49 protein-coding genes and 1 pseudogene (1 of these 50 running past the window's edge) are annotated in these 57,671 nt (G+C 52.2%); 14 read left to right on the plus strand and 36 right to left on the minus strand.

The genetic code is table 11. The features are described 5' to 3' along the window. From OGY72_RS20120 to OGY72_RS20150, 7 genes are all read right to left on the minus strand, one after another. Window positions 1-658, minus strand: a protein-coding gene (locus OGY72_RS20120) for an IS1-like element IS1A family transposase (RefSeq protein WP_249362192.1) whose coding sequence is annotated in 2 segments (ribosomal slippage) — window positions 1-409 and window positions 409-658 — 659 coding nt annotated over the 2 segments. Because the reading frame shifts where the segments join, the coding sequence is not laid out codon by codon here. This gene is flagged as partial in the annotation. 236 nt (window positions 659-894) lie between these two features. Continuing rightward, the gene (locus OGY72_RS20125) at window positions 895-1,155 is read right to left on the minus strand and encodes a PAAR domain-containing protein (protein WP_003826683.1); all 261 of its coding nucleotides are present in this window, start codon (window positions 1,153-1,155) and stop codon (window positions 895-897) included. Window position 1,156: 1 nt separating this feature from the next. After that, complete coding sequence (locus OGY72_RS20130) at window positions 1,157-1,936, minus strand: T6SS immunity protein Tli3 family protein (RefSeq protein ID WP_286549051.1); 780 nt, start codon at window positions 1,934-1,936, stop codon at window positions 1,157-1,159. Between the two features lie 46 nt (window positions 1,937-1,982). Then, window positions 1,983-2,756 carry a T6SS immunity protein Tli3 family protein gene (locus OGY72_RS20135; RefSeq protein ID WP_286549054.1) on the minus strand — a complete coding sequence of 258 codons (774 nt, stop codon included), beginning with the start codon at window positions 2,754-2,756 and terminating at the stop codon, window positions 1,983-1,985. A gap of 46 nt (window positions 2,757-2,802) precedes the next feature. Continuing rightward, on the minus strand, window positions 2,803-3,582 hold the full coding sequence (locus OGY72_RS20140) for a T6SS immunity protein Tli3 family protein (protein ID WP_286549057.1): 780 nt from the start codon (window positions 3,580-3,582) through the stop codon (window positions 2,803-2,805). 9 nt (window positions 3,583-3,591) lie between these two features. Beyond that, window positions 3,592-5,688, minus strand: a complete 2,097-nt coding sequence (locus OGY72_RS20145; RefSeq protein WP_286549059.1) for a T6SS effector phospholipase Tle3 domain-containing protein — start codon at window positions 5,686-5,688, stop codon at window positions 3,592-3,594. Continuing rightward, complete coding sequence (locus OGY72_RS20150) at window positions 5,681-8,254, minus strand: type VI secretion system Vgr family protein (protein WP_286549061.1); 2,574 nt, start codon at window positions 8,252-8,254, stop codon at window positions 5,681-5,683. The genes OGY72_RS20145 and OGY72_RS20150 overlap by 8 nt, the downstream gene beginning before the upstream one ends. 514 nt (window positions 8,255-8,768) lie before the next feature. On the opposite strand from OGY72_RS20150, the gene OGY72_RS20155 reads away from it, so the two are divergent. Genes OGY72_RS20155 through OGY72_RS20165 form a run of 3 tightly spaced genes read left to right on the plus strand, consistent with a single transcriptional unit; the run spans window position 8,769 to window position 11,328 of the window. Further along, window positions 8,769-9,452 carry a D-lyxose/D-mannose isomerase gene (locus OGY72_RS20155; RefSeq protein WP_286549064.1) on the plus strand — a complete coding sequence of 228 codons (684 nt, stop codon included), beginning with the start codon at window positions 8,769-8,771 and terminating at the stop codon, window positions 9,450-9,452. Between the two features lie 14 nt (window positions 9,453-9,466). After that, on the plus strand, window positions 9,467-10,327 hold the full coding sequence (locus OGY72_RS20160) for a ketose 1,6-bisphosphate aldolase (RefSeq protein ID WP_126319506.1): 861 nt from the start codon (window positions 9,467-9,469) through the stop codon (window positions 10,325-10,327). Then, window positions 10,324-11,328: a carbohydrate kinase family protein gene (locus tag OGY72_RS20165; RefSeq protein WP_148362560.1), complete on the plus strand. Its 1,005-nt coding sequence runs from the start codon at window positions 10,324-10,326 to the stop codon at window positions 11,326-11,328. The genes OGY72_RS20160 and OGY72_RS20165 overlap by 4 nt, the downstream gene beginning before the upstream one ends. A gap of 154 nt (window positions 11,329-11,482) precedes the next feature. On the opposite strand, the gene OGY72_RS20170 is transcribed toward OGY72_RS20165, so the two are convergent. Then, window positions 11,483-12,214 (minus strand): response regulator, encoded by a 732-nt coding sequence (locus tag OGY72_RS20170; protein WP_148362561.1) that lies wholly within the window; start codon window positions 12,212-12,214, stop codon window positions 11,483-11,485. Window positions 12,215-12,502: 288 nt separating this feature from the next. Here OGY72_RS20170 and fdhF point away from each other — a divergent pair, with 288 nt between their 5' ends. Both fdhF and yjcO read left to right on the plus strand, forming a co-directional pair. Beyond that, window positions 12,503-14,650 carry a formate dehydrogenase subunit alpha gene (gene fdhF, locus OGY72_RS20175; protein ID WP_081003612.1) on the plus strand — a complete coding sequence of 716 codons (2,148 nt, stop codon included), beginning with the start codon at window positions 12,503-12,505 and terminating at the stop codon, window positions 14,648-14,650. 91 nt (window positions 14,651-14,741) lie between these two features. Beyond that, window positions 14,742-15,425 (plus strand): Sel1 family TPR-like repeat protein YjcO, encoded by a 684-nt coding sequence (gene yjcO, locus OGY72_RS20180; RefSeq protein ID WP_286549077.1) that lies wholly within the window; start codon window positions 14,742-14,744, stop codon window positions 15,423-15,425. Window positions 15,426-15,503: 78 nt separating this feature from the next. Here the strand turns inward: yjcO and gltP are convergent, their stop codons facing one another. The 7 genes and pseudogenes from gltP to nrfA form a co-directional block, all read right to left on the minus strand. After that, on the minus strand, window positions 15,504-16,814 hold the full coding sequence (gltP, locus tag OGY72_RS20185; protein ID WP_003826659.1) for a glutamate/aspartate:proton symporter GltP: 1,311 nt from the start codon (window positions 16,812-16,814) through the stop codon (window positions 15,504-15,506). A 344-nt stretch (window positions 16,815-17,158) separates the two neighbouring features. Beyond that, window positions 17,159-17,770: a heme lyase NrfEFG subunit NrfG gene (gene nrfG, locus OGY72_RS20190; protein WP_286549081.1), complete on the minus strand. Its 612-nt coding sequence runs from the start codon at window positions 17,768-17,770 to the stop codon at window positions 17,159-17,161. Continuing rightward, window positions 17,767-19,996, minus strand: a pseudogene (nrfF, locus tag OGY72_RS20195) (heme lyase NrfEFG subunit NrfF). Before nrfF ends, nrfG begins: the two are co-directional and overlap by 4 nt. Window positions 19,997-20,004: 8 nt before the next feature. After that, on the minus strand, window positions 20,005-20,961 hold the full coding sequence (gene nrfD, locus OGY72_RS20200; RefSeq protein ID WP_003826653.1) for a cytochrome c nitrite reductase subunit NrfD: 957 nt from the start codon (window positions 20,959-20,961) through the stop codon (window positions 20,005-20,007). Next, the gene (gene nrfC, locus OGY72_RS20205) at window positions 20,958-21,629 is read right to left on the minus strand and encodes a cytochrome c nitrite reductase Fe-S protein (RefSeq protein ID WP_003031761.1); all 672 of its coding nucleotides are present in this window, start codon (window positions 21,627-21,629) and stop codon (window positions 20,958-20,960) included. Before nrfC ends, nrfD begins: the two co-directional genes overlap by 4 nt. Then, entirely contained in the window at window positions 21,626-22,192 is a 567-nt protein-coding gene (nrfB, locus tag OGY72_RS20210) for a cytochrome c nitrite reductase pentaheme subunit (protein ID WP_003826649.1), read from the minus strand. The genes nrfC and nrfB overlap by 4 nt, the downstream gene beginning before the upstream one ends. A gap of 44 nt (window positions 22,193-22,236) precedes the next feature. Further along, the gene (gene nrfA / locus OGY72_RS20215; protein ID WP_198579065.1) at window positions 22,237-23,673 is read right to left on the minus strand and encodes an ammonia-forming nitrite reductase cytochrome c552 subunit; all 1,437 of its coding nucleotides are present in this window, start codon (window positions 23,671-23,673) and stop codon (window positions 22,237-22,239) included. A gap of 434 nt (window positions 23,674-24,107) precedes the next feature. On the opposite strand from nrfA, the gene acs reads away from it, so the two are divergent. The 3 genes from acs (at window position 24,108) to actP (ending at window position 28,213) form a co-directional block, all read left to right on the plus strand. Then, the gene (gene acs / locus OGY72_RS20220) at window positions 24,108-26,066 is read left to right on the plus strand and encodes an acetate--CoA ligase (RefSeq protein WP_003826645.1); all 1,959 of its coding nucleotides are present in this window, start codon (window positions 24,108-24,110) and stop codon (window positions 26,064-26,066) included. A 186-nt stretch (window positions 26,067-26,252) separates the two neighbouring features. Then, window positions 26,253-26,567 (plus strand): DUF485 domain-containing protein, encoded by a 315-nt coding sequence (locus tag OGY72_RS20225; RefSeq protein WP_003031750.1) that lies wholly within the window; start codon window positions 26,253-26,255, stop codon window positions 26,565-26,567. Further along, complete coding sequence (gene actP / locus OGY72_RS20230) at window positions 26,564-28,213, plus strand: cation/acetate symporter ActP (RefSeq protein WP_003826641.1); 1,650 nt, start codon at window positions 26,564-26,566, stop codon at window positions 28,211-28,213. Before OGY72_RS20225 ends, actP begins: the two co-directional genes overlap by 4 nt. A gap of 45 nt (window positions 28,214-28,258) precedes the next feature. Here actP and OGY72_RS20235 read toward each other — a convergent pair whose 3' ends face one another. Continuing rightward, complete coding sequence (locus OGY72_RS20235; protein WP_003826639.1) at window positions 28,259-28,948, minus strand: LrgB family protein; 690 nt, start codon at window positions 28,946-28,948, stop codon at window positions 28,259-28,261. Continuing rightward, complete coding sequence (locus OGY72_RS20240) at window positions 28,941-29,351, minus strand: CidA/LrgA family protein (protein ID WP_003826638.1); 411 nt, start codon at window positions 29,349-29,351, stop codon at window positions 28,941-28,943. Before OGY72_RS20240 ends, OGY72_RS20235 begins: the two co-directional genes overlap by 8 nt. 101 nt (window positions 29,352-29,452) lie before the next feature. Here OGY72_RS20240 and OGY72_RS20245 point away from each other — a divergent pair, with 101 nt between their 5' ends. After that, complete coding sequence (locus tag OGY72_RS20245) at window positions 29,453-30,343, plus strand: LysR family transcriptional regulator (protein ID WP_003826636.1); 891 nt, start codon at window positions 29,453-29,455, stop codon at window positions 30,341-30,343. A 69-nt stretch (window positions 30,344-30,412) separates the two neighbouring features. Here the strand turns inward: OGY72_RS20245 and OGY72_RS20250 are convergent, their stop codons facing one another. The 4 genes from OGY72_RS20250 to soxR all read right to left on the minus strand — a co-directional run bounded on the left by OGY72_RS20250 (window position 30,413) and on the right by soxR (window position 35,963). Then, window positions 30,413-30,904: an REP-associated tyrosine transposase gene (locus tag OGY72_RS20250; protein WP_286549094.1), complete on the minus strand. Its 492-nt coding sequence runs from the start codon at window positions 30,902-30,904 to the stop codon at window positions 30,413-30,415. 838 nt (window positions 30,905-31,742) lie between these two features. Further along, window positions 31,743-33,389, minus strand: coding sequence for a Na+/H+ antiporter (locus tag OGY72_RS20255; RefSeq protein ID WP_003826634.1), 1,647 nt, complete (start codon window positions 33,387-33,389; stop codon window positions 31,743-31,745). 157 nt (window positions 33,390-33,546) lie between these two features. Next, complete coding sequence (gene ghxP, locus OGY72_RS20260) at window positions 33,547-34,896, minus strand: guanine/hypoxanthine transporter GhxP (protein ID WP_003826632.1); 1,350 nt, start codon at window positions 34,894-34,896, stop codon at window positions 33,547-33,549. Window positions 34,897-35,504: 608 nt separating this feature from the next. After that, window positions 35,505-35,963: a redox-sensitive transcriptional activator SoxR gene (soxR, locus tag OGY72_RS20265; protein WP_003826630.1), complete on the minus strand. Its 459-nt coding sequence runs from the start codon at window positions 35,961-35,963 to the stop codon at window positions 35,505-35,507. Between the two features lie 86 nt (window positions 35,964-36,049). Between soxR and soxS the strand changes: the two genes are divergently transcribed. Continuing rightward, window positions 36,050-36,373: a superoxide response transcriptional regulator SoxS gene (gene soxS, locus OGY72_RS20270; protein WP_003031731.1), complete on the plus strand. Its 324-nt coding sequence runs from the start codon at window positions 36,050-36,052 to the stop codon at window positions 36,371-36,373. 2 nt (window positions 36,374-36,375) lie between these two features. On the opposite strand, the gene pdeC is transcribed toward soxS, so the two are convergent. Further along, the gene (pdeC, locus tag OGY72_RS20275; protein ID WP_286549098.1) at window positions 36,376-37,962 is read right to left on the minus strand and encodes a cyclic di-3',5'-guanosine monophosphate phosphodiesterase PdeC; all 1,587 of its coding nucleotides are present in this window, start codon (window positions 37,960-37,962) and stop codon (window positions 36,376-36,378) included. Between the two features lie 551 nt (window positions 37,963-38,513). On the opposite strand from pdeC, the gene OGY72_RS20280 reads away from it, so the two are divergent. Next, window positions 38,514-38,795: a YjcB family protein gene (locus OGY72_RS20280; RefSeq protein ID WP_003826625.1), complete on the plus strand. Its 282-nt coding sequence runs from the start codon at window positions 38,514-38,516 to the stop codon at window positions 38,793-38,795. An 81-nt stretch (window positions 38,796-38,876) separates the two neighbouring features. Here the strand turns inward: OGY72_RS20280 and OGY72_RS20285 are convergent, their stop codons facing one another. Together OGY72_RS20285 and ssb1 are read right to left on the minus strand one after the other, a co-directional pair. Beyond that, on the minus strand, window positions 38,877-41,186 hold the full coding sequence (locus tag OGY72_RS20285) for an autotransporter outer membrane beta-barrel domain-containing protein (protein ID WP_003826624.1): 2,310 nt from the start codon (window positions 41,184-41,186) through the stop codon (window positions 38,877-38,879). 377 nt (window positions 41,187-41,563) lie between these two features. Then, window positions 41,564-42,088: a single-stranded DNA-binding protein SSB1 gene (gene ssb1, locus OGY72_RS20290; RefSeq protein WP_003826621.1), complete on the minus strand. Its 525-nt coding sequence runs from the start codon at window positions 42,086-42,088 to the stop codon at window positions 41,564-41,566. A gap of 251 nt (window positions 42,089-42,339) precedes the next feature. On the opposite strand from ssb1, the gene uvrA reads away from it, so the two are divergent. Beyond that, window positions 42,340-45,162, plus strand: coding sequence for an excinuclease ABC subunit UvrA (gene uvrA / locus OGY72_RS20295; RefSeq protein ID WP_284969505.1), 2,823 nt, complete (start codon window positions 42,340-42,342; stop codon window positions 45,160-45,162). A 580-nt stretch (window positions 45,163-45,742) separates the two neighbouring features. Here uvrA and OGY72_RS20300 read toward each other — a convergent pair. The 5 genes from OGY72_RS20300 to dnaB all read right to left on the minus strand — a co-directional run bounded on the left by OGY72_RS20300 (window position 45,743) and on the right by dnaB (window position 51,087). Next, the gene (locus tag OGY72_RS20300; protein ID WP_008786927.1) at window positions 45,743-46,099 is read right to left on the minus strand and encodes an MmcQ/YjbR family DNA-binding protein; all 357 of its coding nucleotides are present in this window, start codon (window positions 46,097-46,099) and stop codon (window positions 45,743-45,745) included. A 127-nt stretch (window positions 46,100-46,226) separates the two neighbouring features. Continuing rightward, window positions 46,227-46,940 carry an acid phosphatase AphA gene (aphA, locus tag OGY72_RS20305; RefSeq protein WP_003826615.1) on the minus strand — a complete coding sequence of 238 codons (714 nt, stop codon included), beginning with the start codon at window positions 46,938-46,940 and terminating at the stop codon, window positions 46,227-46,229. A gap of 184 nt (window positions 46,941-47,124) precedes the next feature. Beyond that, complete coding sequence (tyrB, locus tag OGY72_RS20310) at window positions 47,125-48,318, minus strand: aromatic amino acid transaminase (protein ID WP_003826614.1); 1,194 nt, start codon at window positions 48,316-48,318, stop codon at window positions 47,125-47,127. A gap of 128 nt (window positions 48,319-48,446) precedes the next feature. Continuing rightward, the gene (gene alr, locus OGY72_RS20315) at window positions 48,447-49,526 is read right to left on the minus strand and encodes an alanine racemase (protein WP_003826612.1); all 1,080 of its coding nucleotides are present in this window, start codon (window positions 49,524-49,526) and stop codon (window positions 48,447-48,449) included. Between the two features lie 145 nt (window positions 49,527-49,671). Next, window positions 49,672-51,087: a replicative DNA helicase gene (dnaB, locus tag OGY72_RS20320; RefSeq protein ID WP_003826610.1), complete on the minus strand. Its 1,416-nt coding sequence runs from the start codon at window positions 51,085-51,087 to the stop codon at window positions 49,672-49,674. Window positions 51,088-51,151: 64 nt separating this feature from the next. Here dnaB and OGY72_RS20325 point away from each other — a divergent pair, with 64 nt between their 5' ends. Continuing rightward, window positions 51,152-52,135 carry a quinone oxidoreductase gene (locus OGY72_RS20325; protein WP_003826608.1) on the plus strand — a complete coding sequence of 328 codons (984 nt, stop codon included), beginning with the start codon at window positions 51,152-51,154 and terminating at the stop codon, window positions 52,133-52,135. Window positions 52,136-52,437: 302 nt separating this feature from the next. Here OGY72_RS20325 and pspG read toward each other — a convergent pair whose 3' ends face one another. From pspG to OGY72_RS20340, 3 genes are all read right to left on the minus strand, one after another. Further along, window positions 52,438-52,680, minus strand: coding sequence for an envelope stress response protein PspG (pspG, locus tag OGY72_RS20330; protein ID WP_003031713.1), 243 nt, complete (start codon window positions 52,678-52,680; stop codon window positions 52,438-52,440). Between the two features lie 133 nt (window positions 52,681-52,813). Continuing rightward, window positions 52,814-53,812 carry a tRNA dihydrouridine(20/20a) synthase DusA gene (gene dusA / locus OGY72_RS20335; RefSeq protein WP_003826604.1) on the minus strand — a complete coding sequence of 333 codons (999 nt, stop codon included), beginning with the start codon at window positions 53,810-53,812 and terminating at the stop codon, window positions 52,814-52,816. 107 nt (window positions 53,813-53,919) lie between these two features. Beyond that, on the minus strand, window positions 53,920-54,408 hold the full coding sequence (locus OGY72_RS20340; protein WP_003031710.1) for a cupin domain-containing protein: 489 nt from the start codon (window positions 54,406-54,408) through the stop codon (window positions 53,920-53,922). Window positions 54,409-54,523: 115 nt separating this feature from the next. On the opposite strand from OGY72_RS20340, the gene zur reads away from it, so the two are divergent. Continuing rightward, window positions 54,524-55,042 carry a zinc uptake transcriptional repressor Zur gene (zur, locus tag OGY72_RS20345; protein ID WP_003031709.1) on the plus strand — a complete coding sequence of 173 codons (519 nt, stop codon included), beginning with the start codon at window positions 54,524-54,526 and terminating at the stop codon, window positions 55,040-55,042. A gap of 48 nt (window positions 55,043-55,090) precedes the next feature. Here the strand turns inward: zur and OGY72_RS20350 are convergent, their stop codons facing one another. From OGY72_RS20350 to OGY72_RS20365, 4 genes are all read right to left on the minus strand, one after another. Beyond that, window positions 55,091-55,300 carry a CsbD family protein gene (locus tag OGY72_RS20350; protein ID WP_003031706.1) on the minus strand — a complete coding sequence of 70 codons (210 nt, stop codon included), beginning with the start codon at window positions 55,298-55,300 and terminating at the stop codon, window positions 55,091-55,093. A gap of 136 nt (window positions 55,301-55,436) precedes the next feature. Then, window positions 55,437-56,756: an MATE family efflux transporter DinF gene (gene dinF, locus OGY72_RS20355; RefSeq protein ID WP_126319527.1), complete on the minus strand. Its 1,320-nt coding sequence runs from the start codon at window positions 56,754-56,756 to the stop codon at window positions 55,437-55,439. 131 nt (window positions 56,757-56,887) lie between these two features. After that, window positions 56,888-57,496 carry a transcriptional repressor LexA gene (lexA, locus tag OGY72_RS20360; RefSeq protein WP_003826596.1) on the minus strand — a complete coding sequence of 203 codons (609 nt, stop codon included), beginning with the start codon at window positions 57,494-57,496 and terminating at the stop codon, window positions 56,888-56,890. Window positions 57,497-57,605: 109 nt separating this feature from the next. Further along, on the minus strand, window positions 57,606-57,671 hold the final stretch of the coding sequence (locus OGY72_RS20365) for a diacylglycerol kinase (RefSeq protein ID WP_003826594.1). 303 nt of this gene lie beyond the right edge of the window; only the last 66 of its 369 coding nucleotides appear in the window; the start codon falls outside the window, past its right edge; the stop codon is at window positions 57,606-57,608.

The following is a 57,671-nucleotide window of genomic DNA, read 5'->3' on the forward strand; positions in this document are numbered from 1 at the left end:
TTGTCATGCAGCTCCACCGATTTTGAGAACGACAGCGACTTCCGTCCCAGCCGTGCCAGGTGCTGCCTCAGATTCAGGTTATGCCGCTCAATTCGCTGCGTATATCGCTTGCTGATTACGTGCAGCTTTCCCTTCAGGCGGGATTCATACAGCGGCCAGCCATCCGTCATCCATATCACCACGTCAAAGGGTGACAGCAGGCTCATAAGACGCCCCAGCGTCGCCATAGTGCGTTCACCGAATACGTGCGCAACAACCGTCTTCCGGAGCCTGTCATACGCGTAAAACAGCCAGCGCTGGCGCGATTTAGCCCCGACATAGCCCCACTGTTCGTCCATTTCCGCGCAGACGATGACGTCACTGCCCGGCTGTATGCGCGAGGTTACCGACTGCGGCCTGAGTTTTTTAAGTGACGTAAAATCGTGTTGAGGCCAACGCCCATAATGCGGGCGGTTGCCCGGCATCCAACGCCATTCATGGCCATATCAATGATTTTCTGGTGCGTACCGGGTTGAGAAGCGGTGTAAGTGAACTGCAGTTGCCATGTTTTACGGCAGTGAGAGCAGAGATAGCGCTGATGTCCGGCAGTGCTTTTGCCGTTACGCACCACCCCGTCAGTAGCTGAACAGGAGGGACAGCTGATAGAAACAGAAGCCACTGGAGCACCTCAAAAACACCATCATACACTAAATCAGTAAGTTGGCAGCATCACCAGCGACGGGATACCTATTGCATTCCATATCAGATCATCAGGAACTTTCTTGTCCTGCAACCAGCTGAATATATTGTACGTTATAAAAAACAGAAATATAGCACAGCTAATGATCAGCATAATATTAAGCGGGAATTTTTCTGGTTCCTGATAGGGATTCTTGTTTGGTATCTTCCATTTCCTCATTTGCTTGTCCCCGCCGTTGGCAGTGTGGTTTTAATTGCACAACCACATGCGGCCCTACAGCCATCCACAACGACGCCTTTGCCGTCCATTGTCCAGGTTGGCTCAAAATCAAGTATTGGGAAGGTACCTTTGTGCAGAATACAAACCACAGTATCCCCCTGTAAAGCGACAGGAATTCCCATAAACTTGCTACCAGAAGCTTTATTGACATATCCGCCATTTTCCAGCGGATCGTTTAGCCTGATTACACCTTTCATATTATTTCCCTGTATCCATATCGCAGTGCATCCGGGTCCAGCCCTTATAGCCCACCACCTCCGGTTCTTTGTCCGGCAGGTTTTGATAGTTAGCCTTATAACCTTCCGTTAAATGGGCTAAGGATTCTTTCATAAATACCACCGTTCCCCACGCAGCACCTGGAAACTCAGGACTGGTATGGCCGTTCACATACTCGCCACCGGATTTATGCTTGCCTGGCCTGTAGAGATAATAGGTGTCATCAAAGTATTGATAATCTATACCCGGACCACCCGGCGCCAGACGCGGGTCGTCAAAAGGGTATGAGCTCATATACAAATGTCCTTGTGCAGTGGAAATAAATGCCTGATTATTAACCACCACCACTCTTTTTATTTCTTTTCCTTCAGGATAGTCGCGCATAATACCGTCTGAGTTTCTCTCCAGCGCCGGGAAAGAAGCCATATATATTGCGACCTGCCACGTTTGACCGTAATCTTTAGATATCTTGTAAGCATCTGGCTCCCATCGCGGTATCAGAATATACTTATCTGACGGGTGAATATATACTCCGGAAAAGATCTGATACGTTGAATAAACGCCATTTACTAATTCCTTATGTATATTCCTCCTGTTATCATGATACCAAAGTGCACCTTCGCAATCGAAGCCCTTTAGTTCAAGATACCGATTATCATCATAGCGATAAATAACTTGTGATGGTATTTTTTTTGTACAGGCAGTGATAGCGCATAGTGAAACTGCGCCGATTAATACTCTTATCGTAATTCCTGGTTTCATAATTCATCCTTAAACGTTAAGCGGTTTTGGCATATCCCATTGCAGATTATTTCCCTGCATCCATATCGCAGTGCATCCGGGTCCAGCCCTTATAGCCCACCACTTCCGGTTCTTTGTCCGGCAGGTTTTGATAGTTGGCCTTATAACCTTCCGTTAAATTGGCTAAGGATGCTTTCATAAATACCACCGTTCCCCAGGCGCGCCCTGGAAACTCAGGACTGGTATGGCCGTCCACATACTTGCCACCGGATTTATGCTTGCCAGGTCTGTAGAGATAATAGGTGTCATCAAAGTATTGATAATCTATACCTGGACCACCCGGCGCCAGACGCGGGTCGTCAAAGGGATATGAACTCATATACAAATGGTCCTGGGCTGTGGAAATAAACGCCTGGTTATTGACCACCACCACTCTTTTTATTTCTTTTCCTTCCGGTCTGTCGCGCATAACACCATCTGAGTTTCTCTCCAGTGCCGGGAAAGGAGCCATATATTTTGCGACCTGCCATGTTTGTCCGTAATCTTTAGATATTTTATATGCCCCTGGCTCCCACTCAGGCACAAGTATGTACTGTTCTGAGGGATGGATAAACTCACCCGAGAAAACCCTATAGATTGGATTGCCATAAATTGATTTGTGGATCTTTCTTTTTATGTCATGGTAAACAACATATCCTTCACAATCATAACCGATCAACTCCAGGTAGCGATTATCATCAAACCGGTAAATTACCTGTGATGGTATTTTTTTTGTACAGCCAGCGATAGCACATAGCGAAATAGTTCCGATTATTATTTTTAACGCACTTCCCTTATTCATAATTCATCCTTAAACGTTAAGCGGTTTGGGCATATCCCATTGCAGATTATTTCCCTGCATCCATATCGCAGTACATCCGGGTCCAGCCCTTATAGCCCACCACCTCCGGTTCTTTGTCCGGCAGATTTTGATAATTCGCTTTTTCTGACTCAACAAGATTATCCAGTCCTTGTTTCATAAAAATAACCATACCCCACGCATATCCTGGAGATTCAGGTCTGATGTGGGCATTCACATACTCGCCACCGGATTTATGCTTGCCAGGTCTGTAGAGATAATAGGTGTCATCAAAGTATTGATAGTCTATACCTGGACCACCCGGCGCCAGACGCGGGTCGTCAAAAGGGTATGAACTCAGATATAAATGCCCCTTCGCCGTGGTAATAAATGCCTGATTGTTGACCACCACCACCCTTTTTATTTCTTTTCCTTCAGGTCTATCTACCATATTCCCATCAGAATTTTTCTCTTGCCCCTGAGATGGGGACATATACGTTGCGACCTGCCACGTTTGTCCATAGTCTTTAGATATTGTATATGCACCGGGTTCCCATTCAGGAATAAAGATGTATTTATCCGATGGATGGATATATATCCCAGAGAATATCCTGAAGGAAGCAAACACTCCATCATATATCTCTTTATGAATATCTTTTCTAATGTCATGATACCAAAGTGCTCCCTCACAATAATAGCCTTTTAACTCCAGATAACGATTATCGTCATAACGATAAATAACCTGTGAGGGTATTTTTTTTGTACAGCCAGAGATAACACATAGTGAAATTGCTACGACGATTACTCTTACCACATTTCCCATTATCATAATTCATCCTTAAACGTTAAGTATTTTGGGCATATCCCATTGCAGATTGGGTGTCTCGGTATTATATATTTCATTATGTCTGGCAGGTTTAACCGTTGTTGAATGGCAATATTCGTTAACCACGCCAAACGCTCCTGTCGGTAAAATATCATCTGGTTTATTCATATATATTTTTGTTTTCCTGTCGTTTAGCTCTCCTGATTTATAATATTCAACTGCTTCCTGAAGACCATTACGCTTCATACGCCAGTCCCCGCGCAGGAGTAGCTCGGTCCAGAATTCTCCGCAGCGGTGATCGAATGCCCCGCATATCCCCACCGCCAGATCGAAGGCCATCGCTTTTACGGGGGCATCTTTCGACATAACAATAGAAGAGTGCTGGCTGTAACCAACCTGCTCTGATTGCAGCCATTCTTTTTGCAGCTCATCCGGCGTTTTTTCATAAATCAACTGAACGGTCTTATTGTATCCCCCGCCCAGAACAACGCCTTTGGTATAAGGCTTACCATATTTTTTGGAGAACATCGTAAGTTCAGTGGGCGTTAATTCATGGCCCGGCTGTAAAGAATCAAAACCTGCCCCGCTCAGCGTTCTGATGTCGGTTTCAGTGCGCGCAATAACCGTGGCTTTTGCAGAAAATGAGATGTCCTGATCGGGTGAACCCGGCGCTATCGAATATTTATACTGACTTCCCGCACCCTGTAACTGGTGTCTGAAGGTGACGGGGAGCTGCTCACCATTCACAACAACATCCGCAAATGTATATTGTCTGGTCGCCAGCGTATCCTGATCAAAACAACCCTTTTTTAACGCCGGCATTTCAAAAGGCACGCTCAGTGGGCTGCCGCCTATTTCAGGACCATTTTCGCAGAAAACCCGCTGGCGCAGATTATTTATGCCGCTGGCTATGTCGTGGGGGACTCCCCGCCAGCCCAACCCCTGGACGTTAAGTAATGAAACTACACTGTCATTGGGGCAAAAATAGTTATATACCTTGCCAAAGTTATTACGCGTATAGAGTTTATTCTTGCGCCATTGAGAATTGGTTTTACTCAGGCACAGCGCGCCTTCTAATTCATCGATCTCAGCCTGCGTGTGATATTCCCCCTTGCCATATCTGGCGTTGGTCGCCATCAACTGGCAGAAATTGCGGAACGTCTGCTGTCGGGCGCGATCCGTTTGATGATGTCCGGGCGTCATACCTTCAGCAGCCGTTTTTTCCAGTGCGTAGGGAGAGTGATTCAGGATCACACAATCGGCAGGATCGGCACCTGCTGCTTTGACCAGCATATTGGCCAGCATGGTAATTATCGTTCCCTGGGAGTGCGCAATGATATTAATTGGGTCGTTTTCAGTAGGTTTATTTTTTCGAATCATCAGGATTAAATCAGCCAGCCGCTGCGCGGCAAAAAACTGATAAATACGGTGCGGGTTATCATAAATAGGGTGCGTAAAATCCCCAGCATTCAGATGAAATGAAGCAAATCCTGCCGTAGCGTTCGCAGGGCCGCCGGAACCAGGGCCTAACATATCCGGAATAGTAGTTGTCGCATTGGCAAAGGTACCCCCGCCTTTGGCGTACACATCATCCAGCACGTTGCCAAAATTATCATTCTGATATTTCAAGGTGGTTTGGGGAATATGCCCCAGCTTTTCCAGCTTTGTGTTGTCATCTTCCTGATAGGCGTTGTAAGGCAGTTTTGCGGCGTCTCCTGATTTTGCCCGTTCTTCGCGATAACGCCGCTGGTCTTCTATATACGTCGCATGATCGACAGGTTTATATCCCCAATAAAATGGAATGACCGGGCTGCGTCCGGGCATTTTCACCTGCTGCTGCTCGCCATCGCCCATATCCATTTTGTACTGATGCCATTCATGCGGATACATATCCGTGCGGCCCAGACGTTCATTCAGGCCGGCAATGATCCCCTGCTCCTGATTCTGATAGGCCTCGCCAACATCGTTGACACCGTGCACAAGGATCACAATACAGGGCATGGGATACTTAACGGGCACGTCGCAGACAGCCATTTTTCCGCCCGTTGATTTAGGCACGCCCTGTACACCGGTCGCCACCACCCGCGGATTAAAGGGACTGTTACTCATTTGGCAAAATCTCCATTTTCATTTCGTCCATTTCAGTCATATCCAATAACGGCGTCATTCCTTCATCGTCTGTGGCGCCTTCAATGGTTTCGCCTGATGCCTTAGTCAGTCTGAATTTTGTCTTTTTCAGAACATCGTCCGGGTTGCCAGAGCCATGTAATTTAATACGGCGATGAAACTGCTCCTCCTGAAAGACAGGGGTTTTATCTTTCGCCGACTCCGGTCCGCTCCAGTCAAGAGAGGTGCCTTTCAACTGCACTTTTGCGGGAGAGAATATTTTTACAGAGCCGTCTTCATTTATTCTGATACCGCCACCACCGCACAAAAGCTGGATATTCTTCCTGGCGCTGATGGTTACGTTGCCGTTCATACTCTGAATATGAAAATGCTTATCAGAAAGCAGGCCAATTTCGCCGCGCTGCGCCTGGACGGAAATATCATCTTTTGCGGCGATGATTTTGATTCCGATAGCTCTGCTGAAAAGTGACAGGCCCTGTCCAACGGCCATTGAGAGTTTTTTAAAGACGTTAAAACTGCCGTTGCTGGCGGCGTTTAGCGACAAATCTTTGTCTGCTGATAATGCCATCGTTTGTGGTGTCAGCAGGGCCATACCGTGATCGGCGTAGGCCACCAGTCCCGAACGGGTAAGCTGTTCAAGCGCAGCGTTAAGCTGCTGCTGCGGCCCCAATTCGACATTTAACGCCTGCGCCGTCAGCGCGCTCTGCTGAAGTGACGTTGCCAGCGTAAGCGCGTCCTGAAGCTGCTGAACCACTGCGCTCATATCAAGCTGCTTGCCCTGGGCTTTTGGTTGCGCCTCGGTCGTGAGTAATATCCCCTTTGCCGCCCTCAGGACCGCGCGGTCATCGGTGCGCAGTTCTGCGCCTTCGCCGCGCGGTTTACCGCCAGCATCAACCAGATGGCCCATGTTCAATTGCGTTTTGCCGTACTCGGTACTCAGTTTGACGTGTTCCTGCCCGCGCCGATCCTCCATCCGCAGCTTATTCAGACCCGCAGTACGGATGACGTTGCGGGTATTGTTGCGACTGGTAACGGGATCAGGCTTTGGAGCATGATGCAGGGCGTGCGCAATAAAAGGTCTTTCCGGATCGCCGCCTTCAAACGCAATGGCGACCTCTGTGCCCTGGATTAACGGAAAGTGATGACCATAAGTATCACCGGCATAAACCCGCGCCAGACGAACGGGCATGCTTTCATAACCTTGCCTGTGCTGGTCGAGGTCAAAATCAAACTTCACCCAATAGCGACCCTGCACATCGATATGAGCATATTGGTCATTGTCTATTGGTGATGAAACGATCGCGGGAACAGTACCTGCAATACGTGGCCGGGGTAGCGGCTGAGGTCGAAAACAAACGTTCTGGCTGTAGGGAATACCGATAAGCCGGGACTGGAGCGCTGCATCGCGCCTCCCCGTCACCCGCATTGCCGTTACCACAAATCCAGAGGCGAAAGCATGTGGAATGGTACCGTCGATTTCCAGCACCATCCCCGGCACGATCGACGGACTGGTGGTCACACCGTTTAAAATGGACTGATTATTAAGAATAATTTCGTGATGCAGTTTGGCATAGAACCAGCTGGATTCACCTGGCTGCACCTCGGCAAATTGCGATCCCGGCTGATGATGGATATCCGCATAGCGATACTCTGTGCCATATGTCGTAGCCCTTTCCGCAGACACATCGGCGTCAGCATTTAGCATCAGCGAGTTTGCCAGCCTGTAATCAAAGTTCTTCGCCCTAACGTCTGCCGAGACAACATTGTGCTTTGATACCAGCTGATCGATCGAATAATCATTTGATGTCAGCCCTGCGTGGGATGAGTGCATAATCTTTTGATCAAAAATGTACTGGCATTGTGAATCACTGAAGATAACCACCATAATGTGCGAAACAGCATGATGATTTGCGATCCTGAACCAGATCCCAACTTCTGACAGGATGCGGCTGATAAACGCTAAATCCGACTCCTCCCACTGGACGATCATTTCCCGGTTGGGATAGATACAAACAAGATTATCAAAGTCGATTTCATAATCGGCAAAAGCATGTTCTTTGAGGATCTGCGTGACCAGTTTCGGCACATTTATGTTCAGGTAAATAGCCGAACGCTTGCGTCGTGAGAGTAATGCCAGCTTATGCTCCAGCCTGATTTCATACAGTGATTCATCCGCTGATGTACTAATAAGCGAAAATGACGTAATGACGCCTTCAATTTGCCGTTCATATAGCCACATCTCAGAACCTTGAATATATTTATTCCAGCTATGATTAGGTGCTCTGATTTTCAGCGAGCCTTCAATGTTAAGAAGTGAGTCAGGAGGGATGCTTTTTTGTTTTGATGTGAATGTAATTTTATAACTGTATGGTTTACTTAACTTTTCATGACCTTCAATTGTTTCAACATCCAGCAACCCTAACTTACTCTCGCCCCTTACGGAGAATAAATACTTATTAATACTCTCCTCTGAAACTATACCTTCCAGATTATAGAACCCTGATCCTTTTTTCATTATCGCATCCCTTACCAAAAGAAAGTAATACATAAGAAATAAAGTCCAGTCAGCATATCAACAATAATAAAAAAAGGTTGTTTTTTTACTGAAAAAATCTGGAAAGTAAATTAATTATTATTAGTCAAACACGTAATATAATCCTGGCATATAAATAAACGATTAACTGGCGCGATTTTAGATTCAATGAAATAATTTTTTAACAAAACGATTTATATAACGCCGCATTCGTTTTTCACCGCGAGGCAAAAATCAAGCAGTCACATCCAAATGGTTCCAAAAACTGAGGGGCAACTAAAAAAACAAAGCATTAAGCCAATGATTTGCAATAATATTTATAGAAATATTCTTTTTATTTATTTTTTTATTGAATAAATCACATCCTTCCATAAAAAAACACAATAAAATATAACTATTCCCTATTCTGCTGTGAGGGGAGAGGTAACTGGATTATGCCCATGTGTTCACCAGGAAAGATTTTGGTTTTCTCCCTCTCCCCTTGAGAGAGGGCCGCATAAAGGTCATCTTATCAGCCACAGGAGAATCAATGAAACGCTCCGCAATAAACGAGATCCTTGGCCACACGCGCCAGTTTTTCTCTCAGCACGACGTGCACCTCCCCCCTTTTGCCAGCTTCCCCCCGACCCAATGGCGCAAGCTTGATGCCACAGCCTGGAGCGAAGTGTTCGACCTTAAGCTCGGTTGGGATGTCACCGCGTTTGGCGGCAACAATTTTGCCGCGCAAGGGTTAACACTGTTCACCCTGCGTAATGGCTCGCCGAAAGGTATGCCTTATGAAAAATGCTACGCCGAGAAAATCATGCATGTTCGCGATGCACAGGTCACGCCGATGCATTTTCACTGGCGCAAGCGCGAAGACATTATCAATCGCGGCGGCGGTAATTTAATTGTGGAACTGTGGAATGCGGGGATCCGGGAACAAACGGAGGAGACAGACGTGAGCGTGGTGATTGACGGCTGTCGGCAAACCCATGCGGCAGGCAGTCAGTTGCGCCTGACGCCGGGTGAAAGCATCTGCCTGCCACCGGGCCTGTATCACAGCTTCTGGGCGGAAAAATGTTTTGGCGACGTGCTGGTCGGCGAGGTTTCGTCTGTTAATGACGACGACCACGATAACCACTTTTTGCAACCGATCGCCCGCTATAACGACATTGAAGAAGACGAACCTGCGCAGCTGGTGCTGTGTAACGAATATCGCCTGTTCCGCTAACCAAGGAGCGCATTATGCCGTTGATATCTCTCGCTGATGGCCTTGCCCATGCCCGTGAGCATCGCTATGCCTTAGGGGCGTTTAACGTTCTGGACTCCCACTTCCTGCGCGCGCTGTTTGCCGCGGCAAAGCAGGAACGTTCGCCGTTTATCATCAACATCGCCGAGGTGCACTTTAAATATATCTCGCTGGATTCTCTGGTCGAAGCGGTCAAATTCGAAGCCGCGCGGCATGACATTCCGGTGGTATTGAACCTTGACCACGGCCTGCACTTTGAGTCGGTGGTTCGGGCACTACGCTTAGGGTTCAGTTCAGTGATGTTCGATGGCTCCACGCTGGAGTATGAAGAAAATATCCGCCAGACCCGCGAAGTGGTGAAGATGTGCCATGCCGTCGGCGTATCGGTGGAAGCCGAACTGGGCGCGGTGGGTGGTGATGAGGGCGGCGCGCTGTACGGCCATGCCGACGAGTCGCTGTTTACCGACCCGATGATGGCGCGTGATTTCGTCGACAGAACCGGGATTGACGCGCTGGCGGTCGCCATTGGCAATGCCCACGGCAAATATAAAGGCGAACCGCTGCTCGACTTCCCGCGTCTGGATGCCATTCGCCAGCAAGCGGCAATCCCGCTGGTACTGCACGGCGGCTCCGGCATCAGCGACGACGATTTCAAGCGCGCGATTGGACTCGGCATTCACAAAATCAACTTCTATACCGGCATGTCGCAGGCGGCGCTGTCGGCGGTAGAAACACGGATGGCAAATCGCCAGCCGCTGTACGACGAATTCGCCGAACTGCTGCTCGGCATTGAAGAGGCCATTACCGATACCGTTTCGGAACAGATGCGCATTTTTGGCAGCGCGGGACGGGTCTGATGGAACGCAAAGGCGTTATCGCCGCAGGCAACATGCTGGTCGATCATGTACATCAAATTGTGCAGTGGCCGGAACGTGGCTGGCTGGCGGAAATCACCCGTAGCGAACGCGCCACGGGCGGTGCGCCGCTTAATGTGCTGCTGACGCTGGCAAAAATGCACACTGGACTACCGTTGCAGGCGGTGGGGTTAATCGGTCAGGACAGCGACGGCGACTACATCATGGCGATGCTGGAGCAGTATCACGTTAATCGCCAACACGTGCAGCGCACCACATTCGCCCCCACGTCGATGTCGCAGGTGATGACCGATCCCAGCGGCCAGCGCACCTTTTTCCACTCACCGGGTGCCAATCGGCTACTCGATCTGCCCGCGTTTGAGCAACTGGATACCTCGATGAAAATCTTCCATCTGGGTTATCTGCTGCTGCTCGACAGTCTGGACATGCCGGATGAGGAGTACGGGACGCGTAGCGCACGGCTGCTGGCGCAAATGCGCGACAACGGCTTTGAAACGTCGCTGGATCTGGTCTCACGCAAGGGCGACCCGCGCTATCAACCGCTGGTGATGCCAGCCCTGCGCCATCTAGACTATCTGGTGATTAACGAGCTGGAAGCCGGGGAGTTCAGCGGGCTGGAGATCCGCCAGCCCAACGGCGAACTGCATATTGCGCACATCGCCACCGCCGCACGCGAATTATTGAATGCAGGCGTGCGCCAGCGGGTGGTTATTCATTGTCCGGAAGGTGCCTGGGGTGAAGCGCCGGATGTGCCGGGCGTCTGGATCCCGTCGCAGTACCTGGCGCAGGAGGAGATCGTTGGCAGCGTCGGGGCGGGAGATGCGTTTTGCGCTGGATTTTTGTATGGCTGTCATGAGCGCTGGTCACTGACGGACAGCGTCAGGCTGGCACACGCCTGTGCGCGGGCAAGTTTGCTATGCGCGAATGCGATAGACGGTGCGAAGACGCTGGCAGAGTTGAAAGCAGAAATGGCTGACGCCTGATGCGCTGCGCTTATCAGGCCTACGTTCGCATCGTCCGGAAATATGCCTGATGCGCTGCGCTTACCAGGCCTACGACCGTATCAGGCCTACGGGGTCGTTATCGCTTTTGTAGGCCGGATAAGGCGTTTACGCCGCATCCGGCAACTGCACACGATCACGCCGCCTTATCGTGATGTTGCACGTCGGCGGCAAACACATAACCCAGCCCGCGCAGGGTTTTGATCAACATTGGCTGGTGCGGGTTGTTCTCTATTTTTCGCCGCAGCCGCATGATTAACACGTCAATAGTGCGGTCAAACACCTCAACGCTGTCGCTGCGCGTCAGCTCCAGCAGTTGTTCCCGACTCAGCACCCGGCGGGCATTTTGGGCCAGCGCCAACAGCAGGCTGTATTCCCCCTGCGTCAACTCCACCTTCAACTGCTGGGGATTATGCAGCTGGCAACCGGCGGTATCGAGATGCCAGCCATTGAAAGAAAGCCCCGTGGTTTGCGGACCGCCGCTTTCTGCCGTTAACACGCCAACGCGTCTGAGCACCGCCTTTACCCGAGCTACCAGCACCCGCGCATTGAACGGCTTACCGATATAGTCGTCAGCCCCCATTTCCAGCCCGACAACCACATCCGACTCGCTGCCAAGCCCAGTCAGCATCACCACCGGTAATCCGGGCCTCAACTTCTGCACCTGTTGTAGCACCATCAGGCCGTTAATATCGGGCAACATCATATCCAGTAATACCAGAGCGATATCCAGCTGAGTCTCAATGCAGCGCAGCGCCTCCTGCCCGGTGTGACAGGCGGTCACCGTAAAGACGTGTTCGCTCAGCACATCCTGTAAAAGCGTGCAGACAGCGATGTCATCATCCACAACCAGTATGGCTGGCTTCATTGTTTTTCCCCATTTCTGGCCAACTTAAATGAGTGTGATTGATTCTGCACAGAGTGACAGCGATAAGGCACAAGGATGTGCGGGAAACATAACCTCGGTCACACTGCCGGGCCGTCACGTATTGGAGATTCGTCACGTCAAATATGACGACAGCCTGCTTTTCGTCAGAGTTTTGCGCAAAATTCGCCCGTAATATCGACTAATGCCCCTGATAAAAACATGGCATAAAAGATGCATAACAAAAACGACAAGCGCGTATGCGCGATTTGATTAACTGGAGCGAGACCGATGAAAAAAGTCGTCACGGTTTGCCCATATTGCGCATCAGGTTGCAAAATCAACCTGGTGGTCGATAACGGCAAAATCGTCCGGGCTGAAGCGGCGCAGGGGAAAACCAACCAGGGTACCTTGTGTCTGAAGGGCTACTATGGCTGGGATTTTATCAATGATACCCAGATCCTGACCCCTCGTCTGAAAACCCCTATGATCCGTCGCCAGCGTGGCGGCAAACTGGAATCCGTTTCCTGGGATGAAGCGCTTGATTACGTCGCCAGTCGTCTGAGCGCCATCAAAGCGAAGTATGGCCCGGACGCTATTCAGACGACCGGTTCATCTCGCGGTACGGGTAACGAAACCAACTATGTAATGCAAAAATTCGCGCGCGCCGTTATTGGTACCAATAACGTTGACTGCTGCGCTCGCGTCTGACACGGCCCATCGGTTGCAGGTCTGCACCAATCGGTCGGTAACGGCGCAATGAGTAATGCTATCAATGAAATTGATAACACAGATTTAGTATTCATCTTCGGGTACAACCCGGCGGATTCCCACCCGATCGTGGCGAATCACGTGATTAATGCTAAACGTAACGGGGCGAAAATCATCGTCTGCGATCCGCGCAAAATTGAAACCGCGCGTATTGCCGACATGCACATCGCGTTGAAAAACGGCTCGAACATCGCGCTGCTCAATGCTATGGGTCATGTCATCATCGAAGAAAAACTGTACGACCAGGCGTTCGTCGCCTCCCGTACGGAAGGATTCGAAGAGTACAGCAAGATCGTCGAAGGCTACACGCCGGAGTCCGTCGAAGATATCACTGGCGTTAGCGCGCAGGATATTCGTCAGGCTGCACGTATGTATGCCACGGCGAAAAGCGCGGCAATCCTGTGGGGCATGGGTGTTACCCAGTTCTATCAGGGCGTGGAAACCGTGCGTTCACTGACCAGCCTCGCAATGCTGACCGGCAACCTCGGTAAGCCGAGCGTGGGCGTTAACCCGGTTCGTGGGCAGAACAACGTTCAGGGCGCATGTGACATGGGCGCGCTGCCGGATACTTATCCGGGCTATCAGTATGTGAAAGATCCGGCTAACCGCGAGAAGTTCGCTAAAGCCTGGGGCGTGGAAAGTCTGCCTGCTCATACCGGCTATCGCATCAGCGAACTGCCGCACCGTGCAGCGCATGGCGAAGTACGCGCGGCGTACATCATGGGTGAAGATCCATTACAAACCGATGCTGAACTCTCCGCAGTGCGCAAAGGCTTTGAGGATCTGGAACTGGTCATCGTGCAGGATATCTTCATGACCAAAACTGCCGCTGCCGCAGACGTTATTTTACCGTCTACGTCATGGGGTGAGCATGAAGGCGTATTCTCCGCAGCTGACCGTGGCTTCCAGCGCTTCTTTAAAGCCGTTGAGCCGAAGTGGGATCTGAAAACGGACTGGCAGATTATCAGTGAAATCGCCACCCGTATGGGCTACCCGATGCACTACAACAACACCCAGGAAATCTGGGACGAGTTGCGTCATCTGTGCCCGGATTTCTACGGTGCCACTTACGAGAAAATGGGTGAACTGGGTTATATCCAGTGGCCTTGCCGCGACACCTCAGAAGCCGACCAGGGTACGTCTTATCTCTTCAAAGAGAAGTTCGACACCCCGAACGGCCTGGCGCAGTTCTTCACCTGCGACTGGGTAGCGCCAATCGACAAACTCACTGAGGAGTACCCGATGGTACTGTCTACAGTGCGTGAAGTCGGCCACTACTCTTGCCGCTCGATGACCGGTAACTGTGCGGCGTTGGCCGCGCTGGCGGATGAACCGGGCTATGCCCAGATCAACACCGCCGACGCAGAACGCCTGGGCATCCAGGATGAAGAGCTGGTGTGGGTGAACTCGCGTAAAGGCCGGGTCATTACCCGTGCGGCAGTCAGCGATCGTCCAAACAAAGGCGCGATTTACATGACCTACCAGTGGTGGATTGGCGCATGTAATGAACTGGTGACCGAGAACTTAAGCCCGATTACCAAAACGCCGGAGTACAAGTACTGTGCTGTAAACGTTGAACGCATTGCCGATCAGCGCGCTGCCGAGCAGTATGTCATTGATGAGTACACCAAGCTGAAAGCCAGCCTGCGCGAAAGCGCGATGGGTTAAGCTTCCCCTGACGGCCTCCATTCGGAGGCCGTTTTTTTATGCACATAATCTCTCTATACTGTTCATTCCCTACACTAAATCTAAATATAAGATGAAACGACTTTTCGCCTTGATGGTGTTAATGACATGCTTTGTCCATGCCGAAGAGCCCGGTAGTCAGTTTTTGAAAGCCGCCGAGTCCGGAGACCGACGTGCACAATATTTCCTCGCTGATACCTGGTTTAGCTCAGGCGATTTGGGTAAAGCGGAATATTGGGCGCAAAAAGCCGCCGACAATGGTGATGTCGATGCTTACGCATTGCTGGCTCAGATTAAGATTACCAATCCGGTCAGTCTGGATTACCCCCAGGCCAAAACGCTGGCGGAAAAAGCGACCCAGGCAGGCAGTAAAACCGGGGAAATTACGCTGGCGCGTATTCTGGTCAACACTCAGGCTGGACACACCGATTACCCCAAAGCCATTACCTTGCTGCAAAACGCCTCCGAGGACCTGGAAAACGACTCCGCCGTCGACGCGCAAATGCTGCTTGGGCTGATTTACGCCAACGGCGTGGGTATTCCCGCAGACGATGAGAAAGCGACGTGGTATTTCAAACGTAGCTCTGCCATTTCCCGCACCGGTTATTCCGAATACTGGGCTGGGATGATGTTCTTAAACGGTGAGCAGGGCTTTATCGTAAAGAATAAACAGAAGGCACTGCACTGGCTGAATTTGAGCTGTACGGAAGGATTCGATACCGGCTGCGAAGAGTTTGATAAGTTAACCAATGGGTAGCCGTTGTAGGCCTGATAAGCGTAGCGCCATCAGGCAACCCGGAGCAGGTTGCCTGATGGCGGCGTTGACTTATCCGGCCTACAAGGCGGTCTTATCAAACTGACCTAATACTTCGCGCTCATAGGCCAGCGCTTTTTTGCGGTCAAATTTGTGTTCCCACTTGGAGATAACCAGCACCGCCAGTGCGTTACCCACCACGTTCAGCGCGGTACGCGCCATGTCGAGGATACGGTCAACACCGGCAATAAACGCCAGGCCTTCCAGCGGGATCCCCACGCTGCCCAGCGTTGCCAGCAGCACCACGAATGATACGCCCGGCACGCCCGCAATCCCTTTCGAGGTCACCATCAACGTCAACACCAGCACGATTTCCTGCCACAGCGACAGGTCGATACCATACAGCTGCGCAATAAAGATCGCGGCAATACTCTGGTACAGCGTTGAACCATCAAGGTTGAATGAGTAGCCGGTCGGCACCACAAAGCTGGTGATTGAAGCCGGTGCGCCATAGGCTTCCATCTTCTCGATAATACGCGGCAGTACGCTCTCGGAGCTGGCGGTAGAGTAAGCCAGAATCAACTCGTCTTTCAGAATGCGGATCAGGATCCAGATGCTCAAACCGCAGATACGCGCGACAATCCCCAGCACCACCAGCGCGAAGAACAGGATGGCAAAGTGCACCAACAGCACCAGCTTCGCCAGCGGCCACAGGGAGGCAAAACCGAAGTTCGCAACGGTAACGGCAATCAGCGCGAAAACACCGACTGGCGCGTAGCGCATAACCATGTGGGTCACTTTAAACATGGTTTCGGAAATAGAGCGGAACACGGTAACCAGCGGCTCGCGGTGAGTGGCCGGCAAAGAAGACAAACCTAAACCAAACAGCACCGAGAAGAAGATAATCGGCAGCATATCGCCTTTTGCCATTGAGGCGACGATATTGGTCGGCACCAGTGACAAAATTGTCCCCATCAAACCATGCGCGTGGCTCTGTACTTCTGCAGTCGTGCTTTGATATTTCGAAATATCCACGGTCGCCAGTTGCGACATATCAATCCCGGAACCCGGCTGGAACACATTAGCCAGCGTGATCCCAAGGATAATCGCCACGGTGGTGATCACTTCGAAATAGAGAATAGTTTTGGCGCCAATGCGGCCCAGCTGTTTTGCATCACCGACTCCGGCGATACCGACAACCAACGTAGAGATGACAATGGGCACAACGATCATTTTGATCAGATGGATAAAGATATCGCCCGCCGGTGACAGCAGGTTTACAACCAGCCATTCACGGCTGTCACTATGGTAATGCAGGTAACTCCCTAGCAGAATGCCCAGCACCATGGCGATTAGAATCTGCCATGCCAGGCTGACTTTCAAATTTTTCATAACAACGGACTTCCTCGATGGAGCGCTATTCCACATGCGGTGTGTGGGAATAGTACATACTGAAAGGGTATGATTTGTGTTGCGTTCGTTTATGGAGTTTTTTAACGCTTATTATCATTATCATCTGCATGGCATTCCGCGCAACCCTTTAAGAACAGGGCTTTTAGCTGAATTTATGCATAAAAATGCAATTTTGTCGCGGTATCGATGAATAACTTTTTGTTATAAAAGAATTTTAATATGTTCAAAAATGAAGAAGTCATGGTGTGAGTTTTTTTCGCCCATTTGTTCGTTTGCCTGTTTTTTAAACAGGCCAAATGATACAAATCACAAAAAAAACAAATTTATTTTTGCCGATTCTGCAATAACTTCGCCATATTAATAGAGTCAACGAGCTGTGCCCGGTTCACCCTCGGCGAGTTTAAATCCATAACCTTTTGCCACACTGAAATAGCCTGGGCGTAGTCTGCCTGCATAAACGCATCTGAGGCTAACAGCATCAGCGCGGTGACCTCTGCCGGGTCCAGCGCCAGAGCCTTATCAATCATCTCGCGAGTGGGCGGCGTCATATGTTGTCCGGCCTGGTAATACAATACCGTTGCCATCGCTGAATAGATCTCAGCATTTTCACCGCCGACACGCAGCGCCTGTTCGTAGGCCAGCAGCGCATTATGATACGCGTTTTGCCAAAGATAGTACTCCCCGAGTTGCGCCCATTTCACGCCGTCCTGGGGGTTAGAGCGAATCTGCGATTGCAGCAAAAGCAGCTGTTTTTCCTGAATATTTTCATCGGAGAAAGCATGTAAAGGGTCCGCCAGTCGCGTCTGCTCCTGACGAACCGCCTGCCATTTTGGCGTCAACAAGTAGCCTCCTATGCAGGCCACAGCCATCAGCACCGCCGCAGCGGTCAGCCGCTTCACAGGCATTGGGCGTAACGACGGTTCGCACTGGTTCATTGCTCACCCTCCTCCGTATGCTGACGTCTTCTCACTCGCCAGACCACCACACCTACCAGCAATAACAACAGGCACGGTAACGCCCACAGCAGCAGCGTTTGCTCATTCAGCGGCGGATTATAACGAACGAAGTCACCGTAACGCTCGGTCATCCATGTCGTGATCTCGGCTTCGCTTTTCCCTTCCGCCACCATGCTATAAACCTGATGGCGCATACTGACCGCTACCGGCGCATTGGATTCCAGTAGGTTTTGGTTCTGACACTGCGGGCAGCGAAGCTGGCTGGCAATGGACAGCGCTTGTTCTTGCTGCTGCGGGTTGGCAAACGTCCATGTGTCCACAACCTGGGCATGGGTAGCGAAAGTGATGAAAAACAGGAGGAGCGTTAAGAGTAAAAATTTTTTGCCGGAAGGCGCTGCGCTTATCCGGCCTACGGTTCGCGCTGCCTGTAGGCCGGATAAGGCGTTTACGCCGCCATCCGGCAACGCTGTTATTAATTTACGCATCACGCTTCCTTCCTCGCCATCCGCTCAGCAGCGCGCCAAAGACCATTAATAGTCCCCCACCCCAAATCCAGCGCACGCCGGTCTGCACGTACAAACGCATGGCATAGCGGTCAGGTCCGGTTTTTTCACCCATTACCGCGTACCAGTCATGCATCAGATTCCAGCGGATCCCCGGCTCCATCATCTGTTGACGGCGCGCGGCATAGAAGCGCCTTTCGGGTTGCAGGCTGCCAATACGTTTCTCATTGTGCCACAGCGTGATCTGCGCTTTTTCACTGGTGTAGTTACCTTTGGCTTCCAGGTCGAGACGCTCAAAACGGAAAATGTAACCCGCCAGTTCAACCTGCTGCCCAGGGCTCAGGTTCAGGCTTATCTCCTGACGGCTACCGCTGGAAAAGACGATCCCCGCCGCAAACATCAGCACCCCGGCATGCGCCAACAGTGCCGGAAGCTGGATGCGGAAAGGCACTTTACGGCTTCTGACCGTTGCCAGCACGATAACCAGCAGCATCAGCAGGCCAAAAGGCAGCGTAGCGCGGTTAAAGTACGGTGCGCCTACGGAGAGCCGTCCCCAGCCGAACAGCCCGTAAATCATCGGGTAGAGCGTGCCAATCAACACAATCAGCAGCACCGCACTAAAGAGCAGCAGCGCAACCAGAATCAGCATCTCGCGTGACCAACCGCCAAAACGCGCATTCTGCCGGACTTGCTGGCCCCGCCAGGCGTACAGCCCGAGCGACGCCAGACTCAACACGGTAAACAGCGCAAACAGCGGCGCGGCGCGGACGTTATCCAGCGCGAAAGCATGCACCGAAACGAGAATGCCGGAACGCACAATCAGCGTCCCCAGCAGCGATAAAATCAGCGTGACGATCGCCAGTAGCAGCGACCAGTGGCGGAAGATTCCGCGCTGGCGCGTGATATACAGGCTATGCAGCAGCGCGCTGGCGGAAAGCCAGGGTAATAAGGAGGCATTTTCAACCGGGTCCCAGAACCACCAGCCGCCCCAGCCCAGCTCGCAATAGGCCCACCAGGAGCCGAGGATAATTCCCAGCGTCAGCGCGCACCAGCCGGGCAGCGCCCAGCGCCAGCACACCCAGGCGCTCTGCGCATTAAAGTCACCACGTAGCAGCGAGGCCAGCGCCACGCCTGCCGCCACCATCAAACCACCGTAACCCAGATACAGCAGAGGTGGATGGAGGATTAACCCGAGATGTTGCAGCATCGGGTTAAGGTCGCGCCCTTCAATGGCTGGCGGGAAGATGCGCACGAACGGATCGGACCATACCACCACAAACAGCAGCAGCAGGGCCGTTATCATTGAAAGGACGCTGAGCGTCAGCGGAAACAGCGCGTCGGTATCACGCCGATAGCGTAAAGCGAACAGCGCGCTCCAGCCGGAAAGAAACAGCACCCACAGCAGCAGCGATCCTTCATGACCGCCCCACACCGCCGCCAGTTTTAATCCCCACGGCAGTAGACTGTAGCTGTGCTGAGCAACGTAGACCACCGAAAAATCGCTGGTCAAAAAGCAGAATACCAGAATGGCAAAAGCCAGCAGTAGCAGGGTAAATTGCGCCCACACGCCCACCGTTGCAAGGCGCATCACCCCTTGCCAGCGCTGGCGGACACCCACCAACACGGCAAGCGGGGTCAACACGTTGACCCCAAGGCTTAATAACAGCGCCAGAAAACCGGCTTCAGGAAGGAGAACGTCCAGATATCACCTTACGCAACAGTTAGCTGACCCGCATAGAGTATAAAAAAACGCAGCAGCAGTACGCCGGTCAGGCTGGCGCCGCACACTGCCAGCACGCCATGAAACGTCGAACTGCGGTTGGCCCAGGGTTTTAGCAGCATCGGCAGTATCAGCCCAAGCCCAGCCACGCCAAGCCAGAACCACCAGGTCCAGAATCCGCCGCCCAGTGCCGCCGCCAGCGCGCGCATTTTGCCGTCATCGCCCAGCGCCAGACCGACGAAGAACGCCGCCAGCAGGAAGATCTCCAGCCATACCACCGGGACTTCCATGCGGTGCACAAAGTGCGCTTCGGTGCTGTGCGGGTTGCTACGATGGCGTAACGCCATGGCGATCAGCGCCACCGCGGCGCCGGAGGAGATTCCAGAGAACAGGAAAAGCACCGGCAGGATCGGGTTATTCAGGAACGGGTAAGATTTCAGCGCCGACAGCAGGAAGCCGGTGTACGCCCCGAGCAGAACCGCCAGCACCAGCATTAACGTCTCAAGCGCACGATGGAAAGGCCCGATCAGCGTCAATACTTTCTGCACGATACCTAACCGCGGCAGCCAGCGCTGTTGCAGGGCAATCACCTCTTTTTCAAAGATTTTTGCCAGCCAAAGCACTAACACCACCATGTACAACTGGAACAGCATGACCCCCATTGACATCACCGAAGTGAAGCTGTAGTGGAACATCAGTTTCCAGAAAGTCCATGGACGCGTCAGGTGGAACACCAGAATTAACAGACCGAGGATAATCGCCCCCGGTCCTAACACCAGAGTAGTGCGCAGCAGCGTGCTGTCCGAACCGCCCGCCTCCGGATGGAAGCGACGCAGCAGAATCGCCAGCGTGACCAGTCCGGCAGAGATACCTATCAGGAACAGATAGATGGCAATGGGCCAGTCCCACACCAATGATTCAAAATGAAATGCAGAAGCGGATGTCATTGGCTCACCTCCCCAAATTTAAAGGGAACGCGGTAGACCTTCGGTTTTGTACCCAACGCCAGCTTGTAACGGTAGGTCGTTTTCTGCTGCAACAAACGGGAGATATCGCTGTTGGGATCGTCCAGATTACCAAACGTCAGCGCCTTCGTCGGACATGACTCAACGCAGGCGGGCTGTTTGCCCGCTTTCAGGTTGGTTTTCCGGCAGAAATCGCATTTATCCGCCGTTTTGCTCACCGGATGGATAAAGCGCACGCGATAAGGACACGCGGCGATGCAGTACTGGCAGCCAACACAAAGGTCCGGGTTCACATCCACAATGCCGCTGGCGGCATCGCGATACGATGCCCCCGTCGGGCAGACGTCAACGCAGGGAGCGTGGTCGCAGTGCTGGCACGAGTGACGGAAGAAGCGATACTTCACATCAGGAAACGTACCCTGTGGCTCACTGCGAATAATCGTCAGACGCGATACGCCTTCCGGCACGTTGTTGACTTCGCGACAAGCATCCATACAGGCCGTACAGCCGATGCATAATGACTCATCATGTACCATACCGTAACGCACGCCGTTGATGTTCAGCGTCTTCGCCACAACGCGCCCCGCCGTCCCGCTCACTGCCACCAGCGCGCCGACGCCGGTGATAAACTGGCGACGAGAGCAACTCATGGATGCTCCTTAAGCAACGGAATCGACGCCGGGTTAAAGTTCGGATTGTTACGCTGATCGCTGTGGCAATCGACGCAAATCTTGATCCGTCCTTTATCGCTCAGCGTTTGCATCGTGTCTTGCTTCGGATGCAGTGAGTGACAGCTGGCACACGCCACTTTGGTTACGTGGACATCGTGCGGCCAGAACGCTTTTTGCAGCTGCTCAGGCAGGTGACAGGACATACAGACGCTGTTCTGCTGCTCCACGTTGTACATCGGCTCATTAAAGCGCATCACATCTTTCACCCCTTCACGGTGGTTCGGTGACGGCTGGCCGTGACAGTTGGTGCAGGTGACCGGCAGTTTGTTATTCGGGTTGATGACTTCCGCATGCTTACCATGCATGCCTTCGGTATCTGGCTTGTGACAGTCCAGACAGGCGGCATCCGGATTACGCTGTTGGGTAACCGTCCAGCGTTGATCCGACTCCTGCGGCGTTGGCGTGGCAGTGATTCCACTCAGGCTCCATAACAGGCCTGACGCCAGCACCCCAGCAGTTAATAACGAACGTAATACGCTCATATTCACTCCGTTGAGTTATCCGCCCCTTGCGGGGCGAAATGGGGTTATTGGCTTAACAGACCGTTTTTACGCGCCTGATCTTCCCACTGCGGAATCACCGTTTTGATGAAGTCCTGCTTCTCAGCATTGATTTGCTGCATGTTCAGACCAATCGCCGCCTGGGCTTTCTCTTTGGTCGAGATATCCGGCAACGGAATTTCATGCGTGATGCCTTTGGTCGCCAGCAGACGGACCAGTTTGGTACGCGCGTCGGCGGCTTTATCCATTGCGCTACCCAGCATCCGCAGACCTTCTTCCGGGGCGTGCATATGAATGCCGTGTGAGGCGATAGACAGGTCCCAGCGCCATTGTGCGTGACGGATATCTTCCAGAATCGGCTTCATTTCCGCTTCGGTTGCGCCCGCATCCCATGCGGCTTTCGCTTCGAAGTGCGCACGCACCAGCTGATCTTCAACCTTGATTTTCAGGTCATGAATGGCCTGTTTACGCTCGGCGACCACTTTTTGCAGGGACGCTTTGTCCTGGGTGTGGCAGTTCGCGCAGGTCTGAGGGAAGTTATCGAACGGGTTACCAATCTTATGGTCGGTGTAGATCTTGCCTTCCGCGTTTTGCACTTTCGGCATGTGGCAGTCGATACAGGTCACGTTGTTCTTGCCGTGAATGCCCGCGCTCCAGGTCTCATACTCCGGGTGCTGCGCTTTCAGCATCGGCGTTTTAGACAGGGAGTTGGTCCAGTCAGAGAAAGCAATGTTGTCGTAGTATTTCTCCATGTTCTCGACTTTCATGCCGTCGTCCCACGGGAACTTAACGGCTTTGTTTTTACCGTCGAAGTAGTATTCCACGTGGCACTGGCCGCAGACCATGGATTGCTGGTCAAAGCGACCGGCTTTCTCAAACGGTTTGCCGATGGTTTCCATCGCGCGTTCTGCATAAGGACGCGACAGGGTCAGTTCCGGCTTGCCTTTGGCGAAGTCTGGTGACGCGGTGTTATGGCAATCTGCGCAACCGAGGTTGTTAACAATTTCCGGGCCGCCGCGCGCCCATTTACCGTGGAAGTAGCCATCTTCGCCGTCTTTCTGGATAAGACGCGCTACGTCCGGGCTTTTACAGCTCCAGCAGGCCATCGGCAGCGGACCATCTTCTGCCGTTTTTGGTGCGCCGGTACGTAAGGTTTCACGCACATCAGTCACGGCATACGCGTGTCCACGCGGTTTGTTGTAATCGCGCGAGAATGGGTATCCCGCCCACAGGATCACCAGACGCGGATCTTCTGCCAGTGCATCTTCACGGGCTGATTGCTCAGACGTGGCTTTCCAGGAGAGATATTGATCGGGATGCTGAGGTGCGAAGGTTTCATTCTTCGCTTCAACGGTGACGGTTTTTGCGGGTACAGGAGTTTGTTCAGCGTGAACAGCAGAGATAAATAATAAAGGTAATAACAGGCTGAAGAAACGGCGTACGCGTGATTTTATCCTTGCCATAGGGGTCTCATCCAGATGACGCCATTATCTGCAATGGCGATTCTTTTATTGTTTTCCATAACAGCAACCACACGAATACTGTTATGACATTGCTCCACCCTATTTGTAACAAGAAACCACACTGAAAATGTTGTTTTTAATCAATTGTAAGTGTATGTAAAATACCACTTTAGAGTTATAACACCCCTCTAACCTCTCACTCTTTGGTCTAATTCAGAGACAGATCACCTTTTCAACAATCCTTTAGATAACTGCATGTTATCGCGAGATTTAATCAATTTTTGCTAGTTCCCTTCAAAATTCAGTTTGTCGCTAATTTGCACAATTCGTTTATTGCGTGATCTGCCGCGCAAATACTAAACAAAACTCTCAAAGCCCCTACATTTAACGTTTATGAGACATATTATTAACATCCTACAAGGAGAACAAAAGCCATGAGCCAAATACATAAACACGCTATTCCCGCAAACATTGCGGATCGTTGCCTGATAAATCCGGAGCAGTACGCAGAGAAATACCAGCAATCCGTTAACGAACCCGACACATTTTGGGGCGAGCAGGGAAAGATTCTCGATTGGATCAAGCCGTACAGCCAGGTGAAGAACACCTCCTTCGCACCAGGCAACGTGTCTATTAAATGGTACGAAGACGGCACCCTGAACCTGGCCGCAAACTGCCTTGACCGTCACCTGCAGGCAAATGGCGATCGTACCGCCATCATCTGGGAAGGCGATGACGCTACCCAAAGCAAAAACATTACCTATCGCGAGTTGCATCGCGATGTCTGCCGTTTCGCCAATACGCTACTGGATTTAGGCATTAAAAAAGGTGACGTGGTGGCCATTTATATGCCGATGGTGCCAGAGGCTGCGGTTGCCATGCTGGCCTGTGCCCGCATTGGGGCCGTGCATTCTGTCATCTTCGGTGGTTTCTCACCGGAAGCCGTCGCCGGACGTATTATCGACTCCAATTCACGCCTGGTGATCACCGCCGACGAAGGCGTACGCGCCGGGCGCGCTATCCCACTGAAAAAGAACGTGGATGATGCGCTGAAAAATCCAAACGTGAAAACCGTTGAACATGTGGTCGTCCTCAAACGTACCGGAGGTAAAACGGAGTGGCAGGAAGGCCGTGACCTGTGGTGGTCCGATCTTATCGAGAAAGCCAGCTCAGAACACCAACCGGAAGAGATGAACGCGGAAGATCCGCTGTTTATCCTGTATACCTCCGGTTCAACCGGCAAGCCGAAAGGCGTGCTGCACACTACCGGCGGGTATCTGGTCTACGCTGCAACCACCTTTAAGTACGTGTTTGATTACCATCAGGGCGATATCTATTGGTGTACCGCTGACGTGGGTTGGGTAACCGGGCACAGCTACCTGCTGTACGGTCCGCTGGCCTGCGGCGCAACCACGCTGATGTTCGAAGGCGTGCCAAACTGGCCAACGCCTGCGCGTATGTCGCAGGTTGTGGACAAGCACCAGGTCAATATTCTGTATACCGCACCGACCGCCATTCGCGCCCTGATGGCGGAAGGCGATAAAGCGATTGAAGGTACTGACCGTTCGTCGCTGCGTATCCTGGGTTCCGTTGGCGAGCCGATCAACCCGGAAGCGTGGGAGTGGTACTGGAAGAAGATCGGCAATGAAAAATGCCCGGTCGTCGATACCTGGTGGCAGACCGAAACCGGGGGATTCATGATCACCCCACTGCCGGGCGCTACAGAGCTGAAAGCCGGTTCTGCAACCCGTCCGTTCTTTGGCGTACAGCCTGCGATTGTCGATAACGAAGGTAATCCGCTGGAAGGCGCGACGGAAGGTAACCTGGTGATTACCGACTCGTGGCCAGGCCAGGCGAGAACCCTGTTTGGCGATCACGAACGCTTTGAGCAAACCTACTTCTCTACCTTCAAGAATATGTACTTCAGCGGTGACGGCGCGCGCCGTGACGAAGATGGCTATTACTGGATCACCGGACGAGTGGACGATGTGCTGAACGTCTCCGGCCACCGTCTGGGAACGGCTGAAATCGAATCTGCGCTGGTGTCGCATCCGAAGATTGCCGAAGCCGCGGTGGTGGGGATTCCGCATAATATTAAAGGCCAGGCGATCTACGCCTACGTCACGCTGAATCACGGTGAAGAGCCGTCACCTGAGTTGTACGCCGAGGTTCGCAACTGGGTGCGTAAAGAAATTGGCCCGTTGGCAACGCCAGACGTGCTGCACTGGACCGACTCACTGCCGAAAACCCGCTCCGGCAAAATCATGCGCCGTATCCTGCGTAAAATCGCGGCGGGCGATACCAGCAATCTGGGCGATACCTCGACCCTCGCCGATCCTGGCGTAGTTGAGAAACTGCTCGAAGAGAAGCAGGCCATCGCGATGCCATCATAACCTTAACCGTGAAATGCCCGATGGCGCGCTGCTTATCGGGCCTACAAACCCTATCCCTACCCCTCCCCTGACCGGGAGGGAAATATAAAAACCCTCCCCCAAAGGATTTCGCGTTGCAGGGCTGCGACAGCAGTCAGGTCATGCCTGCTGCGCGAAAGACGAAGGGGACCTCTGGAGAGCTCTGTGATGAATGACCAAATTTATCAGCGGATAGAAGACAGTGCGCGTTTCAGGGAGTTAGTTGAAAAACGGCAACGGTTTGCCACCATTCTTTCCATCATCATGCTGGCAGTTTATATCAGCTTTATTTTATTGATTGCCTTTGCGCCGGGCTGGCTGGGTACTCCGCTACACGCGGGAACCAGCGTCACCCGCGGTATTCCGATTGGAGTCGGAGTGATCCTCATCTCCTTCATCCTGACCGGAATCTACATCTGGCGGGCAAACGGTGAATTCGATCGCCTGAACAATGCGGTTCTGCACGAGGTTAAAGCATCATGAAGAGAGTCCTGACGGCGCTTGCCGCCACGCTGCCCTTCGCCGCAAACGCGGCGGATGCTATTAGCGGTGCAGTCCAACGCCAGCCAACCAACTGGCAGGCGATTATCATGTTCCTGATTTTCGTCATCTTTACGCTCGGCATTACCTACTGGGCGTCTAAGCGCGTACGTTCGCGTAATGACTACTACACCGCCGGCGGTAATATCACCGGTTTCCAGAACGGGCTGGCGATTGCGGGCGACTATATGTCGGCGGCATCGTTCCTTGGAATTTCCGCGCTGGTGTTTACCTCGGGTTATGACGGGCTGATCTATTCACTCGGCTTCCTGGTCGGCTGGCCAATTATCCTGTTCCTGATTGCTGAGCGTTTGCGTAACCTCGGTCGTTACACCTTTGCTGACGTTGCGTCTTATCGTCTGAAGCAAGGGCCAATCCGTATTCTGTCGGCCTGTGGTTCACTGGTGGTGGTCGCACTGTATCTGATCGCCCAGATGGTCGGCGCAGGTAAACTGATTGAGCTGCTGTTTGGTCTGAACTATCACATCGCTGTCGTACTGGTTGGCGTGCTGATGATGATGTACGTTTTGTTTGGCGGCATGTTGGCGACCACCTGGGTACAGATCATCAAAGCCGTACTGTTGCTGTTCGGTGCCAGCTTCATGGCCTTTATGGTGATGAAACACGTCGGCTTTAGCTTCAATAATCTGTTCACCGAAGCGATGGCGGTACACCCGAAAGGCTCAGCCATTATGAGTCCGGGCGGACTGGTGAAAGATCCGATCTCCGCGCTGTCGTTAGGTCTCGGCCTGATGTTTGGTACGGCAGGCTTGCCGCACATCCTGATGCGCTTCTTCACGGTTAGCGATGCCCGTGAAGCACGTAAGAGCGTGTTCTACGCCACCGGTTTTATGGGTTATTTCTACATCCTGACCTTTATCATCGGCTTTGGCGCAATCATGCTGGTAGGTGCTAATCCGGCGTACAAAGATGCTGCGGGCGCGCTGATTGGCGGTAACAACATGGCGGCGGTTCACCTGGCGAATGCGGTAGGCGGTAACCTGTTCCTCGGCTTCATCTCAGCAGTGGCCTTTGCCACCATCCTGGCGGTGGTTGCCGGCCTGACGTTGGCGGGCGCATCGGCGGTTTCTCACGACCTGTACGCCAACGTATTCCGTAAAGGCGCAACTGAACGTGAAGAGCTGCGAGTCTCGAAGATTACCGTACTGGTGCTGGGCGTGATTGCTATTCTGCTCGGCGTGCTGTTTGAGAACCAGAACATCGCCTTCATGGTGGGCCTGGCGTTTGCTATCGCGGCCAGCTGCAACTTCCCTATCATTCTGCTCTCCATGTACTGGTCAAAACTGACCACGCGTGGCGCAATGTTGGGTGGCTGGTTAGGCCTGCTGACGGCGGTTGTGCTGATGGTGCTTGGCCCAACGATTTGGGTCCAGATCCTCGGACACGAAAAAGCCATTTTCCCGTATGAGTATCCGGCGCTGTTCTCCATCAGCGTAGCATTCCTCGGGATCTGGTTCTTCTCAGCCACCGACAACTCAGAAGAAGGCAACCGCGAACGCGAGCAGTTCCGTGCTCAGTTCATCCGTTCCCAGACCGGGTACGGCGTAGAACAAGGTCGCGCGCACTAACTTCCCTTCTCCTCCGGCTTTCGGGCCGGAGGATTACATCCTTTCTCAGAACATCAGCTTCGCCACCAGTGGTGCCACCAGCACCATCACCACGCCGGAAAGCATCATCACCAGGCTGGCAACGACCCCTTCCTGCTGACCGAGCTCATAAGAGCGTGCCGTGCCTGCGCCGTGCGATGCTGCGCCAAATCCTGCGCCTTTCGCCATCCCTTCACGAATGGAAAGCCGTAAAAACAGCACATCGCCGACCGCCATACCAAATACGCCGGTCACCACCACGAACAATGCCACCAGGTCCGGCTGCCCGCCCAACGGTTCTGCTGCCGCCAGCGCAAACGGTGTGGTGACGGAGCGCACCGCCAGACTGCGTTGGATCTCATCAGGCAACATAAACAGGCGCGCCAGCCATACGGAACTGGTGACGGCCACCAGCGTTGCCGTTACCACGCCCGCCGTCAGCGACATCCAGTGACGCTTAATCACCGCAAGGTTGTCATACACCGGAACGGCAAAGGCGATGGTCGCCGGGCCTAACAGCCACAGCAACCAGTGCGATTCACCAATATAGTTTTGCCAGGAGATATGGCCGAAAACCAGCATCAGCACCAGCAGGGCCGGGGTGAGAACTAATGGCATCAGGGGTAATTTACGAAAACGGCGATACAGACGCTTATTGGCAAAGTAGATACCCAGCGTAATCACCAGACACAATACGCTTAACTGGAAATTACTCACGGTTTAGCCTGCGCATTTCATAGCGATACACTTTATCCACGACCCACGCCGTTGCGCCGAGCACCATCAGCGTACTGATCGCAATCACGGCAAATATACGCCAGCCATCAACCAGCAACAGCTGCGTGTAGTTCACAACGGCGACCACCGCCGGGACAAAAAACAGAAGCATTTCAGCCAGTAACCAGCGAGCACCTGCGCGAATCCAGTTCAGCGGGATAACCCGACAGACAATTAACGCCAGCATCAGCACCATCCCTACCAGGTTGGCAGGAAGCGGCAGATGCAGCCAGGAGACAAGATATTGAGCAAATACAAAGAGACCTGCATACAACAGAACCTGAACGGGGATCTGGAGTCGATGAATAACGGCAGGCGTCACGCGGCTTATCGCCACAGCCATGAGGGTATGTCCTTAAAAAATAGAGAGCGCCAGTATAGAGAGCCCCCGTCCAGGACTGAAATGAATTAAACTCATTGCAGGCATAGTCTTAAGGAATAATCATGGATATCAGAACGCTGAGATATTTTGTTGAGGTGGTTCGTCAGCAGAGCTTTACCCGCGCAGCGGAGAAGCTTTTTGTCACCCAGCCCACCATCAGCAAGATGTTGAAGAACCTTGAAGACGAGCTTAACTGCACGCTGTTAATCCGCGACGGTCGGCGACTGCTGTTAACCGACACCGGGCAGGTCGTTTTCGAACGCGGCCTGGCGATCCTTGCCGAGTTTCGCCAGCTTGAAGCGGAACTCAGTGACATTAATCACCTCAACAAGGGCGTGTTGCGCCTCGGTATCCCGCCCATGGTGGGGATGTTGATGGCCGGGCCGATCGGCCTGTTTCGCCAGCGCTATCCCGGCGTGGAGCTGAAGGTCTCTGAATTTGGCGGCTTAACCGTTCAGCAGGCGGTAATGAACGGTGACCTGGATGTCGCGATGACCGCGCTGCCGGTTGAAGAAGAGAGCGGTCTGGCAACCCTGCCGCTTTTTAGCCATCCACTCTGCGTGTTGGTTCCTCGCTCCGGTCAGTGGACAACGTGCGAATCCATTCCCCCTGAGGCGCTGGCGGAACATCCGCTGCTTATCTACAACGAAGATTTCGCGTTGAGCCGCCAATTGCTTGAGCTGTTTAGCCAACACAACGTCAAGCCCCGCATCGCGGTGCGCAGCGGGCAGTGGGATTTTCTGGCGGCAATGGTACAAGCCGGAGTCGGGATTGCCATTTTACCGGAACCGATTTGCCAGCGGCTAGATAAGCAAACGTTGCGCTGGATCCCTCTGGAGAGTGATTTACGCTGGCAGTTGGGCATGATTTGGCGCGAAGGCGTGTATCTGTCGCACAGCGCCCAGGCGTGGCTCAAGTGCTGTGAAGGGTTTTGGCTACCGCAAGCGTCGTAAAATACCGGATGCGGCTAACGCCTTATCCGGCCTACGTTGGATTCTGTAGGCCGGATAAACGTAGCGCCATCAGGCACGTTCACCCGCATTAAAATCCATGATTTCACCGGCCCAATCTTGCGGGTACAAACCATGCCTCACATCGCGATGAAATGTTGAAAATGGCCATGCCTGTACCCGCTTTACCCAACTATGCTTCACCGGGTTAATGTAAATATAATCAATATGCTGGCGATAATCATGTTCATCACGGATGGTGTGCTCCCAAAAGCGAGATTGCCAGATATGTCGGGAAGACAATGAGTGGGTGAAATGCTTCTTAATTTCCCGCCAGCGCGAGGAATAATCCGCATCATTGTCAGGTAACGTCCATATGCAATGCATATGCTCGGGTAAAACGACCCACGCATTAATGCGAAAAGGCCTAACCTTTTTGACCGCAGCGATTGCACACCGAAGCGCGTGAATGTTGGCAGTCAGAAGATGGCTTCGACGGTCCTGCAGATTTACCGTAAAAAACCAGGTTCCCCCATTGATGTAATTTCGTCGATAGTTGGACATGTTTCCCCCTTTCCTCAACCGTATGGAGAAAAGAGGGAATCGACAAGAGGGATGGATTCGTTCAGGAAAGCCGCTCGCAAATTACACGATGAATAATTTCTTGCAGCCAGTTGCGCGCCATTTGGCACCCCTTCGCCGGATGCGGCTAACGCCTTATCCGGCCTGCATCGCTATTTCCGGTCTTGTAGGCCTGATAAGCGTAGCGCATCAGGCACACCCTTCGCCGGATGCGGCTAGCGCCTTATCCGGCCTACATCGCTATTACCGATCTTGTAGGCCTGATAAGCGTAGCGCATCAGGCACACCCTTCGCCGGATGCGGCTAACGCCTTATCCGGCCTGCATCGCTGTTGCCGGTCTTGTAGGCCTGATAAGCGTAGCGCATCAGGCACACCTTTCGCCGGATGCGGTTAGCGCCTTATCCGGCCTGCATCGCTATTTCCGGTCTTGTAGGCCTGATAAGCGTAGCGCATCAGGCACACCTTTCGCCTGATGCGGTTAGCGCCTTATCCGGCCTACATCGCTATTACCGATCTTGTAGGCCTGATAAGCGTAGCGCATCAGGCACACCTTTCGCCGGATGCGGCTAACGCCTTATCCGGCCTACATCGCTGTTGCCGGTTTTGTAGGCCTGATAAGCGTAGCGCATCAGGCACACCCCTCGCCGGATGCGGTTAGCGCCTTATCCAGCCTACATCGCTATTTCCGGTCTTGTAGGCCTGATAAGCGTAGCGCCATCAGGCACACCCTTCGCCGGATGCGGTTAGCGCCTTATCCGGCCTGCATCGCTATTACCGATCTTGTAGGCCTGATAAGCGTAGCGCATCAGGCACTACCGTTTACTGATTCTCGATCAACAGCGCTTCCAGCAAATCCAGGTCGTGCAGTAATTTTTGCAGCGTTTCATTGCTGATTTCACGCGTGGCGCGCAGGTGATAAAGCTCCGCGCGTTCTGAACGTAGCGCTGCCAGGCGGAAACGCCGTTCGAGGTTTTCTTCCTGCATCGAGCTTTCCACATCGTTGCGCCCGTCGGCGCGTCGGCGCAGGTTACCAATCACGCGTGAACTCACCTCGGTGAGCAACTGGTTATCGATGTTCTCTTCGGTGTCCGCGGCCAGTCGCTCCTCCATTTTCTGGATCGCGACAATCGCCACTTCTGCCGTGGCAGCGCGGGCAATACGTTCCTCTTTCTGCTGCTGCGAGTGGTCTGCCACTTCCAGATGTTGTAGCAGAATCGGCAGCATCACCACGCCAACAAACAGCGAAAACAGGATCACGCCTGCGGCAAGGAAGATCAGCTCATATCGCGCCGGGAAGCCGCTACCATCTGGTAACAACAGTGGAATGGAGAGCACACCAGCAAGAGTAATTGCCCCGCGTACACCGGCAAAAGAGGCGATCATGATTTCACGCGTCGTCCAGGATCCAAACTCCATCGGTTTTTTCTTCAGGAAGCGCAGACTGAACTTTTTCATGGTCCACAGCCAGCCAAAACGTACCAGCATTAGCGCCACGTAAATCAGCACGACATCGGTAAACAGCATCCAGATTTCAACATTCGGATCGGCCTCGGCCGCCGCCAAAGAAGACTCCAGAATTCCCGGTAACTGTAGCCCTAACAGCAAGAAGACCATGCCGTTAAATACAAACTCCAGCATCGCCCAGGTACTGTTAGCACGTAAACGCATCGCCAGCGGCGCGCGGCGCATCACCCCGGAACGGGTGATCGTCATCCCGGCAGCGACCGCCGCGAGGATACCGGAAACGCCGATATGTTCCGCAATCAGGTAAGACGCAAACGGCAGCAGGAACAGCAGGACGATTTGCGTTGCCGGCTCGTCACCGCCCCAGCGGCTGAGGAAGCGCAGGGAGCGGCCGTACAGCCAACTGACGACAAAACCAGCCAGGATGCCCCCAATCGCCACTTTGAAGAACTCAAGCGTTGCGCCACCAACGGTGAATACCATCGTGCCCATCGCCACGGCGACGGCAAACTTCAGAGAGACCAGACCGGAGGCGTCGTTCATCAACGCTTCGCCCTGCAGGATACCCATGATTTTCTTCGGTATACGTCCCTCTCCCACAATGCCGGAAAGTGCGACGGCATCGGTTGGCGATAGCACAGCAGCCAGCGCAAAGGCTGGGATGAGAGGGATCCCCGGCACCAGCCAGTAAATCATAAATCCAATGCCGACCACCGTGACCAGCACCAGCGCCAGTGCCAGGCCGAAAATCTCTCGCCCGTGCTCGAGAAACTCACGCGTTGGCGTCTTCCAGCCATCGGCAAAGAGCAGCGGCGGGATGAACAGAACCAGGAACAGCTCAGGATCGAATTCCACATGCAAACCAAACGTCGGCCACGCCAGCAAGGCGCCGATGGCGATCTGCATAAGGGGTAAAGGAAGTTGGAAGGGCAATACGCGAGTAAATACCCCCGACAGCGAGACCACAAGGGTCATGATGAGTATGGTGAAAAAGATTTCCATGCGTTCCCTGTTTGCGATGTTTCTTATGATTGCTAATGAGAGGCGTCGTGCCTCAATTCTATCTAATTGAGAGTAACGCAAAAGACAACGAGTGTGTTCTGAAAATGAAAACGGGCGGCCAAAGCCACCCGTTTTTAGGATCGTCAGGAAATCAGAATCAGATAGCCCAACCGCCGGCGTAGAAGGCCACCAGCGCGATGGCGATCACCACGGTGCCGATGTTCAGTTTGCGCCATTCACCAGAAACGATGCGGCCAATTACCAGGGTGGCAAAGCCAATCATGATGCCGGTAACGATGTTACAGGTCAGCACGATAAATACGGCCGTAACCAGTCCTGCCATTGCGTCGACAAAGTCAGCAAAGTCGATTTTCGCGACGTTGCTCAGCATCAACAGGCCCACATACATCAGCGCAGGTGCCGTTGCGTACACAGGTACAAGATAAGAGAGCGGAGAGAGGAACAGAATCAGCAGGAACAGTACGCCAACGGTGATCGCTGTCAGGCCGGTTTTACCGCCTGCCGCCGTACCCGCTGCGGATTCAATGTAAACCGCCGCCGGAGCTGCACCCACCAGACCAGAGAACACGCTGCTCAGGGAGTCAGTGGTCAGCGCTTTGCCACCGTCGATAATCTGTCCGTCTTTATCCAGCAGATTCGCCTGTCCGGCTACCGCGCGGATGGTTCCGGTTGCATCGAAGACAGCGGTCATGACCAGCGCCAGCACGCTCGGCAGGACAATCGGGTTCAGTGCCCCCATGATATCCAGGCTGCCGATCAACGAGTTGCCGTTTTCATCACTCAGAGACGGCATAGCAAAAATGCCGGAGAAATGCACGGCCGGGTCGAAAATCAGACCAACCACGGAAATACCGATAATGGTCAGCAGAATGCCACCCGGTACTTTCAGTTTTTCGAGGCCAATAATCACCGCCAGACCAATCAACGACATAATGACCGGGAAAGTATCGAAGTCACCCAGCGCAACCGGCAGGCCGTCCAGCGGGTTCTTAATCACCAGGCCAACACCGTTTGCCGCAATCAGCAGCAGGAACAGGCCGATACCAATCCCCGTGCCATGCGCAACGCCCTGCGGCAGATTGCGCAGGATCCAGCTACGGATACCGGTCGCGGAAATGATGGTAAACAGGACACCCATCAGGAACACCGCACCCAGCGCAACGGGCACGCTAATATGTTGGCCCAGCACCAGACTGAATGCGGTAAATGCGGTCAGAGAAATGGCGCAACCAATTGCCAGCGGCAGGTTTGCCCACAGGCCCATCACGATTGAACCGACGCCCGCGACCAGACAGGTCGCCACAAATACAGCAGCAGGCGGGAACCCGGCTTTACCCAGCATCCCCGGAACCACGATAACGGAGTAGACCATGGCCAGGAAGGTCGTTAATCCGGCAACGACTTCCTGACGAACGGTACTGCCGCGGAGCGAAATTTTAAACCAGGCGTCGAGTGAACCGCCGGTACGCGCTGAAGGCGTAGACATAGAAAACATCCCCTGAGAGTTTATTTTTTCGTCATTATGCGTGCTGGACAATCCACTGCCTGCTAAACGTTTTCTCCATGTGCCAGGTTTGCGTCAATAGGGGTGTCGCAAAAAAGCAAACGTTTAGCTCCGCGCATAAAAAACGGGTGGTAAAAAAAAGCAAACGATTATCCAGCGATCATACGCTGGTTTTCAACTGAACTTTGCCGCTTTTTACTCATTTCTTCTTATAACGCACATTAAATAACCAGTCGATGCGCAAACGTTATCGTCAATGCGCAATTTGGCAACAAATTTCGCGGAGTTATTACAACATCGGCGTGTTTATTTCGCGCAACTCGCGCAAGAAAACAAGTGAAGATGCGTAAAATTTTTTGGCTAAAAAATCACCATTTCACTGGCAAATGGAGGAAGGTGGCTTACACTTACATTATCAACACAGGCCGGAACCTCCCCTAATGTGCTCGACTGAGGGGTGTTGATGTCGGGGGAAACCCTCCCGTGAACCAGCGGGATAGAGTGAAAGACAAAGACCGGAACCAAACTAAAGCGCCCTCTGTGGCGCTTTAGTTTTATGCCCTTCATACCCATCACATATTTTAAATCAATTAATCATCTTCCAGCAGCCGCGCTCCGGTCCCCTGCTCGCCAAGCTGATCGCCTGGGTTACGCAACGGGCAATCGCTGCGTGACAAGCATCCGCAACCAATACACCCATCCAGCTCATCGCGTAGCGCCACCAAAGTATGAATGCGTCGGTCCAGTTCTTCACGCCATTGCGAAGAGAGTTGCTTCCACTCTTTGGCACTAAGCGAATGCCCCTCAGGTAATACACCTAACGCGTCACCGATCGTGGCCAGCGGGATCCCGATGCGTTGAGCAATCTTGATTATCGCGACGTAACGCAACACATCACGTTTGTATCGCCGCTGATTGCCGCTATTGCGCATGCTACTGATTAACCCTTTGCTTTCATAGAAATGCAGGGTCGATACCGCCACGCCGCTACGTTTGGCGACTTCACCTGGTGTGAGCAGCGCTTTTATCCGGGGTAATTTCTTTTCCATAAATCGCTTTACCTCAAGTTAACTTGAGGAATTATACTCGCCCACAGACAAAACGACGAATCGAATACTGAGAAAGAGGCAGCCCTATGTCCCATCAGCAGATTATTCAGACCCTTATTGAATGGATTGATGAACATATCGATCAACCGCTGAACATTGAGGCGGTGGCGAAAAAATCAGGTTACTCGAAGTGGTATTTACAAAGAATGTTCCGCACGGTGACGCGCCAAACCTTGGGTGACTACATCCGCCAGCGTCGACTTTTGCTGGCCGCCGTTGAACTGCGGACGACTGAGCGACCTATTTTTGATATCGCGATGGATCTTGGTTATGTATCGCAACAAACCTTCTCGCGCGTGTTTCGCCGCGAATTTGATCGTACTCCCAGCGACTACCGCCACCGCCTGTAAGATCACTGCCCGCTCTGCGTCAGTATAGCGGGCGACCGTTGTACCCAGTGCATGAACTCCTGCGGCGGTAGCGCCTTCGCAAAATACCAGCCCTGACAATACTGTACGCCTCGCTCAAGCAGCCATTCGATTTGCTCCTTCGTTTCCACCCCTTCTGCAATTGTCTTCAGGTGTAAGCTTTGCGCCATTTCGATGATATGTTCGGCAATCAGGTGACTGGTGCTGTTACTGGACAGCGTGCTAATAAACGATTTGTCGATCTTCAGGATATCGATATTCAACGCGGACAAATTATGCAGATTGGAATACCCCGTGCCAAAATCATCAAATGCCACTTCATAACCCGCCTTGCGGAACGCCTGAATGACTGGGGTCATTTTATGTACATCTATGAACCCACGCTCGGTCACTTCGACTTTAATTTGCTGGGCCGCCACGGAGTACTCACGATTTTTGTCGTTAATCAGAGCAATCAATCGGGATGAATGAAAGTCAGAAGCGGAAAGGTTAATCGAGATAGAAAGCTGAGGATGCGCCGAAAGAAAATACCCCAAATCGTTGAACACCTCTTCAACGACATAATCCGTGATCCGCTCAATCATTCCCTCTTTTTCAGCCAGCGGAATAAACTCCGTCGGGCTCATCACCTCACCTTTACAACCCGGCCAGCGCAACAGAGCTTCAGCACCAACACATTGCCCATTCTTAATATCAATGATCGGCTGGTAATGCAGGCAAAGCTGACGTTTTTTGATCGCGCGTTTTAATAAGCGCCGGGGAGATAAGTATTCCTGGCGCGTGCGCCACCACATTAGCAGTATCAGGATGCTGCAGATAATCCCGAAGGGAATGGTTAATGCCGCCTCGTGATAGAAAATCTGACTTACGCGGTTGTCTGAGGTCGACACAATAATCGCAATTGGACGTTTTTCTGAATGCACGATGGTGTAGAAGCGATCGTCTTGTTGAAAGGTCGAGGCTTCACCGCGTATGAGCGGCGCGAATTGCGCAATATTTGCCGCTTCGCTGGCAGAGAAAAACGTATCTGTTACTGTGTCATACACGCCCCAGGAGAGATCCGGATCATCTGACATGACTTCGCTGTAGGACAATGGATTGATGACTGCGACGTAGTTCCCGCGTTGCATGTACGTCATTCTGTAGCCAGCGAAAAAAGGGGTATCGCGGTAGTAATAGATGGAGATATCCGGCGTACGTTTATAATCGGCTGTCGGCATAATATAAGTAACAGGCGGCGCCATCGACGTAGAGCACAAAAAGTGATCGCCCTGCGCATAAATTAGCTCACTGATATATAAACGACCGCGAATAATATTTAGCATACTTTTCTGATGTGCCGGGGTACACATCTTACCCTGATACAACTGGGCCATATCACGCGCCAAATCAGCTTGTAGGATCACCAATTCTGTTTTATTTAACACCAGTTGAGCAAAAGAGCGGAGTTGGCTATGGGTTTCGGTCATCGCCCGGATGTGTGCAAACCATATCGCCAGCACCACGGGGAACAATACCACCATGAATGTTCCCAGGAACTTCAGCAGCTTGCGTCGCGCTCTGTGATTCATGTCAGCCCTATTTCCCTGTTTCGTATATGCCAGAACCCATCAAGGCAGGATGCTATAAACACCGACTGATTAAGTTGCATGAATCTATCAGTATTAGCAACAGACTTCTCTATGTAAAAGTCTGATAATAGTTGATGATGATATTATTTTTCCGTAAGGCAAACTTAAAGTCATGCTTATTTCATAACGTTATTATCCCCAAGGAGTAATTTTTATGAGCATTATCCTGGCTGCGTTTAAGAAATTCATTAAAGTTTTTTAACGTTTAATTTAGGATAAATATAACAAGTAGATTAAATGCATGTTTAAAGCATGGTTATTTTTTATCAACCCTTCATTAAATAAAGCCACACATTTAGAGTGGTTTTAGCCCTACAAAAATAACGTCCAGTAGTGGTGAACAAACGACCAGTTGTGATATAGTTCACAAAAATCATGTAACAGAAACAATGTTTCATTCATGTTATTGCCCGTCGATAGCCAGAGTATCACACCCTCGGTGAACACCCCCGCGCTGTCCTGGGCATCCAGACTTTCTGAGGACGTTTTTCATGGCGACAATAACAACTGGCGTGGTTCTTCTGCGGTGGCAACTACTCAGCGCGGTGCTGATGTTTTTAGCCAGTACGCTCAATATCCGTTTTCGTAAATCAGATTATATTGGCCTGGCCGTCATTAGCAGCGGTTTGGGGCTGGTTTTTGCCTGCTGGTTTGCGACTGGATTGCTCGGCATAACCCTGGTGGATATGTCCGCTATCTGGAAGAACATTGAAACCGTGATGGTTGACGTGATGAGCCACACACCGCCAGATTGGCCGATGGTGTTGAACTGATCGTAAGAAAGCGTCCGACTGAACCCAGGCTTCAGTCGGACGCTCATTTTTAGGTTAAGTGACCCGATTCAAGGCTATGAACTACCACTCCATACGGAAACCCGCGTTAACCTGCCAGTTCATATCAATGTCACCTCCCGCCGACCTTTCCAGATCAACATACAACCGGGAGTTATTGTTCTGAGTAAGATGGATATTGGTACCTATACCATAGTTGATCCAAGAGTCACTTCCTCCTTCACTCACTTTCAGTGAGGCATCTTTACCCCAAACGATAACATCACGATCGCCAGCAAACTCATGCAGCAAATCCAGCTTCACGTAAATATCGCTATCCGGGCGCGATTCAAACCGATAACCTCCGCGCAATCCGACACGACCAATAACGCTGTCTATATCGTTTTGACGGACTTTCAACCCACTACTGGTGGTATAACTGGCCTCATCCAGATAGGTATACACCAGCTGACCTTGCGGTTCGATAAAAGTAGAGTTTCCTAAGCTAAACTCGCGACCGTATTCTGCACTGGCACTGATTGACCATGTACTGCTATCTGCAAAGCCAGAGTTGCCGTATGTGTTCCTGTAATTGAAGTCACTTTCATGGCGGCTATATTTCAGTACCAAATCCAGGTAATCTAGTTTCTCTGGACGATTCCAGGCAACATAAAGTGAACCACCATAGCTCTTGTTATCGCCAGTACCATAAGTGAAGTCTGCATTGCCTCTCATGTAATGCGCGGCGATCCCTCGCGTCCAGACAGACTCCTCGCCTTCTTCTTTGTTGTCATAGCCGAGTTGCCAGAAGCTATACAAGTTTTTGAAGTAGCTCCCTGTATCACTCTCTATTTCACCACCTTTATAGCGGATCCACAGACCATTTTGCTGCTGGTCCTTGCGGAGTTCGCCTAAACGCTTATTCAGGCTGTCGATTTCAAGACGGGCAGTTGCCATGGCGTAGTTCAGCCCGGCATTGGCTATCACGGTGTTACTACCTGCGCTGGCTTTCGTCGAAACACCCGTGATATACCAGTTGGTTCCGTACTGGCTTTGCGGATCGCCTTCACGAATATCAGAACGCAGCAGCGGTTTATAGTCATACACATACTCGTTCGTAATATCGACTTTATCGTACGCTTCGAACGCCACATTACTTGCCGCATCGGCAACCCAGATGTCTTCCTTCAAATCAGTGAGCTTGTTAATATTCAACGCTTCAATCGCATGTGTACCGCCGGTACTACTTTTAACAACCTCAATGAAGTCACTACCGTTGCGTCGTTGCTCATCTGTTTTATTAGTATTGACATCAATTAGGAAAATACCGTTATTCCCTTTCAAATCATGAATTTTAACGGTTTCGTTGATACTCTGGTTGGTATGTAGATTAAAACCATGTAGGTTTACCGTGCCGCCGTCTTTCAGGGTGATGGCACTGATTTCCGCATCTTTACCATCGGGGATCCAGTGGGCATTATTCACCAACGTAAGATTGAGATCGCCGCTCCATTTCCCGATTTTTTCATCAAAGTAATTAGCTTCATGTCCATGCCAGTATGAATCTGCACCATTAAGCGTAATATTCATTTGGCTTGTATTAGAATAAAGCTTATCGCCAAAGTCGAGGTTACCTAATAGATTAACCTTGTTGCCTCCGGCCTGATTAATATTAACGACGCCACCGTCTTTAGCGCTGACCGCATCACTTTTTGATGACCCTTTCGGGTAGCCACTATTGTTCTCCAGGAGTTCTTTAAAGTTACTGGCGTAGGTATTAATGTATATATCGCCACCGTTTGCCGTAATGGTTGAGCCCGCACCCCGCGCATAAATTCCGTTATTGGCCAACGTTGCATCTTCACCCTGTTTGGTGTGCTCAACCTCAGAACGAATGTACACATTGCCGTTGACGGAAACATCAGCGCCATCGCCTGCATATAATGCAGTATTGTTATGTGTGTACTTAGAGCCAATCAGGAAATTATTTTTAAGACTAAAATTGTCGACTGTCACTTTGGTATCATTGCCCTCAGCGGACAACCCAAAGAAGGCTAATCCAGAACGGTGATCCTGCTGCGTGGTCCCACCAATATTGACGTTGTAATTACCAATATGATATTCACCGCCCTGATCACTCGTGATGTTACCAATCTTGACCTCAAGACCGTTACCTTCACCTCGCACAGGATTATCAACTTTCACCGTAAAATCGTAGTTGTTGTCACCTGCTATCGTATCTTTGATGCTAATACCCGAACTTTCAGGATTATCACCGATGTAGTTTAACTCATAGTTTTTAGCAATTGCTCCGCCAGAATATAGCGCATTACTTATGCTCACTGACAATGCTAAAGGCAATATTACCTTAGCATTATTTTTCCATTGATACATATATAGACTCCGAAACACAAAAGAATATAGAAATATCAAAACGATTATCAAACCCTCACCAATAGAAAGAGATCGGAGAACAATACACTTGTATCAATGATGAATTGACAATCTCAGAGCATTATTTAATGCAGAATATTACGCTGTCAATATTTTGTGACTTATTAAGCACATAAATTTAAGATATTTTATTTAAATTTGATTGCTATCAATATTATTATATGCATCTATTAAAATGTTAATTATCCACAGTATTTATATTTCGATTTTTTCTTGCAAAACATTCGATTAATACATATGAGAAAATCGTCAAAAACAAAAAGCCCCATATAAAATGGGGCTTTTGATTCATTACGATAAGAATCGTTTAGTCACGATTAGAACGGAATATCGTCGTCGAAATCCATCGGCGGCTCGTTAGACGGCGCAGCCGGAGCTGACTGTTGCGGACGAGACTGCGCGCCGCCGCTGAACTGGTTGCCACCCTGCGGCTGCTGAGGTTGACCCCAACCGCCCTGCTGCTGACCGCCACCTGCCGGAGCACCACCACCCTGACGACCACCCAGCATTTGCATGGTGCCGCCAACGTTAACCACAACTTCTGTGGTGTACTTTTCTACGCCGGACTGATCGGTCCATTTGCGGGTACGCAACTGACCTTCGATATAGACCTGAGAACCTTTACGCAGATATTCGCTGGCCACTTCCGCCAGTTTGCCAAACAGCACAACACGGTGCCATTCAGTCTGCTCTTTCATTTCACCGGTCGCTTTATCACGCCAGGATTCGGAAGTAGCCAGCGTAATGTTGGCAACTGCGCCACCATTCGGCATATAGCGTACTTCCGGGTCCTGGCCCAGATTACCGACGAGAATCACCTTGTTTACGCCTCTGCTGGCCATGATCGTGTCTCCTGAAAAACGTTACTGAATAAGTGTAAGCGCGGGATTGTAGCATTTCCAATAGCGCTTTTACTACGTTGCGAAGTTGATTCCAGTAAACAACCCCAGCCAGACATTGTTGCACAGACGTCTGCGTTTTGCATTCCAATACTGTATATCCATTCAGGTCAGGTTGTGTCATAATTAACCGTTTGTGATCGCCGGTAGCACCATGCAGCCAGGCAAAAAAGCGTTTAATCCGGGAAAGATGAATGGATAAGATCGAAGTTCGGGGCGCCCGCACCCATAATCTCAAAAACATCAACCTCGTCATCCCGCGCGACAAGCTGATTGTCGTCACCGGGCTTTCGGGCTCAGGCAAATCTTCGCTCGCTTTCGACACCTTATATGCCGAAGGGCAGCGTCGTTACGTTGAATCCCTTTCCGCGTACGCGCGTCAATTTCTGTCGCTGATGGAAAAACCGGACGTCGACCACATTGAGGGGCTCTCTCCTGCCATCTCAATTGAACAAAAATCGACGTCCCATAACCCGCGATCCACGGTAGGTACAATTACCGAAATTCACGACTATCTGCGTCTGCTGTTTGCCCGCGTTGGCGAGCCGCGCTGTCCGGATCACGACGTTCCCCTGGCAGCTCAGACCGTAAGCCAGATGGTGGATAACGTCCTGTCGCAGCCGGAAGGTAAGCGTCTGATGCTGCTGGCGCCGGTGATTAAAGAGCGTAAAGGCGAGCACACCAAAACGCTGGAAAACCTGGCAGGCCAGGGCTATATCCGCGCCCGTATCGACGGTGAAGTCTGTGACCTTTCCGATCCGCCCAAGCTTGAGCTGCAAAAGAAACACACCATTGAAGTGGTGATTGACCGCTTTAAAGTCCGTGACGATCTCACCCAGCGCCTGGCGGAATCCTTTGAAACCGCGCTGGAACTGTCCGGCGGTACGGCGGTCGTTGCCGATATGGACGACCCGAAAGCGGAGGAGCTGCTGTTCTCCGCCAACTTCGCCTGCCCTATCTGCGGCTATAGCATGCGCGAACTGGAACCGCGGCTGTTCTCGTTTAACAACCCGGCGGGCGCGTGTCCAACCTGTGACGGTCTCGGCGTGCAGCAATATTTCGATCCTGATCGGGTGATCCAAAACCCGGAACTGTCGCTGGCCGGTGGTGCTATCCGCGGTTGGGATCGCCGTAACTTCTATTACTTCCAGATGCTTAAGTCTCTGGCGGAACACTATAAATTCGACGTTGAAGCCCCGTGGGCCAGCCTGAACCCTGCCGTGCATAAAGTGGTACTGTACGGTTCCGGTAAAGAGAATATCGAATTTAAATACATGAACGATCGTGGTGATACGTCCGTACGTCGCCATCCGTTCGAAGGCGTATTGCACAATATGGAGCGCCGCTATAAAGAGACGGAATCCAGCGCAGTACGTGAAGAATTAGCCAAGTTCATCAGTAACCGACCTTGCGCCAGCTGTGAAGGGACGCGTTTACGCCGGGAAGCCCGTCACGTATTTGTTGAAAATACGCCGCTGCCTGCGATTTCTGACATGAGCATCGGTCATGCAATGGATTTCTTCAACAATCTGAAGCTCGCAGGTCAGCGGGCGAAGATTGCCGAGAAAATTCTTAAAGAGATTGGCGATCGTCTGAAGTTCCTGGTTAACGTCGGCCTCAATTACCTGACGCTATCGCGTTCGGCAGAAACACTCTCCGGCGGTGAGGCCCAGCGTATTCGTCTGGCAAGCCAGATCGGCGCGGGTCTGGTCGGTGTAATGTACGTGCTGGATGAGCCGTCTATTGGCCTGCACCAGCGCGATAACGAACGTCTGCTGGGTACGCTTATCCACCTGCGTAATCTGGGTAATACCGTTATTGTGGTCGAGCACGATGAAGATGCAATTCGCGCTGCTGACCACGTGATCGATATCGGCCCCGGTGCTGGCGTTCACGGCGGTCAGGTCGTCGCCGAAGGGACGCTCGACGACATCATGGCGGTGCCTGAGTCGCTGACCGGCCAGTACATGAGCGGTAAACGCAAGATTGAAGTGCCTAAAAATCGCGTTGCGGCTGACCCAGAGAAAGTACTGAAGCTCACCGGCGCACGCGGCAACAACCTGAAAGATGTCACCCTGACGCTGCCGGTAGGTTTATTTACCTGCATTACCGGTGTTTCCGGTTCGGGTAAATCGACGCTGATTAACGACACACTGTTCCCGATTGCGCAGACGGCGCTAAACGGTGCGACGCTGGCTGAACCTGCGCCGTATCGCGACGTTCAGGGCCTGGAACATTTCGACAAAGTGATCGACATTGACCAAAGCCCGATTGGCCGTACGCCGCGCTCTAACCCGGCAACCTACACCGGCGTGTTTACGCCAGTGCGCGAACTGTTTGCTGGTGTACCGGAGTCACGAGCACGCGGTTACACGCCGGGGCGTTTCAGCTTTAACGTCCGTGGCGGACGCTGTGAAGCCTGTCAGGGCGACGGCGTGATCAAAGTCGAAATGCACTTCCTGCCGGATATCTACGTGCCGTGCGATCAGTGCAAAGGCAAGCGCTATAACCGCGAAACGCTGGAAATTAAATACAAAGGCAAGACTATCCACGAAGTGCTGGATATGACGATTGAAGAAGCGCGTGAGTTCTTCGATGCCGTTCCGGCGCTGGCGCGTAAGCTGCAAACGCTGATGGACGTTGGCCTGACGTACATTCGACTGGGTCAGTCCGCTACCACGCTCTCGGGCGGTGAAGCACAGCGCGTGAAGCTGGCGCGCGAACTGTCCAAACGCGGTACCGGGCAAACGCTGTATATTCTCGATGAGCCGACCACCGGTCTGCATTTTGCGGATATTCAGCAACTGCTGGACGTGCTGCATCAGCTCCGGGATCAGGGCAACACCATCGTGGTGATTGAGCACAATCTGGACGTGATTAAGACCGCAGACTGGATTGTCGATCTCGGTCCGGAAGGCGGCAGCGGCGGCGGCGAAATCCTTGTCTCCGGCACACCAGAAACGGTCGCTGAGTGTGAAGCCTCACACACAGCCCGCTTCCTCAAACCGCTGTTGTAATTACGCAACACTTGTCTGGCCTACAGAATATGCATGAAGCTTGTAGGCCGGATAAAGCGCTTACACCGCATCCGGCAACCGTTGTGCCTGATGGCACTGCGCTTATCAGGCCTACGAAACTAAAGACCAGGCATAAAGCCTGTAGGCCGGATAAGGCGCTTGCGCCGCATCCGGCTACGGTTGTGCCTGATGGCGCTACGCTTATCAGGCCTACAAAACTACAGACCAGGCATAAATCTTGTACGCCGGATAAGGTGCTTGCGCCGCAGCCGGCAACCGTTGTGCCTGATGGCGCTGCGCTTATCAGGCCTACGAAACTACAGACCAGGCATAAAGCTTGTACGCCGGATAAGGCGCTTGCGCCGCATCCGGCAACCGTTGTGCCTGATGGCACTGCGCTTATCAGGCCTACGAAACTACAGAATATGCATAAAGCCTGTAGGCCGGATAAGGCGCTTGCGCCGCATCCGGCTACGGTTGTGCCTGATGGCACTGCGCTTATCAGCGCCTACGAAACTACAGAATATGCATAAAGCCTGTAGGCCGGATAAGGCGCTTGCGCCGCATCCGGCGAACCGGATCAGGGCTGCGTCAGTATCCGGCGTTTATCTTCCGGCAACGTGTTCACTGCCTGCTGATAAGAGGCGTCGACCAGATAATAAATCTGTGAATCCGGCAGCGAGCCGTCCAGATACACCGTACTCCAGTGCGCCTTATTGAGATGCCTGCTTGGCCGAACATCGCTATGCTGCTGGCGCAACAGTTCTGCCAGTTCAGGGCTGGTTTTCAGAGACACCGCCGGGCGTTCTTCCACCTCTTTTACCATGGCAAAAAGCACATCTTCGACTTTGATTTGCGTGGCCTTCCAGTCACTGTGAACGCTCTGCTCCGCGCCCGTTTTTGCCATGCAGTATTGCAGCAACTCCGAATTCGTCATCTTTATTCCCCTTACCAGCATATTGCCTCATGAGAACATCTTTTATTCAGTGTGCAGCAAGTCCGCAAAAGGTAAAAGCCAGCAATGTAAATTTGTTTAAAAAAACAGCAATCCGCAGCCAGCGTCCTCAATATTCCGAGTTGACGATCACCTCTTCACCAAACGCACCGGCCTGTGGCAGCGGCTTATAAGTGGAGTTAGAGGCGCGCAAAATGCGAATACCGCGAATACCCACGTCGCGAGCGGCAGTGATGTCATTATCGGAGTCACCGTAGAACATGCGGATATTTTTATCCTGCAGCCACTGCGTTTTGGTGTTCTGACCCGGCTTGTCGCCGGCAAAAATGACCGGATTCATATTTCCAGCCGGGATGTGAAAGTTATCAGACAACGTTTTCGACACCGTTTCAGTCTTCGTCTGGCTACGCCCGGTCACGAAAAAGATGCTGTCACCGCGACGCACGTGCATATCAATCAGTTGGCGCGCGACTTCTTTTGGAATACTGAACTCGTCCCAGCCATTGTTCATTTTTTCCCAGAAGGCCGGATTCTTCAGGTAATCCTCACTGTCCGGAGAATACGTTTTTTTACCGCGCCAGAAGCCTGGGCTGGAAAAGAGGACAGTGTCATCGATATCAAACCCGACGGCCATCGGCGGACGTCCGGTCAGGCTGTTTTCAATTTGTGCCACGGAGACCCAGTGAATGGGAGCCTGCTCAGCGAGCTTTGCAACGTTAGTGCCTGGATTGAGCTGAGAGGGAGAAGAAACGAGTGCCTGGGCTGGCTGATTTAGCGTGAACAATAAACAAACGGCACTCAGTGCCAACGTAAACTTGCGCATATTTTTCCCTAAGTAGTCAGTTAGTTATCATTTTTTTATTAACAACTGGTCAAAAAACTATCTGACCTTACCCCTTAGGGGGAGGGAAAGGAAGGATTTTCTCTGGTTTTGTCCTGGAAAAGGAGCACGATCACATTGGAAAACAGGCCTGATAGCACGATGCTTATCAGGCCTGCAAAGTCGGTTACATGACGGCAGCAAATGCCTTCGCCACGCGCTGCACGTTACCGTGATTCAGCCCGGCCACGCACATACGACCGCTGGCGATCAGGTATACACCGAACTCATCGCGCAGGCGATCGACCTGGGCTACGCTAAGCCCGGTATAGCTGAACATACCGCGCTGTTGCAGCAGGTAGTCAAAATTACGGCCTGGGATCTCCGCATTTAATACGTTAACCAGCTCCTGACGCATCGCCAGAATGCGAGTACGCATCTCTTCAACTTCCGCCAGCCAGCTGGCTTTCAGCACGTCATCACCCAGCACCGCGGCAACTACCTGCGCACCAAAGTTTGGCGGGCTGGAGTAGTTACGACGCACCGTCGCTTTTAGCTGCCCCAGAACACGGCTGGCGGCATCAGCGTCTTCACATACCACAGACAGTCCGCCGACACGCTCACCGTATAAGGAAAAAATCTTCGAGAATGAGTTGCTGACCAGAGCGGGCAATCCGGCGCTGGCGATGGCGCGAATCGCATAGGCGTCTTCTTCCATTCCACCGCCGAAGCCCTGGTAAGCAATGTCCAGGAACGGAATCAGATCGCGTGCTTTCAGGATCTCAATAACGCTATCCCACTGCGCAGGCGTTAAATCCGCCCCTGTCGGGTTATGGCAGCACGGATGTAGCAGCACGATGCTGCGCGCCGGTAGGGTATTCAGCGTTGCCAGTAGGTCGTTGAAACGCACGCCGTTGGTCGTGTCGTCATACCATGGGTAAGTGCTTACTTCGAATCCGGCACCTTCAAAAATCGCGATATGGTTTTCCCAGGTCGGATCGCTGACCCACACACCAGAATCAGGGAAATAACGTTTCAGGAAATCTGCGCCAACCTTTAACGCACCGGAGCCGCCCAGCGTCTGAATGGTTGCGACGCGCTGCTGCTGGAGAACCGGATGTTCTGCGCCAAACAGCAGCGGCGCAATGGTATGGCGATACGTGTTCAGACCTTCCATCGGCAGATACAGCGAAGCGCCATGCGGTTTGGCATTAAGTCGAGCTTCCGCTTCCGCCACCGCTCTAAGCTGAGGAATAATACCGTCTTCGTTGTAATACAGGCCGATGCTGAGATTCACTTTGTCGCTACGTGAATCTTCTTTGAAGCGCTCCATGAGCGATAAAATCGGGTCGCCAGCGTAGGCGTCAACTTTTTGAAACACGTGTGGTTCTCCGGGTTTACAGGCAGGGGTTAAGAACACAATAAACCGGAAGTGGGAGAAGATCGAGAGGATGTTGAGAGGAATATTGCCGGAAGGCGGCGTAACCACCTGTCCGGCACATCATGCTGTTAATCGATATACTTCATCGCCACCCTTGAGGTCAGGCGCGTAATAAGTTCGTAAGCACTTACTTTCGTCATTTCAGCAATACGTTCAACGGGCAGGCCCTCGCCCCACAGAATCACCGAATCGCCGGCTTTATCCTGCGCTTCGGGCCCTAAATCGACGCAGATCATATCCATTGCAACGCGACCGACGATCGGCACTTCACGGCCGTTGACCAGTACCGGCGTCCCCGAAGGCGCTGCGCGCGGATAACCATCGCCATAGCCCATCGCTACCACGCCAAGACGCGTGTCGCGCTCGCTCAGCCAGGTTCCCCCATAACCAACCGGCTCGCCCGCTTTGTGCTCACGCACCGCAATCAGACTTGAGGTCAGCGACATTACCGGTTGGCAGCCAAAATCAGCGCCGATGGAGTGATTTTCCAGTGGTGATACGCCATACAGAATCAGCCCCGGACGCGCCCAGTCGAAATGAGACTGCGGCCACAGCAAAATACCACCCGACGCGGCAATCGAACGCTGCCCCGGTTTGCCTTCACAAAAACTGTTGAAGATATCGAGCTGTTTTTCGGTCGCGCCACACTCAGGCTCGTCCGCGCGAGCAAAGTGGCTGACGATATTGACCGGCTGGCGCACGTTTTCACATTGCGTTAAGCGCTGATAAAACGCCTCAGCCTGCTCAGGGCGTACGCCCAGGCGATGCATACCGGTGTCGAGCTTCATCCAGACGGTAACGGGTTCAGCCAGTTTTGCTGCTTCCAGGGCTTCGAGCTGCTCCTGGTTATGGACGGCTGTATGCAGACGCTGCGCGGAAATAGTCGGCAGATCGGAGGCATCAAAAAACCCCTCCAGCAGCAGGATGGGCTGCGTGATCCCTCCCGCTCGCAAGCGCAGGGCTTCTTCAAGACGAGCGACACCAAAAGCGTCCGCATCGGGGAGCGTTCGCGCGGTCTCTAACAGACCATGGCCGTAGGCGTTCGCTTTCACGACCGCAACCAGTTTGCTGGCTGGAGCCAGTTCACGCAGACGTTGCAGGTTGTGTCGCAGAGCGCGGCGGTTAATGACTACAGTTGCCGCTTGCATTTGTATTCCTTTATAAAAGAATCTTCTAAATCATTCGTGTTGCAGGAAGGCGACAAGCCAGAGAATCCCCGGAAGCTTAGTAAACTAAGTGATCGGGGTGAACGGGCGTAGTCAACACATCTGCAGCATGAAGGATGACGGAGATTTATTCGTCGTCGTATTGTGGGCCCGCATAGTTATCGAAGCGCGACCACTGACCGTTAAACGTCAGGCGCACCGTACCGATCGGGCCGTTACGTTGCTTACCAATAATGATTTCTGCGATCCCTTTCAGGTCGCTGTTTTCGTGATAAACCTCATCACGATAGATAAACATGATTAAGTCGGCATCCTGCTCGATGGAGCCGGACTCACGCAGATCCGAGTTGACCGGACGCTTGTCGGCACGTTGTTCCAGAGAGCGGTTAAGCTGCGACAGCGCCACCACCGGCACATGCAGTTCTTTCGCTAACGCTTTCAGCGAGCGGGAAATTTCTGCAATTTCCAGCGTACGGTTGTCGGAGAGCGACGGCACGCGCATCAGCTGCAGGTAGTCGATCATGATAAGTCCGATACCGCCATGTTCACGGGCGATACGACGGGCACGCGAGCGCACTTCCGTAGGCGTCAGGCCGGAGGAGTCATCAATATAGATGTTTCGTTTCTCTAGCAAAATACCCATTGTTCCGGAAATTCGCGCCCAGTCCTCATCATCCAGTTGACCGGTACGGATTTTGGTTTGGTCTACGCGTGAGAGCGAGGCCAGGGAACGCATCATGATCTGTTCTGAGGGCATTTCAAGACTAAAGATAAGAACCGGCTTATCCTGCAACATCGCCGCATTTTCGACGAGGTTCATTGCAAATGTCGTTTTACCCATCGACGGACGCGCGGCGACAATAATTAAGTCTGACGGCTGCAAACCAGCCGTCTTTTTATTGAGGTCGTCATAACCGGTGTTCACTCCGGTGACGCCGTCGTGCGGCTGCTGGAACAGTTGCTCGATACGCGCGACGGTTGCGTCGAGCACATCGGTGATATTTTTCGGGCCTTCGTCTTTATTAGCGCGGCTTTCCGCGATTTTAAAGACACGGGATTCTGCAAGGTCCAACAGATCTTCACTGGAGCGTCCTTGCGGATCAAAACCGGCTTCAGCGATTTCGTTCGCAACTGAAATCATGTCACGAACAACGGCGCGTTCGCGGACGATATCCGCATAAGCGCTAATGTTCGCCGCACTTGGCGTATTTTTAGATAACTCAGCCAGGTAAGCAAAACCGCCGACGCTGTCCAGTTGTCCCTGAACTTCCAGCGACTCTGCCAGCGTGATCAGATCGATGGGTTTTCCCATCTCCTGCAGGCGATGCATTTCCGTGAAGATATGCCGGTGCGGTCGGGTATAAAAATCTTCCGCCACCACACGCTCGGCGACATCGTCCCAACGTTCGTTATCCAGCATTAAACCGCCCAACACCGACTGTTCCGCTTCAATCGAGTGCGGCGGTACTTTCAGCCCGGCGACCTGGGGATCGCGCTCACGAGCATCAGTCTGTTGTTTGTTGAAGGGTTTATTTCCTGCCATAGTGAATGGAGTTACCGAGATAATGATTGGGTCGAAAGATTACCACATTTCTTTTGGAGGAAGCATGGCAACACGTATTGAATTTCACAAGCATGGTGGCCCTGATGTACTCAAGGCGGTGGAGTTTACGCCCGTAGACCCGGCGGAAAACGAAATCCAGGTCGAGAACAAAGCGATTGGGATCAACTATATCGACACCTACATCCGCAGTGGTCTTTATCCACCGCCTTCCCTGCCCAGCGGTCTGGGTACCGAAGCCGCAGGCGTGGTCAGCAAAGTCGGCAGCAAAGTGACACACATTAAAGCTGGCGATCGCGTGGTGTACGCCCAGTCTGCCCTTGGCGCCTACAGCTCAGTGCATAACGTTCCGGCCGATAAAGCCGCCATCCTGCCTAACGCTATCTCGTTTGAACAAGCTGCCGCCTCGTTTCTTAAAGGGCTAACCGTTTTTTATCTGTTACGTAAAACGTATGAAATTCAGCCTGATGAGCCGTTTTTGTTCCATGCGGCTGCGGGCGGCGTCGGCATGATTGCCTGCCAGTGGGCAAAAGCATTGGGTGCGAAGCTGATTGGTACCGTCGGCAGTGCGCAAAAGGCGCAAATTGCGTTGCAGGCTGGCGCATGGCAGGTCATTAACTATCGTGAAGAGAGCATTGTTGAGCGAGTGAAAGAGATAACTGGCGGTAAAAAAGTGCGGGTGGTGTATGACTCGGTAGGGAAAGATACCTGGGAAGCCTCGCTGGATTGTTTACAGCGCCGGGGACTAATGGTCAGCTTTGGTAATGCTTCCGGGCCGGTGACTGGCGTGAACTTAGGCATTCTGAACCAGAAAGGTTCGCTGTACGTGACCCGTCCTTCACTCCAGGGGTATGTCACCAATCACCGCGAATTAACCGAAGCCAGCAATGAGCTATTCTCGCTCATTGCCAGTGGAGTGATCAAAGTGGATGTCGCGCCTGGTCAGACGTTCGCACTGCACGATGCACAGCGTGCTCATGAAGTACTGGAAAGCCGGGCCACGCAGGGATCGAGTTTGCTGATTCCGTAACGCCATCATTTTCCCCTAAATAATTCAAGCTCCAGGAAGGCGGCAATGGAATGAATCCCCAGGAGCTTACTGGAGTAAGTGACTGGGGTGAATGAAAGCAGCCAACACACCTGGAGTTTGAATTATGACGGGGAAAGAAAGAATTAGGGCTTCCCGCAGGAAGCCCTTTCTTTTTTTAGTTCGGCTGTATGTAGGGTACAGCTCGATGAATTCGTTAACCTGGCAATAGTGACAGATTTGATAATCAATTCCTATTTGGTTCTAAAGGCAATGTTGCAGGTTGTGACGTACCGCTCAATACCTTAGTAAAACCGGCGGTTATTGCGCTGATACTGTGGGACTTTTGGCGCTTTTATCGCCTTGATAACCCACACCACGGCAACAGCCAGTAGCAGCCAGGGCAACAGTTTAATCATCAAGGCAAATAGTCCGCCCAGAAACATCACTGCGGTGGCTACGACCAATGCGGCCAGAACGCCCAGCAAAGAAACGCCGGTGACCATCAGCATGATAAAAAATCCAATCACAAAAAGTAGTTCCAGCATGGCTCTCTCCCGAAATGAAATTCTCTCCATTGCTTTACAAGAAACATGCCAAAAATAATGCGTTGATTTATAAAGAAAACGCCCCGCGACAAAGCGCAGGGCGTGGTGAAATTAACTAACTTTTGGTGAAAACTTAACGCTTGTCTGCCACCAGCTTCAGCGCGTGCTCCAGAACGTTAATATCTGCCCCGGCTTTATGTGCATTCTCGCTCAGATAGCGACGCCACTGACGGGCACCAGGGATCCCCTGAAACAGCCCCAACATATGGCGTGTCACATGTCCCAAATAGGTTCCCTTACTCAGTTCACGCTCAATATACGGGTACATGGCGCGCACCACGGCGACCGGATCGGTATCTTCGGTAGCGGCAGAGAAAATCTCACGGTCAACGGACGCCAGAATGCCTGGGTTTTGATAAGCTTCACGCCCCACCATCACGCCATCCATATGTTGCAGATGAATTTTCGCTTCTTCCAACGATTTAATGCCGCCGTTGATCGACATCGTCAGATGCGGGAAATCACGCTTTAGCTGATAAACACGGTCATAATCCAGCGGTGGAATTTCGCGGTTTTCTTTCGGGCTTAACCCGGACAGCCAGGCCTTGCGAGCGTGAATGATAAACATCTCACATTCGCCTTTGCCAGATACCGTGTTGATGAAATCGCAGAGGAATTCGTAGCTGTCCTGGTCATCAATGCCGATACGGGTTTTCACCGTAACCGGAATCGACACCACGTCGCGCATCGCTTTGACGCAATCGGCGACCAGTTGCGCATTCCCCATCAGGCAGGCGCCAAACATGCCATTCTGCACGCGGTCGGAAGGACAACCCACGTTGAGATTGATTTCGTCATAGCCCCGCTGTTCAGCGAGCTTTGCGCACTGCGCCAGCGCCGCAGGATCGCTCCCGCCCAGTTGTAATGCGACCGGATGCTCTTCTTCGCTATATGCCAGATAATCGCCTTTACCATGAATGATTGCGCCAGTGGTTACCATCTCCGTATAGAGCAGCGTCTGGCTGGACAGTAAGCGCAAAAAGTAGCGGCAGTGTCTGTCCGTCCAGTCGAGCATCGGCGCGATAGAAAAACGATGAGCGGGAAAAGCGGTAGACTGAGATTCAGGCAGCATGGCGAATATTCAAGCATCCGGTTAAAAAAGGGGCGCTACTATAGCATAGACCGTTACGATAGTGAGCCACATCCTCGCGGCTCACTCCCCCTGACCCTAAATAAACGCTATTTACGCCCCGGTTTTCCGTCGTGAGATCCAAAAAACTGCGGCGGATGGTCGACCCAGCGATCCTCACGTGTAGCGGCATAGACCGGGTTAAGCGGATAATAAATGCGATTGTATTTTTTGTTCGCCTCACCCACGACTAACAGGCGCACCTCTTCACTGGTGTTATTAATAAAGGTATGGCACACGCCTGTACCTGCCGGGAAACCGACGCTGTCGCCCGGTTCCAGCTTCCATAAATACCCGTTAATCCAGGCCTCAGGATAACCTTCCAGCACGTAGATAAATTCTTCCTCATCGCTTTCAGCGTGCGGGTACGACGTGCGCCGACCCGGCGGCAGGCGTTCATGATGAATGCCGAGTCGTCCTAACCCCAACTTGCGGGCAAGTGGCGCGCCAATAGCAAATAGCTCATCGCTGTCAGGATAAGTGGAGTCATCAGCCCCCTCAACCTCACGCCAGTGGCGAATACAATCGGGTCTTTTCATGGTTATTTTCCAGTATTGCGATGCGTCAGGTATAGCACACCACGGTGGATCTCGGTGTTTTAAGCAGAACATGTTAAAGTAAGGGATTAACCTTCCACGCAAATCGAGGCGCCAAATGGACAAAACCACTACGCAAGAGTTATTGGCTCAAGCTGAAAAACTCTGCGCGCAACGCAACGTGCGGCTTACGCCACAACGCCTCGAAGTACTGCGCCTGATGAGCCTACAGGAAGGTGCGATCAGCGCCTATGACCTGCTCGACCTGTTGCGGGAAACTGAGCCACAGGCTAAACCACCTACCGTATATCGTGCGCTCGATTTTCTGCTGGAACAAGGTTTCGTGCACAAGGTGGAATCCACCAACAGCTATGTGCTTTGTCATCTGTTCGATCAGCCAACCCACAGTTCTGCAATGTTCATTTGCGACCGCTGCGGCGTGGTAAAAGAAGAGTGTGCGGAAGGTGTGGAAGACATTATGCATACGCTGGCGGCAAAAATGGGCTTTGCACTGCGGCATAACGTTATTGAAGCCCACGGGCTGTGTCCGGCCTGTGTGGAAGTTGAATCTTGCCGCCATCCTGGCGAGTGCCAGCATGACCATACGATTCAGGTGAAGAAGAAGGTTGGGCGCTAGGTAAGCGGGAGAGCGTACATCCTTGTACTCTCAGGAGGGAAGGGTTAATTACCAGCGGTAATCATTACGTTTTTCCCAATCGTTAACTTCTTTCTCCGCCTGATCTTTCGCGTAACCGTAACGCTCCTGGACTTTACCGACCAGTTGGTCACGTTTACCTTCAATGACCGTCATATCATCATCGGTCAGTTTGCCCCATTGCTCTTTCACTTTACCTTTAAACTGCTTCCAGTTGCCGCCGACTTCGTCTTTATTCATCATCAAGTCCTCATCGTTAGGTTGTGAATAGCGAGAGTGCCATGTCCAGACACATGCTGTTTTTGCTGGACGTGAGAATAAGTGTAGTCAGTGATTCTGGGTTTTATTTACTATTCGGAATTTTTAACCATTCCGCTCAGGCAAACCAGGTTCCATTACGCCAGTGACGTCGCCAGATAAAGGCCAGTGAAAGCCCGCGCAACGCCAGGAAAACCGTTAACGCCAACCACAAGCCATGGTTTCCCAGCCACGGCAAAGTCAGCAGCGTTAATGCAAATCCTGTGGCAGCAACGGCCATACTGTTGCGCATTTCTGCCGCGCGCGTCGCGCCAATAAACATTCCGTCGAGCAGATAACACCAGACACCCACCAGCGGTAACACCACCTGCCAGAAAAGATAGCGATCGGCCAGCAGTTGGATTTGTGGCAGCGAGGTCAGTAGCGCAACAATCTGCTCGCCAAACAGGGCATAAACCAACGAGAACAAAATAGCCACAATACCGGACTGTCGGCAGGCCGCCCGCCAGACGTCCAGCAACTGGCTACCATCTCGCGCCCCATAGGCCTGGCCCGAATGCGCTTCCACGGCATAGGCAAATCCATCCAGCGCGTAGGCGGTAAAGGTTAGCAGGGTCATCAGAACGGCATTAACCGCAATGATATCGCCTCCCAGACGCGCACCCAGCACCGTGATAGCGCCAAAACAGAGCTGCAGCAGTAGCGAGCGCAACATGATGTCACGGTTAAGTGCCAACAAACGGCGGAAGTTGCCACGCCACGCCTGCTTCAGCATTGCCAGCGAAATTCCGCGCATATGCAGGACTTTTCGCACCATCATCAGGCCGATCAGCAAGGTGGCATATTCAGCAATCACCGTTGCCAGTGCCGCACCCTGCACGTTCATATGCAGGCCCATCACCAGCCATATATCAAGCACAATGTTGAGAATATTGCCGACAATCAACAAGATAACCGGCGCACGCGCATACTGAACGCCAAGCAGCCAGCCGAGCAGCACCAGATTCGCCAGCGAGGCGGGTGCGCTTAACCAGCGAATTTCAAGGAAACGTCGGGCCTGCTCCAGTACCGCTTCACTTCCGCCAACAATGTGCAGAGCCAGATCGATAATTGGCGTACGAAACAGTGCGATAAGCAACCCCGCTCCCAGCGCCAGCATGAGCGGCTGCACCAGTGCGCGCGCCAGCGCTTGTGGATTTTTCGCACCAAATGCCTGTGCGGTCAGACCAGTGGTACTCATGCGCAAAAAAAGCAGCAGCATAAAAAGAAAACTGGTTGCCGTAGCACCAACCGCAACACCGCCAAGATAGACCGGACTATCCAGATGACCAATCACCGCAGTATCCACCAGTCCCAGCAGAGGAACGGTGATATTGGAGAAGATCATCGGTAAGGCGAGGTGCCAGAGTGCTTTATCAGAAGAGGTAAAGAAAGGCATACAGGAGGGCCTGAGAAGAAGTTAGACGTACTGGATAATGTGATGCAGGCCCGGCAAGCGCAGCGCTACCGGGCACGTTGCCGGATGGCGACGTCATCGTCTTATCCGGCCTACAGGGATTCAACAGAAAATTACAGCCATTCACCGTTACGAATGACGCCTACTGCCAGCCCTTCAATAGTGAAGTTTTGTTCGCGCAGGTCGACAACGATAGGTTTGAATTCGCTGTTTTCTGGCAAGAGTTCAACCTTGTTGCCCTGCTTTTTCAGACGCTTAACCGTAACTTCGTCATCAATACGGGCAACAACAACCTGGCCGTTACGCACGTCCTGGGTCTTATGCACAGCGAGTAAATCACCGTCCATAATCCCGATATCTTTCATCGACATACCGCTAACGCGCAGCAGAAAATCGGCGTTCGGTTTGAACAGTGAAGGATCGACCTGATAGTGGCCTTCAATGTGCTGCTGCGCCAAAAGTGGCTCACCGGCTGCCACGCGCCCCACAAGCGGTAACCCTTCTTCTTCTTCCTGCAACAGTCGAATACCGCGCGATGCGCCGGATACAATTTCCAGCACACCTTTACGCGCCAGCGCTTTCAGGTGTTCTTCAGCTGCGTTTGGGGAACGGAACCCCAAACGCTGCGCGATCTCCGCACGCGTCGGTGGCATACCTGTCTGGCTGATGTGATCTCTAATGAGATCAAACACCTCTTGTTGCCTGGCCGTTAACGCTTTCATTCCGCCCCCTGGGTGTATATACAGTTATGCTGTGAGTATATACAGCTAAAGGCGATTTTGGAACCGCAAACTGCACAAAAAACAGGAGATTTATGCAGTTGTGGAAGCCTTATCGCAAATGCGACCACAACAGAATGCCCCAGGTGATCAGCGCGACAAAAATAGACAGCAATAC

The organism is Citrobacter sp. Cpo221, assembly GCF_030332345.1.
Taxonomy (GTDB): domain Bacteria; phylum Pseudomonadota; class Gammaproteobacteria; order Enterobacterales; family Enterobacteriaceae; genus Citrobacter; species Citrobacter portucalensis.

Coding starts and splice junctions, on each gene's coding strand:
- OGY72_RS20125 (WP_003826683.1), bottom strand. CDS start 1,155: ATGAAAGGTGTAATCAGGCTAAACGATCCGCTGGAAAATGGCGGATAT.
- OGY72_RS20130 (WP_286549051.1), bottom strand. CDS start 1,936: ATGAAACCAGGAATTACGATAAGAGTATTAATCGGCGCAGTTTCACTA.
- OGY72_RS20135 (WP_286549054.1), bottom strand. CDS start 2,756: ATGAATAAGGGAAGTGCGTTAAAAATAATAATCGGAACTATTTCGCTA.
- OGY72_RS20140 (WP_286549057.1), bottom strand. CDS start 3,582: ATGATAATGGGAAATGTGGTAAGAGTAATCGTCGTAGCAATTTCACTA.
- OGY72_RS20145 (WP_286549059.1), bottom strand. CDS start 5,688: ATGAGTAACAGTCCCTTTAATCCGCGGGTGGTGGCGACCGGTGTACAG.
- OGY72_RS20150 (WP_286549061.1), bottom strand. CDS start 8,254: ATGTATTACTTTCTTTTGGTAAGGGATGCGATAATGAAAAAAGGATCA.
- OGY72_RS20155 (WP_286549064.1), top strand. CDS start 8,769: ATGAAACGCTCCGCAATAAACGAGATCCTTGGCCACACGCGCCAGTTT.
- OGY72_RS20160 (WP_126319506.1), top strand. CDS start 9,467: ATGCCGTTGATATCTCTCGCTGATGGCCTTGCCCATGCCCGTGAGCAT.
- OGY72_RS20170 (WP_148362561.1), bottom strand. CDS start 12,214: ATGAAGCCAGCCATACTGGTTGTGGATGATGACATCGCTGTCTGCACG.
- yjcO (WP_286549077.1), top strand. CDS start 14,742: ATGAAACGACTTTTCGCCTTGATGGTGTTAATGACATGCTTTGTCCAT.
- gltP (WP_003826659.1), bottom strand. CDS start 16,814: ATGAAAAATTTGAAAGTCAGCCTGGCATGGCAGATTCTAATCGCCATG.
- nrfG (WP_286549081.1), bottom strand. CDS start 17,770: ATGAACCAGTGCGAACCGTCGTTACGCCCAATGCCTGTGAAGCGGCTG.
- nrfD (WP_003826653.1), bottom strand. CDS start 20,961: ATGACATCCGCTTCTGCATTTCATTTTGAATCATTGGTGTGGGACTGG.
- nrfC (WP_003031761.1), bottom strand. CDS start 21,629: ATGAGTTGCTCTCGTCGCCAGTTTATCACCGGCGTCGGCGCGCTGGTG.
- nrfB (WP_003826649.1), bottom strand. CDS start 22,192: ATGAGCGTATTACGTTCGTTATTAACTGCTGGGGTGCTGGCGTCAGGC.
- nrfA (WP_198579065.1), bottom strand. CDS start 23,673: ATGGCAAGGATAAAATCACGCGTACGCCGTTTCTTCAGCCTGTTATTA.
- acs (WP_003826645.1), top strand. CDS start 24,108: ATGAGCCAAATACATAAACACGCTATTCCCGCAAACATTGCGGATCGT.
- OGY72_RS20225 (WP_003031750.1), top strand. CDS start 26,253: ATGAATGACCAAATTTATCAGCGGATAGAAGACAGTGCGCGTTTCAGG.
- actP (WP_003826641.1), top strand. CDS start 26,564: ATGAAGAGAGTCCTGACGGCGCTTGCCGCCACGCTGCCCTTCGCCGCA.
- OGY72_RS20240 (WP_003826638.1), bottom strand. CDS start 29,351: ATGGCTGTGGCGATAAGCCGCGTGACGCCTGCCGTTATTCATCGACTC.
- OGY72_RS20245 (WP_003826636.1), top strand. CDS start 29,453: ATGGATATCAGAACGCTGAGATATTTTGTTGAGGTGGTTCGTCAGCAG.
- OGY72_RS20250 (WP_286549094.1), bottom strand. CDS start 30,904: ATGTCCAACTATCGACGAAATTACATCAATGGGGGAACCTGGTTTTTT.
- OGY72_RS20255 (WP_003826634.1), bottom strand. CDS start 33,389: ATGGAAATCTTTTTCACCATACTCATCATGACCCTTGTGGTCTCGCTG.
- ghxP (WP_003826632.1), bottom strand. CDS start 34,896: ATGTCTACGCCTTCAGCGCGTACCGGCGGTTCACTCGACGCCTGGTTT.
- soxR (WP_003826630.1), bottom strand. CDS start 35,963: ATGGAAAAGAAATTACCCCGGATAAAAGCGCTGCTCACACCAGGTGAA.
- soxS (WP_003031731.1), top strand. CDS start 36,050: ATGTCCCATCAGCAGATTATTCAGACCCTTATTGAATGGATTGATGAA.
- pdeC (WP_286549098.1), bottom strand. CDS start 37,962: ATGAATCACAGAGCGCGACGCAAGCTGCTGAAGTTCCTGGGAACATTC.
- OGY72_RS20280 (WP_003826625.1), top strand. CDS start 38,514: ATGGCGACAATAACAACTGGCGTGGTTCTTCTGCGGTGGCAACTACTC.
- OGY72_RS20285 (WP_003826624.1), bottom strand. CDS start 41,186: ATGTATCAATGGAAAAATAATGCTAAGGTAATATTGCCTTTAGCATTG.
- ssb1 (WP_003826621.1), bottom strand. CDS start 42,088: ATGGCCAGCAGAGGCGTAAACAAGGTGATTCTCGTCGGTAATCTGGGC.
- uvrA (WP_284969505.1), top strand. CDS start 42,340: ATGGATAAGATCGAAGTTCGGGGCGCCCGCACCCATAATCTCAAAAAC.
- OGY72_RS20300 (WP_008786927.1), bottom strand. CDS start 46,099: ATGACGAATTCGGAGTTGCTGCAATACTGCATGGCAAAAACGGGCGCG.
- aphA (WP_003826615.1), bottom strand. CDS start 46,940: ATGCGCAAGTTTACGTTGGCACTGAGTGCCGTTTGTTTATTGTTCACG.
- alr (WP_003826612.1), bottom strand. CDS start 49,526: ATGCAAGCGGCAACTGTAGTCATTAACCGCCGCGCTCTGCGACACAAC.
- dnaB (WP_003826610.1), bottom strand. CDS start 51,087: ATGGCAGGAAATAAACCCTTCAACAAACAACAGACTGATGCTCGTGAG.
- OGY72_RS20325 (WP_003826608.1), top strand. CDS start 51,152: ATGGCAACACGTATTGAATTTCACAAGCATGGTGGCCCTGATGTACTC.
- pspG (WP_003031713.1), bottom strand. CDS start 52,680: ATGCTGGAACTACTTTTTGTGATTGGATTTTTTATCATGCTGATGGTC.
- dusA (WP_003826604.1), bottom strand. CDS start 53,812: ATGCTGCCTGAATCTCAGTCTACCGCTTTTCCCGCTCATCGTTTTTCT.
- OGY72_RS20340 (WP_003031710.1), bottom strand. CDS start 54,408: ATGAAAAGACCCGATTGTATTCGCCACTGGCGTGAGGTTGAGGGGGCT.
- zur (WP_003031709.1), top strand. CDS start 54,524: ATGGACAAAACCACTACGCAAGAGTTATTGGCTCAAGCTGAAAAACTC.
- OGY72_RS20350 (WP_003031706.1), bottom strand. CDS start 55,300: ATGAATAAAGACGAAGTCGGCGGCAACTGGAAGCAGTTTAAAGGTAAA.
- dinF (WP_126319527.1), bottom strand. CDS start 56,756: ATGCCTTTCTTTACCTCTTCTGATAAAGCACTCTGGCACCTCGCCTTA.
- lexA (WP_003826596.1), bottom strand. CDS start 57,496: ATGAAAGCGTTAACGGCCAGGCAACAAGAGGTGTTTGATCTCATTAGA.